We start from the raw sequence: 55,550 nt of genomic DNA, 5'->3' as shown, positions 1-55,550 counted from the left end.
ACGCCGTTCTACCCGCGCAGCCCCTACGGTGTGGCCAAGCTCTATGCGCACTGGATGACCATCAACTACCGCGAGAGCTACGACATCTTCGGCAGCAGCGGCATCCTGTTCAACCACGAAAGCCCGCTTCGCGGCCGCGAATTCGTCACCCGCAAGATCACCGATGCAGTGGCCAAGATCAAGCTCGGACAGCTTGACTGCGTGGAACTGGGCAATCTGGACGCCAAGCGCGACTGGGGCTATGCCAAAGAGTATGTCGAGGGCATGTGGCGCATGTTGCAGGCCGACCAGCCCGACACCTTCGTTCTGGCCACCAACCGCACGGAGACCGTGCGCGACTTCGTGCGCATGGCCTTCAAGGGTGCCGGGATCGACGTGGAATTCCGCGGACAGGGCGAGGGTGAAACGGCGGTGGATGCCGCGACCGGCAAGACCGTGATGCGCGTCAACCCCAGGTTCTACCGCCCAGCCGAAGTGGAGCTGCTGATCGGCGATCCTGCGCATGCGAAGGCCACGCTGGGCTGGGCTCCCACAACCACACTGGAGCAACTCTGCCAGATGATGGTGGAGGCGGATCTGCGCCGCAACCGGACCGGGATGTCGTTCTGATGCGCATTCTGCTGACAGGTGCGTCCGGATTCACGGGGCTGCATTTCGGTCAACTGGCGAAACAGCACGGACACGAGGTCGTCGACTGTCCCGTCGACCTGACCGACGCTTCTGCAGTGAAGCGCGCCATCGAATGCACCGGCCCCTGTGATGCGCTTGTGCACCTGGCCGCCATCAGCTTTGTTGGGCATGCCGACGAATCGGCCTTTTACGGGGTCAATACCGTGGGCACGACGAACCTGCTCAAGGCATTCGATGCACTGCCGGCCTCGGCTCGCCCGCGGAAGCTGCTCCTTGCGAGCAGCGCCAACGTCTACGGCAACTGCCTCCAGTCGCCCATCTCCGAAAACCAGCCAACCGCACCTGTGAACCACTACGCCGCGAGCAAGCTGGCCATGGAGCAGATGGCGCAGGCGTATGCCGAACGCCTCCCCATCGTCATCACCCGTCCCTTCAACTACACCGGCCCCGGACAAGCCACGTCATTCCTTGTCCCCAAGCTGGTTGATCATTTCGCGCGCCGCGCGCCGGTCATTGAACTGGGCAACCTTCACGTAGAGAGGGAGTTCAACGACGTGCGCATGGTCTGCGAAGCCTACCTCCGGTTGCTTGACCACGGTGAGTCGGGACAGATCTACAACGTGTGCACGGGCACTGTGTTCAGTCTGCAGCAGGTGCTGGACACGCTCAAGCACCTCACCGGTCATGACATCGCAGTCCGGGTCAACCCGGCCTTCGTCCGCGCGAGCGAGGTGCACCGCCTGTGCGGCGCTCCCGACAAGCTGATCGGGTGCATCGGCCCGTTGCCGGTCTACCCACTCACCGAGTGCCTGTCCGCCATGATCCAGGCACACGCCACCCAAGCGCGGCCTGCGCCACTCTGAAGCCTGGAGTCGGCTTACAGGCTCGCACAGGTGCGCAACCTATAATTGCGGGTTGGCCGCTGGTTGGTGTGGTCATGTCTATGCGCCCCTTACAGGATCCCCCAGTGTCTTCTCATACCGCGTGGTCAGCACGGGCTCCCTCGGACCAAACTGACCGGCACTTGAGCGTGCCTGCGGGACTCCAGGCCATGGCGGCGATCCGCCCTGACCTGCGGCATCTGGATCTCTCCCGCCTGACAGACCGCATAGCCCTCTATGCCTTTTGGGAAAGCAGGCTTCACCGCGAATACCCGGAGCTGGAATGGCGCCTGACCACAGGGGACATGACTCACCTGGGTGAATACGACGTCTCCCGGTTTCTTGCAGACGGCGGCACCGGGCTGTCCAGCGCTCTTCAGGGAAACTGGCCCACCCAGCTCGACCTGATGCCGGGATTCGAGGCATACAGCCGCCATGCAGACATTGACACAGCCGCGTTCAAAGAGGCGCTGCCGCTTCCACTGCAACTGATCTGGAACGACCGCCCGGATCTGCAGGCTTCTCATGACATCCACTCCGACGAGGGCCGCATCGGGTTCCTTCGTTGGTGGTTCCACTTCGGACACCTCGAACACTTGCGCGTCCGATGGAGTCTGGCCAGTGACCTGAATGCACTCGACTGGCATGTGCAGGGCCGTCTGCCCTGGCCACGCTTTCTGTCCCTGATCGTGGATGGACGCAGCGACCTGGACAAATCCCGCTTCGCGCCCCTCACTGAAGACAACTGGTTCAACGGTCTGGCGTGGTGGCTGCGCAGTGGTTGTGCGGAGTTTGGCGTCCCCTCCTGGTCTTTGATGTGGCTGACTGGCCTGAAGCAACACCTCCATCAGGTGGCCACCTCGTTCGATGCCTGCGCGCCCGAAAATGGCCGCTGCGCCAAGCCTCTGCCCTACGTGCCTTTCCGTGTCTTCTCGTCGCGAGCCGACCTTCGACAGGCGTTCGATCTCAGCCAGCCGACGGGGTGCGATGCCCTGCTGGCGTGGTGGGCTGCTCACGGGGTCCGCGAGTACGGCCCTCTGGAATCGTTGTTCCATGACCCGCTGGACGAGCAACCGGGAATGAACATCGTCGGGTATGCGCGCAGTGTGATCGGTATCGCAGAGGACGTTCGCATGGCAGCCCAGTCTGCCCGCCTCGCCGGTATCCCGTTCGCCGTGATCGATGCCCCGATGCCTGGCCCGCAGAAGGCGGATTTTTCCCTTGACGACCACATCGTCGAGCGACCTCAGTGGCCGGTCTCCCTGTACTGCCTGCCACCCACCGAGACCATCCGGCTGGGGATGGAGGGCGGCCGCACGCTGCTGGACTCTGGCACCTACAACATCGGTGGCTGGCACTGGGAACTGCCGGTCTGGCCAGACCACCTGGCGGGGGTGATCGACTCGGTGGACGAGCTGTGGGTGTACAGCGATTTCGTCCGGCAAGCGTTCGCAAACAGGACGGACAAACCAGTCCGCAAGATGCCCCTGGCCGTCGAACTGCCCGACAGCCCTGCGCCGAACCGCTCGTTGTTTGGCCTGCCCAACCACCGCTTTCTTTTCCTGGTCATGTTCGACGGGAACTCGTGGCTGTCCAGGAAGAACCCTCTGGCAGCGGTGCAAGCATTCAAGAAAGCCTTCCGGACCGACCAGGGAGTCGGACTGGTGATCAAGGCCATCACACTCGACAGAGGTTCGGAGGCTTGGCAGGCCATCGAGCAGGAAATCGGTGGCGACCCGCGAGTGTCCGTGATTGACCGGACCATGCAGCGTGTCGAACTCGTGCAGCTTATGTCGTCCTGCAACGCCTACGTGTCCCTGCACCGATCTGAAGGCTTCGGCCGCATCATTGCCGAATCGATGCTCCTGGGAATACCCACGGTCACCACGGCGTTCTCGGGCAACGCCGACTTCTGCACCCCGGAGACCAGCTACCTGGTTCAGGGGCCGCTGGTGGCGCTCACCTCCAAGGACTACATCTTTCACCAAGGGCAGTACTGGTGCGATCCGGACGTCACCCAGGCCGCCGAGCAGATGCAGCGGCTGGTCGAGCACAGGCAGGAGGCAGCTCGCCTGGTGCAGAAGGCACAGGACAATATCCGCCAGCACTACTCCTCGCGCGCGGTGGCAGAGGCCTACCGCCTTCGATTGCGCGAGCTGCGCCAAGCCCATCTGATCTGAAGAAACCACAATGTCCGAACACGACACGTCCACCATGACCGAGTCTTCCAAACTGCTGTCGCTGGAAGACGAGTGCACCAGGCTTGCCGAAGAACTCAAGGACCGCGAGCAGCAGCTGGTGGACCTGCTGCAGGATTACACCGACCGCAACCTGCAGTTGGTGTCCGCACAGCACCAAGTCATGACGCTGACCCAACGCGTGCTGGCGCACGAAGAAGCAGCCAAGGTGCACGCAGACCACATCGACAACCTCTACCAGTCCACCAGCTGGCGAGTCACCGCTCCTCTGAGGCGCCTGAGTGTCATGGCACAGGACGTGAAGTACTCGGTTCGAGTGTTCCAGGAAGCGCTGGCAGCGGGCAAAGGAATGGGCCTGGCTTTCAGGCAGGCACTGCACGCGCACGCAGCCGATGCCACTGTGGTGGCAGCAGAAGTGGCGGACCACGCGCCCAAGACAATGGACGTCCGCGACTACAAGGAGTGGGTGCGGCGCTACGACACCCTGGACTCCGCGACGGTGGAGCAACTCAGGCAGGAGGCGGCCTCGATGACCGAAAGCCCGCTCGTGTCGGTCGTCATGCCGACCTACAACGCCAACCTCGACTGGCTGGGACAGGCCATCAGATCCGTCAGGGAGCAGCTGTATCCGCGCTGGGAGCTGTGCATCGCCGACGATGCGTCGACCGACCCCGAGGTCCGCCCCTTCCTGGAACAGTGGGTGGCCAAAGACCCACGCATCAAGGTCACCTTCCGCGACACCAACGGGCACATCTCGGCGGCCACCAACAGCGCACTGGCCCTGGCCTCCGGCGACTGGATCACCTTTCTGGACCACGACGATGTGCTGCCAGCGCACGCCCTGCTGTACATGGTCAAGGCCATCGACCGCCATCCCGACGCGCGGATGCTGTATTCGGACGAAGACAAGCTCGACGAGAACGGCAAGCGGTACGACCCTTACTTCAAGACCGACTGGAACCCGGACCTGTTCTATTCGCACAACCTGGTCACCCACCTGGCGTTCTACCGCGGCGACCTCATGCGCGAGGTGGGCGGCCTGCGGGACGCCTACGCAGGCGCTCAGGACTACGACCTTGTCCTGCGGGTGATCGAGAAGGTGAAGGCCGAGCAGATCGTCCATGTGCCGTTCATCCTCTACCACTGGCGCGCCCATGCCGGCAGCACCGCCACGGCCGACCTGAACATCAAGCCCTACGCCATGCTCGCCGGCGAACGCGCGCTCAACGACCATTACAAGCGGATGGGCATCAACGCCCGGGCGCAGTTCATCGGCCACGGGTACCGCGCGCGCCACCGGCTGCCCAAACCGGCGCCCAAGGTCAGCATCATCATCCCGACCCGCAACGCGGTGGACCTCGTCAGGACCTGCGTGGAGAGCATCCGGGAAAAGTCCACCTACAAGAACTACGAAATCCTGCTGATGGACAACGGCTCGGACGACCCCGAGGCGCTGGCGTACTTTGCCGAACAGGCCCAAACGCCCAACTTCCGGGTCATCCGCGACGATTCTCCGTTCAGCTACTCGGCCATCAACAACCTGGGCGCCTCACAGGCCACCGGGGACGTGCTGTGCTTCCTCAACAACGACATTGAGGTGATCTCGCACGACTGGCTGGAGGAACTGGTGAGCCAGGCCTGCCGTCCGGGCATCGGCGCCGTGGGTGCCAAGCTGCTGTATCCGAATACCACCATCCAGCACGCCGGTGTCGTGCTGGGCATCGGCGGCTGGGCCGGGCATGCCCACAAGGGTTTCTCCCTGTACGCGCACGGCTACGTCGGCCGTGCATCGCTGGCAAGCAACTTCAGCGCCGTCACCGGCGCCTGCATGGCGGTGCAGAAACAGCACTTCGACCAGGTCGGCGGGTTCGACGAGGTCAACCTCAAGGTCGCCTGCAACGACGTGGACCTCTGCCTGCGGTTCGCCGAAATGGGCCTGCGCAACCTGTTCACGCCGCACGCCCTGCTTTTCCACCACGAGTCGGCCACCCGGGGCTACGAAGACACCCCGGAGAAGAAAGCCCGATTCCAGAAGGAAGTGGACTACATGTGGAAGCGCTGGCCCGTCATGATGGCCCGCGACCCGGCCTACAGCCCTTATCTCTCGCTGGATCACGAGGACTTCGGTCTCGCCTGGCCTCCCCGCGTTCGCCACGGCGAGCCGGTCTGACCTCAGGGGCACCCGCGCATGTTCCAACGCATCCACCGCAGCCTCCGCCAAGGTCTGAACACCTGGGCGGGCATGCCGCTGGCTTTGTTCATGCTCGTGTTCGTGATCCTGCAAGGTGTGGTCATGGCCAGCCATTCGCCGCTGAGCTATCCGCCGGACGAGATGCCCCACCTGTCCTACATCAACGACAGCATCCGCTCGCCGCAGGCACTGCCGAACTACAGCGACGGCAAGATCATGGGGTTCACCCAGACCAACTACCTGGGCCATCCACCGCTGTACTACAGCGCGCTGGGCGTGGTCGGCAAGCTGTTCTCCCTGAACCCGAAAGCGGACTACCTGATCTTCCGGCTGATCGGTGTCGGTTTCGTGGGACTGGGACTGGCCTTCGTGGTGCTGATGGCCCGGGAGCTGCGCCTGACGCAGGCCACCACCTCGCTGCTGCTGTTTGCCTGCGCCAGCGTCCCCATGTTCTCGTACATCGCCGGCAGTGTCTCCAACGACACCCTGCTGTACCTGGGCATGACCATGGGCTTCTACGGACTGGCGCGCATGGCCAATCCCGCCCGCAACGGGCCAGATGCCCTGGCGCCGGTCGTGCTGCTGGTCGGCCTGTTGATTGTGTTCCTCACCAAGGCCACAGGCATCGTCTTCATGATCCTGCTCCTCGGCGCCTGGGGAATGCGCAATTTCCGGCGCATCCATCCGGTGGTGCTGGTCCGCAGCTACTGGCCCCACTTGGCTGTCTTCTCCGTTGTTGTGGGCGGCTACTACGTCTACACCCTGCTCCAGCACGGAGGTGTTTTCCCATCGCCCGGCAGGCTCTATGGCAGCACGCCACCCGCCGAACCGCTCGATCTGGCCGGGTATGTCAGGGAATATGTCGGTTCGATGTGGCGGCGGCTGCACGGCATCATGTCGCACCTGAGCATCACCCCCATCGGAGACCGCTGGCAGCCGGTGTTCTACACGATGGTCTGCCTGCCCATCGTGGGCTGGCTGGTGGCTCGATTCAGCACGCCCCTGCTGACCTCCAACCGCATGGCCGTCCGGCTGTTCGATGCCATGGCCCTGGCCACCTTGGGCACCGTCGTTGTCCACGTGGTGTTCGGCTACCGCGCCTACCTCGTCAATGGCGTGCTCTCGGGTCTGCAGCCGCGCTACTACATGTACCTGCTGCCGGTGTTGTGGTTACCGTTCTTCGTGCTCTGCCAGCCCGGCTGGTTCAAACAGACGGTCACCACACTCTTTGCAGCAAGTGCTCTTGTGGTGTTCTGGGCCGCTGCTCCGCAGGTGCTGCTCAAACAGCACCAGGCCCTGCAGGAACTGCCCCGCAACATCGGATACGCCGACCGCGACGGGCTCGAAGCAATGTCGGTCCGTCTCCCCCGCCGCCTCACCACCGAAGGCAATGTGGAAACGCTCACGCTGACCAATGGGGAGTTGCGGGCCAAAGGCTGGGTCTATGACACCAAACTGGGCGATCAGGCCCAGCGCCTCTGGATCCTGGCCGGAGACGAGTTTGTTTCGTCCGTTCCGGTGCTGATCAAACGCGACGATGTCGCCGCCGCCCTGGGCACGCAACGAGCACTGAACACCGGGTTCGCCTTCACCGCCCGACACTTGCCGACCACCCTGAAACCCTGCGATGTCCGGCTGCTGGCCGAGTACCGCGACGGCAGCGTGGGCCCACTGAAGAACGACCTGTGCCCGCAATGACCTGCCGGCACGACACCGACACACGCCGTCAACCTCCACGGAGTTCCTCTTGAAACTCATCATCCAGATCCCCTGCTACAACGAAGCTGCCACCTTGGGCATCGCCCTGGCGGCCCTGCCGCGCGAAGTGCCCGGCTTCGACAAGGTCGAGTGGCTCATCATCGACGACGGCTGCACCGACAACACGGTCGAGGTGGCCCTGGCCCACGGCGTCGACCACGTGGTGCGGCACACCCGCAACCAGGGTCTCGCACGCGGCTTCATGAACGGCCTGCAGGCCTGCCTGGAGCACGGCGCCGACGTGATCGTCAACACCGACGCCGACAACCAGTACAACGCCGACGACATCCCGGCGCTCACCCGTCCGATCCTGGAAGGCAAGGCCGACATCGTGATCGGCGCCCGCCCCATCGCCGCCATCGAGCACTTCAGCCCGATCAAGAAACTGCTGCAGAAGCTGGGCAGCTGGGTGGTGCGGGTGGCCAGCAAGACCAGCATTCCGGACGCCCCCAGCGGCTTCCGCGCCATGAGCCGGTCCGCAGCACGCAGGCTCACGGTGTTCTCCGACTACACCTACACCCTGGAAACCATCATCCAGGCGGGCCAGAAAAACATGGCCATCACCTCGGTGCCGATCCGCGTCAACGGCGATCTCCGCCCGTCGCGCCTGGTCAAGAGCATCGCCTCCTACATCCAGCGCAGCATCGTCACGATCATCCGGGTGTTCGTGATCTACCGTCCGTTTCGCTTCTTCGCCAGCATAGGCATCGCCCTGTTCACGCTGGGCTTCATCATTGGCCTGCGGTTCCTCTACAAATGGCTGACCATGGACTACGATGGCCACATCCAGTCCCTGATCTTGGCCAGTTCGCTGCTGATCATCGGCTTCCAGACCATCCTGATCGCTTTTGTGGCCGACCTGCTGTCGGCCAACCGCAAGCTGATGGAAGAGGTCCGCTCGCTGACGCTGGAGAACCGGGACCGCCGGCCGCAATGACCGTGATCGTGGCCGTCACCGGCGCCCACGGTTTTGTCGGGCGCGCCCTTTGCCAGCACCTGAAGGCCTGCGGATTCTCTGTCCGGGCCATCACACGCTCCGCGTCCGGCGAAGAAAACACCTGGGCCGTTGGAGACCTGGGACCAGGAACCGACTGGGGCCAGAGCCTGCAGGGGGTCGACTGCGTGGTCCATTGCGCCGCCCGGGTACACATGGTGCAGGACACCGACCCTGACCCGTTGCAGTCCTACCGGCGGGTCAATGTGGAGGGCAGCCGGTCCCTGGCCATCGCTGCGGCGGCTGCGGGCGTTCGCCGGCTGGTGGCCCTGAGTTCACTCAAGGTGCATGGAGAGCGCACTGTGCCGGGTCACCCGTTCATGTCTGGCATGGCGCCAGCCCCCGAAGATGCCTACGGCCAGTCGAAATGGGAGGCCGAACAGGCCCTTCACGAGGTGGCCGGAAGAACCGGCCTTGAACTGGTGGTGGTCCGGCCACCCCTGGTCTACGGCCCCGGGGTGAAGGCCAACTTCCTCAAACTCATGAACGCGGTGGCCCGCGGCACGCCGCTTCCGCTGGGTGCGATAGACAACCGGCGCTCGCTCCTGGCGCTGGACAACCTGACCGATCTGCTGCTCCGCTGTGTGGAACAGCCGGCCGCCGCAGGACACACCTTCCTGGCATCGGACGGTCAGGATCTTTCAACGCCGGACCTGGTGCGCGCACTCGCGCGTGCGATGGGCCGGCCCGCACGGCTGTGGCCGGTGCCTGTTGCCTGGCTGCGCATGGCGGGAAAATTGCTGGGTCGAGGCCCTCAAATCGACCGACTGATCGGATCGCTGCAGGTCGACATCGGGCATACTAGACAGGTTTTAGGCTGGACGCCCCGGTTGACGGTGGAGCAGGGCCTGCGTCTCGCGGTACAGGATGTGATGGCATGAAACGCGCCTTCGACCTGTTCTTTGCGCTGTGCGCGGCCGCCATCCTGCTGCTGCCCATCGGGTTGATCGCCTTGGTGGTTCGTTGGACCTCACCCGGTCCCGCCCTCTACTGGAGTGATCGCATCGGCCGGGACAACCGCATTTTCAAGATGCCCAAATTTCGCAGCATGCGACTGGACACGCCCGCCGTGGCCACCCACCTGATGTCAGATCCCAACCGGTATCTGACGCCAGTGGGCTCCTTTCTGCGAAAAACCAGTCTGGACGAGCTTCCACAGCTCTGGAGCATCCTGAAAGGCGACATGAGTCTGGTGGGGCCTCGCCCCGCCCTGTTCAACCAGGACGATCTGATCGCCTTGCGCACCGAGGCCGGTGTTCACCGGCTGGTCCCCGGCTTGACGGGCTGGGCCCAGATCCACGGTCGGGACGAGTTGCCGATTCCCGAGAAAGTCCGGCTGGATGCCGAGTACCTGCAGAAGAGGTCGCTGGGACTGGACCTGAAGATCATTTTCCTCACGGCGTGGCGCGTGCTGCGCCGCGACGGGGTGACCCACTGACACACGATTCGACGCCCACACGATGCTGAACCGATTCGCACAGCCCATTCTGGCCATGCCCCGCCCTGCCAAGCGGGTGGTGGTGCTGTCGGTGGACGCTGCACTGTGCATTCTCACAGTCTGGCTGTCGTACTACCTGCGCCTGGGCGAGTGGGTCAAGCTGTCGGGCGACAGCTACTGGCAACCCATGTGGGCCGTTGGCGTGTCGCTGCTGCTCGCGCTGCCCATCTTTGTGGTCAATGGTTTCTACCGGGCCATTTTCCGCTACACCGGTCTCTCCGCACTGCAGACCATCCTGAAAGCGACAGCGGTATACGGTCTGCTGTTTGCCACGGTGTTCACCGCCTACGGTGTGGACGGCGTGCCCCGAACGGTGGGTCTGATCCAACCGATGCTGCTGCTGCTGACCGTCGGCGCGTCGCGCATGCTTGCACGTTTCTGGCTCGGAGGTCTCTACCGCAATCAGTTGCGGATGGTGGCTCTGCCCAGGGTGCTGATTTACGGCGCCGGCAACGCCGGGCGCCAGCTGGCGGCGGCCATGACCAACAGCCACGAGATGCGGGTGGTGGGGTTTCTGGACGACGACGACCGGCTGCATGGTCATGTGCTCAACGGTCTGTCGATCTACAGCCCCGCCGACCTGCCGGGCCTGGTGACCTCGCTGCAAGTCAGCACTGTCCTGCTCGCCATCCCCTCGGTCAGCCGCCACCGGCGCAACGAAATGATCGCGCAGATGTTGCGGGCCCACGTTCAGGTGCGCACCCTGCCTGCGGTCAGCGAACTGGCGCAGGGCATGGTCAGCACGTCCGATCTGCGCGAACTGGACATCGACGATCTGCTCGGTCGCGAACCGGTCGCGCCCAACCACATCCTGCTGGGACGCAACATCACTGACAAGGTGGTGCTGGTGACCGGGGCCGGCGGCTCCATCGGCAGTGAGCTGTGCCGTCAGATCCTCTCGGTCAATCCGAGCACGCTGGTGCTGATCGAACAGAGCGAATTCGCACTGTACGAAATCCAGCAGGAACTGCAGGAGAAGATCGAAGACAACGCCACCCTGCTGGTGCCGGTACTGGCCTCGGTGCGGGACGCGCAGCGGCTCAACGAGATCTTCGCCGACTGGAAACCCGACACTGTTTACCACGCGGCTGCCTACAAGCACGTGCCCCTGGTGGAGCACAACCCGATCGAGGGCATCCGCAACAACACGCTGGGCACCCTCACGGCCGCTAGGGCGGCGGCGGAGCACGGCGTGAGCGACTTCGTGCTCATCAGCACCGACAAGGCGGTGCGCCCGACCAACATCATGGGCGCATCCAAGCGCCTGGCGGAAATGGCGCTGCAGGCGCTGGCCGCCACAGCTCCGAAAACGCGTTTCTCGATGGTCCGCTTCGGCAACGTGCTGGGCTCCTCCGGCTCGGTGGTTCCCAAGTTCCGGCGCCAGATCCGCGATGGTGGCCCCATCACACTCACCCACCCGGACATCACGCGCTATTTCATGACCATTCCCGAGGCCGCCCAGCTGGTGATCCAGGCAGGTGCCATGGCCAAGGGCGGCGACGTGTTCGTGCTGGACATGGGCGATCCCGTCAAGATCATGGACCTCGCCACCCGGATGATCGAGCTCTCGGGCCTCTGCGTGCGCGACGAGAACAACCCCGAAGGCGACATCGAGATCGAGATCACGGGTCTGCGCCCGGGCGAGAAGCTGTTCGAGGAACTCCTGATCGGAAACAACCCGCGCCCGACCTCCCATCCCCGCATCATGAAGGCCCACGAAGAATTCGTCGCCTGGCCTGTCCTGCTGGAGAAACTGCAGCAGCTGGAGTCCTTGCTCGAACAGCGGAACGTCGAAGGCACCAAGGAACTCCTTACCGAGCTGGTGTCCGGCTACGCGCCGCAAGAGCCGGGGCAGGAATCCGACAGCCGCCTGCGCTACAGCGTCTGAGCGGCCTCACAAACCATTGTCATCACACACACCATGAACAGCCCCCAAAAACGCATCGGCCTGGTTGGAACCGGCTTCATTGCCAGCGGCTTTGCCAGGCTGCTGCACAACCACGCCACCGACTTGACCCTGAGCGCCGTGCTCACCCGGCGCCCTGCTGCCAGCGTCGAAGGATTTCCCTGCACCAACCGCTTCACGCACTCGGAGCAGGAACTCCTGGACAAGTCCGACCTGATTGTCGAATGCAGCGGTGACGTGCTGCACGCCACACGCATCATCGACATCGCGTTGAAGGCCGGCAAGCCGGTCGTCACGATGAACTCCGAGTTCCACGTCACCACCGGCTCCTACTTCGCCGACAAGGGTCTGCTCACCGAGGCGGAAGGCGACCAGCCCGGCTCGATCGCCGCCCTGCGCGAAGAGGCGGTGATGATGGGCTTCAAGCCCCTCGTGTACGGCAACATGAAGGGCTTCCTGAACCACCACCCGACGCCCGAAGAAATGGCGTACTGGGCCGGCAAGCAGGGCATCAGCGTCGAGCAGACCACCTCTTTCACCGACGGCACCAAGATCCAGATCGAACAGGCCCTGGTGGCCAACGGCTTCGGCGGCACGATCACGCGCCAGGGCATGGAAGGCCCCAAGGCCACCGACGTCACCAAGGCGGCTATCGAACTGGCACGCGGTGCGGCCGAGCGGGGACAAGCCATTTCGGACTACGTGCTTGCACCGGGCAACGCGGGTGTCTTCGTGGTCGGCACGCACGACAAGTCCGAGTGGAAGGCGCTGAACTACCTCAAACTGGGCGACGGTCCCTACTACGTGCTGGTGCGTCCGTTCCACCTCTGCCAGTACGAAATCATCAAGACCGTGCGACGGGTGCTCCACGGCGGTGGCGTGCTGCTGAACAACTCCAGCAGCCCGACGGTCTCCATCGTGGGCATCGCCAAACACGACATGCCCGCGGGCACGCGCATCGACCGCGCTATCGGCGGGTTTCAGGTGCGTGGCGAGGCCGCCCGCATCGCCGACGTCAAGGGCCACGTCCCCATCGGCATGATCCAGGACGCGGTGCTGACCCGCGCGGTGAGTGCCGGGCAGACGCTGATGTTCGACGATGTCGAGTTGCCCGACTCCCTGGCGCACACCATCGCCCGCCAGCTGTACGCGTGATCGCCGGGCATCCGGGTCTCTTAAGGCCTGGATGCAGATCACCTCGGCCAGTGCCGTCCCCCGGCGCTACCGGTGCAGCCGCCAGCCCATGTCTGCCGAAGCCCGTATCGCCCCGCTCCGCCCCGACCTTGATGGCCTGAAGGCGGTTGCAGTGGTGTCCGTGGTGCTCCACCAGGCCTTTCCCGACGTCCTCGCTGGGGGTTTTGCAGGCCTCGGCGTCTTTTTTGTCGTTTCCGGCTATCTGATCTGCTCAAGCGTCCTGTCAGAGCTGCAGAGCCCGAGGTTCAGCCTTGGCGATTTCTGCGCACGGCGCATCAGACACCTCGTCCCAGCGCTGCTTCTGGTGCTGGCCGCGGTGCTGGTCGCTGGCTGGTTCCTGTTGGCGCCGACCGACTACCGCCAACTGGGCCAGCAGGTCGTGGCAGGCAGCACGTTCGTTACCAACCTGACGGCAGAAGCTGGCCCATTTGCTGCAGGGTCTGCCAGCAAGCCGCTGCTGCATCTCTGGCCACTGACCGTGTGGGTGCCGTTCTGCCTGCTGTGGCCTCTTGCAATGTGGGCGCTGCACCGCTGGCACATGAACGCGATGCGCTGGACCGTTGCTGCGCTGCTGCTGTCCGTCCTTCTGCATCTGGCGCACGACCAGACCGCCACAGCGTCCTCCCCATCATCGGCCCTGCTCCTCGCGCTGCTGATCGGGGCTCTGCTGGCCACATGGCGGAAAAAAATGCCTGGAGGGCGCACGAATGCACTCGCCTGGATCGGCGCGGCACCGCTGACACTGGCGCTGATGAACATCGCGCCAGAGACAACATCCGTTGCTGGCTGGTGGGCATTGCTGCCCACCCTGGGAACGGCGCTGCTGATCGCAGCGGGCGCCTCGGCCTGGCTCAACCGGGTCGTGCTGTCGAGCAAGCCCTTGGTGGAGATCGGCCTCATCAGCTACCCGCTGTACCTGTGGCACTGGCCGCTGCAGTCCTTTGCACACCTCAAGTCCACGGGCGATCCTGGCTGGGAGCAGCCGCTGTCCTGGATGGCACTGGCCTTCGTGTTGGCGTGGACGACCCACCGTTTCATCGAGAAGCCGATCCGCATCGGGCGCATGAATGGGACGGTGGTCATCACCGCCCTCTGCGTGGGCCTGTGCCTGGTTGCGGTCGCCGGCTTCGCCATCCACCGCAACAACGGATTCGAGCAGCGCATTCCCGAGCTGGTGCGCCACCTCATGTCCACAGGCGGCCGGTCGGCCGTGGTCGATGGATGGCGGGACAAGGACTGCATGCTGGACTACCGCCTGCCTCCGTCTCACTACAAGCCTTTCTGCATCGAACAGAAGCGGCCGCTGGTCTTCCTCTGGGGGGATTCGCATGCGGGCTCGCTGTACCCGGGCTTCAAGGCACTGAAAGATTCAGGTCGCTTCGAATTCGGTCTGGCTGAACGCACCGCCGCCATCTGTCCATCGGTGCTGGGCATCGAGCCCCGGCCGCTGTGCAGAAGCATCAACGATGCCAACATCCAGGCGATCCGGGACACCAAGCCCGACATCGTGATCCTCTACTCGTGGTGGCACAACAAGCGCTATGACCTGCGCAACCTCGAAGCCACGGTGGAGCAGATTCAACAGGCGGGCGTGCCCCGCATCATCTTGCTGGGCGCCGTCCCCTACTGGAGGAAGCACCTGCCGCAGATCCTGCTGGAGGAATGGAAAAAAGGGCCTGTGCAGGCCCTCCCGCCGTTGCGGCTGGATGACGTGTTTCTGGACCCGGAGGTGCGCAGGGCGACCGAGATCATGCGCGAGCGTGCCCAAAGAATGGGTATCGAGTTCATCTCGGGGATGGACGTCTTCTGCAACGCCCAGGGCTGCCTGACCCGGCTGTCCGAAGACGCCACGCAGCCACTCTCCTACGACTACGGGCACCTGTCCACAGGTGCCGCTGCGTTCTACATCGAGCGGCTGGCGCCGCTGATGTTCAACAAAACGCGCTGACCGCGCTCAGCGCGGTTGGCGGCGCGGGCCGGCCGGGCGGGACGCGCCGGCGTCACCGCGCCCCCAGTTGCCCGCCCCACCCTGGGGCTTGCCGAAGCCACGCGCAGGTGCGTGATCGCGGCGCTGGTCCGGACGGCTGTCGAAACGCACATCGCCGCGCGGCGCGGCGTCGCGGCCTTCGAAGCGGGGGGCGTCGAAGCGCCCTTCGACACGGGGGCCGCGCGGTGCCGGACGGCGGTCGCCGCCGAAACGGTCACCACCAAAGCGGTCACCGGAGGGGCGCTGGAAACGGTCGTTGCCCGGACGGCCACCACCTGGGCGACCGCGGCCATTGAACTCGGGTTGCGGCGGGCGCTGGCGCGGCTCCAGACCGGGCACCACCTCCACAGCGATGCGCTGGCGGGTGTAGGCCTCGATGTCGCCGATCTTGCGGCGGTCGCGGAACTCGGCGAACGTCACGGCCAAACCATCGCGGCCGGCACGGCCGGTTCGGCCGATGCGGTGGGTGTAGTCCTCTGCCTTCATGGGCAGGCCGAAGTTGAAGACGTGCGTGATGGTCGGCACGTCGATGCCGCGGGCGGCGACGTCGGTGGCCACCAGGATCTGGACCTGTCCGCTGCGCAGCGCCATCAGGCGCCGGTTGCGCAACCCCTGGCTCAGCGCTCCGTGCAGGGCCACGGCATGGAAGCCAGTCTGCTGGAGGTCGGTGGCCAGGCCATCGCACTCCACCTGGGTGCTGCAGAACACTACCGCCTGGTTGATCGATGCGTCGCGCAGCCAGTGGTCCAGCAGCTTGCGCTTGTGCTCGGCGTTGTCGGCCCAGAACAGAACCTGCTTGATGTTGGCGTGCTTTTCCTGCGGGCTGTCGATCTGCACCTTCTGCACATGCTTGCCGCCATCGTGCATCACGCGCAGCGCCAGCTGCTGGATGCGCGGCGCGAAGGTGGCCGAGAACATCATGGTCTGGTCGCGCTGGCTGGTGAGCTGGTTGACTTCGGCCAGGTCGTCCGAAAAGCCCAGGTCGAGCATGCGGTCGGCCTCGTCGACCACCAGGAACTGCACCTGGTCCAGCTTGAGCTGCTGCGAGCGCTGCAGGTCCAGCAGGCGGCCCGGCGTGGCGACCACGAGGTCGGCGTTCTGCAGCCGTGCGATCTGCAACTGGTACGGCATGCCGCCGACCACGTTGGCGATGCGCAGGCCACGGCAGTGGCGCACCAGGTCGATGGCATCGTGAGCCACCTGCTGCGCGAGCTCGCGGGTCGGGCACAACACGAGCGCGCCGGGCGTGGCGGCCTTGAAGTTGCGGGGGTTGGTCGGATCCTTGCGTTTGGCGCGCTTGGGGGCGGGCTTGCCGGCGGCCAGCGCCTCGGCGGTTTCCTTCTCGAACGCCAGGCGCTCGGCCTCGGCCCGCGCATCCTGCTGCTGGAGCAGGGTGTGCAGTACCGGCAGCAGGAAGGCCGCGGTCTTGCCACTGCCCGTCTGGCTGGAAACCATCAGGTCGGCATAACGTTCGTCGGCCTGGTGCTCCTGACGGATGGCCTTGGGAATGACCATCGACTGCACCTGGGTGGGCTGGGTGTAGCCCAGATCGGCCACCGCGCGCACCAGTTCCGGAGCCAGCCCCAGCAGCTCGAAAGCATTGGGTTCCGTGGCCACGGGCGCATCGGCCAGCAGTTCGTTGGAGGAAATTTCGGGCGTGAATTCGCCGCGATCTTCAAAAGCGTCGCTCATGTTCGTCCTGGCGCCACAAGGGGCGTCATTGAACAGAACAGGCCATCGGAAATGCCGGCCATTGGCCGGAACCCGCAGGTGTCTGATCCGTTCGTGGTTACAAAACATCAACCACAAACGGTACCGCGCGGGACAGGCCGGAGGGTCTCCGGCGAGCTCAGCGAGTGGCCTCGTCCGTGTCCGGCCTTGGCGTCGTTTGACGATGCCGGCGGGCATTCGGGAGGCCTCTTGTGTGAGGCAGATGCACAAATCCGCCCTTCTCGTGGAAGGGCAGCCTGCGATTATGGCACGAATCGGGGTTTTCCCCAAGTTATTGGGACGCGCCGGTGCTGCGCGGGCCCCACGCGTGTCCTTTGGCAAAAGTGCCGGCGGCTAAAATCTTCCGATTCGACGCCTGTGCGTCACATCTCTTTCACATTCCACCACCGGAGACGCCATGTTTTTTGGCAAGCTGTTGCCCAAAGAGGGCAATTTTTTTGAGCTGTTCAACCAGCACGCCGAACAGATCGTCAAGGCCGCGCATGCGTTTTCGCAGCTGGTGGCCCACTACAGCGACCCGCTCCTGAGGGACAAATACAACCAGGAGGTGGACCACGCCGAACGCGCGGCCGACCGCATCACCCACGAGGTCAACCGCCTGCTGCACACCACCTTCATCACGCCGATCGACCGCGAGCAGATTCACTCGCTGATCAACACCATGGACGACGTGGCCGACCTGATCCAGGACTCGGCAGAAACCATGGCGCTGTACGACGTGCGGCACATGACCGACGAGATCTCGCGGCTGACCGACCTGAGCGTCAAGTGCTGCGAACGGCTCAAGCACGCCATCAGCCTGCTCAAGGACGTCAACGAGCCCAAGACAGCCGAAGCCGCCGTCAAGACCTGCGAAGAGATCGACCGCCTCGAATCGGACGCCGACCGCGTCATGCGCTCGGCCATGAGCAAGCTGTTCCGAGAGGAGCCGGAAGTGCGCGAGGTGATCAAGCTCAAGGCGATCTACGAGTTGCTGGAAACCATCACCGACAAGTGCGAGGACGTCGCCAACCTCATCGAGGGCATCGTCCTCGAAAACTCCTGATCGGAAGGGTCCTGCCATGACGACCGTTCAGGCGGCCCTCTGGGTCGTGGTCATGCTGGTGGCGCTGGCGCTGATCTTCGACTTCATGAACGGGTTTCATGACGCCGCCAACTCGATCGCGACCATCGTTTCCACCGGCGTGCTCAAACCCGGGCAAGCGGTGGTGTTCGCCGCCTTTTTCAACTTCGTTGCCATCTTCATCTTCAAGCTCAGCGTGGCAGCCACCGTGGGCAAGGGCATCGCCGACCCCTCGGTGATCGACACGCACGTGGTGTTCGGCGCCCTCAGCGGGGCGATCACCTGGAACCTGATCACCTGGTACTACGGCATCCCCAGCAGCTCCTCTCACGCGCTCATCGGCGGCATCGTTGGCGCCGTGATTGCCAAGGCCGGCGCTGGTGCGCTGATCGCCACCGGCGTGCTGCGCACCGTGGCGTTCATCTTCGTCTCGCCCCTGCTGGGTTTCATTCTGGGCTCGCTGATGATGGTCCTGGTGGCCTGGGTATTCCGCCGCACGCGGCCGCTCAAGGTCGATGGCTGGTTCCGGCGGTTGCAGCTGGTTTCGGCCGGCGCCTACAGCCTCGGCCATGGCGGCAACGATGCGCAGAAGACGATCGGCATCATCTGGATGCTTCTTATAGCCACCGGCTACGCATCATCGGCCGACAAGTCGCCGCCGACCTGGACCATCGTGTCGTGCTACGCGGCCATCGGCCTGGGCACCATGTTCGGTGGCTGGCGCATTGTGCGCACCATGGGCCAGAAGATCACCAAGCTCAAGCCGGTGGGCGGCTTCTGTGCCGAAACCGGGGGCGCAATGACGCTTTTCCTGGCCACGGCGCTGGGCATCCCCGTGTCGACCACCCACACCATCACCGGCGCGATCGTTGGCGTGGGTTCGGTGCAGCGCGCCAGCGCAGTGCGCTGGGGGGTGGCGGGCAACATCGTCTGGGCCTGGGTGCTGACCATCCCGGCGTCGGCCTTCGTGGCTGCGGTGGCCTACTGGTTCAGCCTCACGGTGTTCTGAGCCTGCTCGGAGTCCTCCGGCAGAAAACAAAAAAAGGGCCGGAGGCCCTTTTTTTGTTTTCTGCCGCTGATCAGTCCACCCGGAGGAAGTGCTCGCGGTAGTGGGCCAGTTCGTCGATGGACTCGTGCACATCGGCCAGCGCCGTGTGCCTCTGGTGTTTCTTGAAGCTGTCGTAGACCGCAGGCTTCCAGCGCTTGGCCAGTTCCTTGATGGTGCTCACGTCCAGGTTGCGGTAGTGGAAGTACGCCTCCAGCTTGGGCATGTACTTCACCAGAAAACGCCGGTCCTGTCCGATGCTGTTGCCGCACATGGGAGAACCATTTTTCGGCACGTACTGGCCGATGAAGGCCAGGAGCTCGGCCTGGGCCTGCTCCTCGTCGACGGTGCTGGCCTTGACCTTGTCGATCAGGCCGCTCTTGCCGTGGGTGCCCTTGTTCCAGGCGTCCATGCCATTGAGGACCGCGTCGCTCTGGTGGATGGCAAACACCGGGCCTTCCACCCGGGGCTCCAGGTTGGGGCCCGTGACCACCACAGCGATCTCCAGCAGGCGTTCCTTTTCAGGGTCAAGCCCACTCATCTCGCAATCGAGCCAGACCAGGTTCTGGTCGCTCTTGCTCAGGGTAGGCACAGGGGTGTCGGCGGCCATGGCAGCCGGGTTGATATGGTCTTGGCTCATGCGCCGATTTTCAACCAAGAACGCCATGTCCCTGCGCGGCAACCATGGCGCCGCTTCGATAGACTCTCGGGCATGGACAGCAGCGCCCTCGCCTTCACCTACCTTTTCTGTGCCTTGCTCGTGAGCGGACTGATCGTCCGCACGGTGCTCGCCAGCCGGCAGATCCGCCACGTGGTCCGCCACCGCGACCGGGTCCCCGATCCGTTCGCGGCCACCATCGGACTGGATGCCCACCGCAAGGCCGCCGACTACACCGTCGCCAAGGCCCGCTTTGGCATGCTCGAATCAGCCGTTGAAGCCGCCCTGCTGCTGGGCTGGACCTTGCTGGGTGGACTGCATGCGCTCAACCAGCTGCTGCTGCAGTGGATGGCGCCCGGCATGTGGCAGCAGCTCGCCTTGCTGGGCGCGTTCACGCTCATCGGCGCGGTGCTGACCCTGCCCCTTGGCTGGTGGTCCACGTTCCGGCTGGAAGAGCGTTTCGGATTCAACAAGATGAGTCTGGGTCTGTGGCTCGGCGATCTGCTCAAGGGTGCCGTGGTCGGCGGGCTGATCGGACTGCCCATTGCGGCGCTGGTGCTGTGGCTCATGGGCGCCGCCGGCCCCACCTGGTGGCTCTGGGCCTGGGGGGCCTGGATGGTGTTCAACCTGCTGCTGCTGGTGCTCTACCCCACGCTGATTGCCCCTCTGTTCAACAAGTTCGAACCGCTGCAGGACGATACGCTCAAGGCGCGCGTGAACGACCTGATGAAACGCTGCGGCTTCGCGGCCAAGGGCCTGTTCGTGATGGACGGCAGCAAGCGCAGTGCCCACGCCAACGCCTACTTCACCGGTTTCGGCGCCGCGAAACGCGTGGTCTTCTTCGACACCCTGCTCAAGCAACTCGCGCCGCCGGAGATCGACGCGGTGCTGGCGCATGAGCTGGGCCATTACAAGCGGCGCCACATCCTGCAGCGCACCGTGCTGATGTTCGCGCTCAGCCTGGTGGGCTTTGCGGTGCTGGGGTGGGTGTCACGCCAAGCCTGGTTCTACACCGGTCTGGGCGTGGTGCCGTCGCTGGCAGCCCCCAACGACGCGCTGGCGCTGCTGCTGTTCCTGATGGTGGTGCCGCTGTTCACCTACTTCCTCTCGCCGCTGCTGGCGCAGCTCTCGCGCCGCCACGAATTCGAGGCCGACGCCTACGCCTGTGCCCACACCGACGGCCACGACCTGGCCAGCGCGCTGCTCAAGCTCTACAAGGACAACGCCAGCACCCTCACCCCCGACCCGGTGTTCGCCCGCTTCTACTACTCGCACCCGCCCGCCAGCGAGCGCATCGCGCGCCTGCAGGGTGCGGCCGCATGAACCACTCGCCCCGCTCCCGCTCGCGTGCGGATGCCGCGGGCCGGGCGCCGGAGTCCGAGGGCTCCATCGACATCGGACTGGTGGTTGCCGCCCACGGACGGCACTGCCTGGTCGAGAGCCCGGACGGGCAACGCCGCATCTGCCATCCCCGAGGTAAAAAGAGCCAGGCCGTGGTGGGCGACCGGGTGCGCTGGATGCCCACCGGGGACGAAGGCAGCATCGAGCGGGTCGAGCCACGGATCAACCTCTTCTACCGCCAGGACGAGCTGCGCACCAAGTCGTTCGCCGCCAACCTCGACCAGGTGCTGGTGCTGCTGGCGGCCGAGCCGGAGTTCTCCGAACATCAGCTGGCGCGCGCACTGGTCGCCGCCGAAGCCGAGGGCATCGCACCTCTGATCGTGCTCAACAAGGCCGATCTCGGCACCCTGTTCGAGCGCGCCTGGGACCGGCTGGCACCGTACCGGGCCATGGGTTTGACTGTGCTGCCGCTGCGGCTCAAGGGTGAAGACGATGCCTCGTCTGGCCTGGACGCGCTGGTGCAGCGGCTGGAGGGCAAGACGACCCTGGTACTCGGCCCATCCGGTGTCGGCAAGAGCACCCTAGTCAACCGCCTGGTGCCTCAGGCCCAGGCACAGACCGGTGAGATCTCGCGCGCCCTGAACTCGGGCAAACACACGACCACCAGCACCACCTGGTACTGGGTCGACACGGCGCGCACCACCGCACTGATCGATTCACCCGGCTTCCAGGAATTCGGCCTGAACCACATCGAGGCGACCCGGTTGGCCAGCCTCATGCCCGATCTGCGCGCCGCGCTCGGCGCGTGCAGGTTCTACAACTGCACCCACCTGCACGAACCCGGCTGCGGCGTGCGGGCCAAAGTGCAGGGCGAGGGCACCGGAGACGACACCATTGCCCCCAACCGCTACCGCATCTACGAGGACCTGTTTGCCGAGCTCTCTGCCAAACGGAGCTACTGAGCTCAGCCGAGCAGACGGGCCAGCGTCAACAGGGCCAGCAGGAGCATCCAGAGCACCACGCTGCGCCACACCAAGCCCACTGCGCTGGCCAGATGGGCAAGCTGGGGCTCGGGCCGGGTCGCGACTCCTTCGGCCTCTTCCGGTTTTCCTTCGCTGGCGTTCAGACGCACGTTGATCGCGCCGGACGTGGCGGCCAGGACCACGCCATCGGTGCCCGGACCGAACTGTTCGGCCTCACCCCGCCAGCTCGCCACAGCCTCCTCGAAGTTGCCCACCACCGCGAAACCCAGCGCCGTCGCACGGGCGGGCACATGGTCCACCCACTGCCATCCGGTGACCGCCGCCTGCTGGGTGGCCTGGCTGGGCGTGCCATCGGGGCGCCCCCGCCAGTTGCGCGAAAGGTACTCGGCCATCCGGTAGAACACCGCCCCCGCTGGCCCCAGTCCGAGCAGCCAACACACGACGAACGCCGCCAGCACACCAAAAACATGGCGGTGCGCGGCCAGCACCGACTGTTCGATCACCTGCCGCAGCACCTCGGCCCGGGGCAGGCTGCTGGTTTCCACATGCAGCCACTGCGCCAGCTTCTCGCGGGCGAGCAGGTCGTCGCCCACCTCCAGCGCCTGACGGATGTCGGTGAAGTGGTGGCTGAACTGGCGAAAGCCCAGTGTCACGTAGAGCACCAGCACCAGCCAGACGAACGACAGCACGTTGCTGAACTGCCAGAGCCCCCAGTACACCAGGGTTGCCAGCAGGGCCGGCACCATGGTGGCCAGGCCCCAGGCCAGCCATCCGTGCACGGCCTGGCCGGTGTCCAGGTTTCGGCGCACCAGCCGGGCCCAGCTCCGCAGACCAGCAAACACAGGGTTGTTGATCGACAGAGGGCGCGCCTGTTCGATCAGGAAAGCCAGCAGGATGGCAAAAAAGATCATGGCCCGATGATAGCGAGCGCCCTGCGGGACCTGGCGCCTCAGGCGGTGAGGAAACGATACAGGTTGCGCAGCATGCCGGCGGTGGCGCCCCAGATGAAGCGCTCTGTCGCGCCCTCCTGGTACGGCATCGAGTACCACTCCCGCATCTCGCCGTTCCACTCGAAACCATGGCGGCGGTGGTTGACCGGATCCATGAGAAAGTCCAGCGGCACCTCGAACACGTCGTCCACCTCACCGGGGTTGGGCAGAAGCGTGAAACCGGGCTGCACCAGCGCCACCACCGGTGTGATGTGGAACTGCGTGCCCGTCACGTATTCCGGCAGGCGGCCCAGCACCTCCACATGCGCCGGTTCGAGACCGATTTCCTCCTGGGCCTCTCGCAACGCCGCTGCAGTGGCATCCCGGTCCTCGGCATCGACCTTGCCCCCCGGAAACGCGATCTGCCCCGAGTGGGTGGACAGGTGGGCCGTGCGCTGCGTCAGCAACAGCCCTAAGCGCTCACGCACCACCAGCGGGATCAGCACGGCCGCCGGCGCTGGCGCCCGGTCGGTGAAACGGCGCTCGCGCACCAGCTCCGGGGTCCAGACCGGGGGACGCGCAAAACGCTCCCGCAGCCCTTCTGGAGTGAGGCGTCCGGCCGGCGCTGCTGCCAGCCCCTCGGCACCGTGCAGCACGGGCACCTGGCGTGGATCAAAGGTGGGTGGATAGCGCGTTGGCGCAGAGGAAGACATGGGGACGAGTATGGAACAGGCACAAAAAAGCCGCTCGGGTGAGCGGCTTTTCGAGGTGGGCCATCAGGCGCCCGGCTTCTGACCGAAGCTGTGCGCTTTTACGCGCCCAGCTTTTCCTTGATGCGGGCCGACTTGCCGCTGCGCTGGCGCAGGTAGTACAGCTTGGCACGGCGCACGTCACCGCGGCGCTTGACTTCGATCGAAGCGATCAGCGGGCTGTACAGAGGGAAAGTGCGCTCGACGCCTTCGCCGTTGGAGATCTTGCGCACGATGAAGCTGGAGTTCAGACCGCGGTTGCGACGGGCCACCACCACGCCTTCGTAGGCCTGCACGCGCTTGCGGGTACCTTCGATCACGTTCACGCTGACGATCACGGTGTCGCCAGGGGCAAACGCGGGGATGGTCTTGCCAAGGCGAGCAATTTCTTCCTGCTCAAGGGTCTGGATGAGGTTCATGGTTTCCTGTTTACCGATCATGGCCGCGCTACACAAGAGGCTGCAATTCCCTGACCTCCGCAGTGGTGGTCACCGGTCACAACGGCCGGCCAGAGGATCGAAAAGCCTTGGATTATAGCTTTTTCAAGGAGCGCAGGAAAACTTCGTCGACCGGCGTGAGCCGCCCAGCCTCCCGCGCCTGCGCCAGCAGGTCCGGCCGCTGGCGTGCAGTGAGCGCCAGACTTTGCTCCCGGCGGTAGCGCGCGATGCGCTCGTGGTGCCCGCCCATGAGCACTTCAGGGGCCGCCACGGGGCCTTGTGGCCCTTCCCACACCTCGGGTCGCGTGTGGTGCGGACTGTCCAGCAGGCCGTCCAGCGCCGGATTGAAGCTGTCCTGCTGGTGGCTGCCCTCGTCGCCCAGCACGCCCGGCATAAGGCGCGCCACCGAGTCCAGCAAGGCCATGGCGGCGATCTCGCCGCCCGAAAGCACGAAATCGCCCAGGCTGATCTGTCGGTCCACGCAGGCGTCTATGAAGCGCTGATCGACGCCTTCGTAGCGCCCGCAGACCAGCACCGCGCCCGCGCTTTGCGAATAGTCGACCGCCAAGGCGTGATCCAGCCGCTGGCCGATGGGCGAGAACAGCACCACCGGCGCACGGGCGCCCTCTGGTTCGGCGCGGTCGGCGCGGATGGCCTGCAAGCAGCGCCACAGGGGCTCGGCCATCATGACCATGCCGGGCCCGCCGCCGAAAGGCCGGTCGTCCACACGGCGGTAGTTGCCCTCTGCAAAGTCACGCGGGTTCCAGAGGCGCACGTCGACCTGCTTCGATTCAAACGCCCGGCGGTTGATGCCGCTGCGGAAGAAGGGCTCGAAGAGTTCGGGGAAAAGCGTGATGACGTCAAAGCGCATGGCGCGCTCCGGTCAGTAGTCGGTCTGCCAGTCGGCGGTGATGCGGCGGGCGTTCAGGTCCACATCGTCGATGTAGGCCGCCACAAAGGGCACCATGCGCTCGGCCGTCTTCTCGACACCGTCCACAGTCTCGGTGTATTCCATCACCAGCACCGAGGTCGGGCCGGTGGGCATGAGGTCGCGCACCACACCCAGGTGCACGCCCTCGCGGTTGACCACGTCAAGACCGATCAGATCGACCCAGTAGTACTCACCGTCGGCGGCGGCGGGAAAGGCGCTGCGCGGCACATGGATGCGCGCCCCCTTGAGCGCTTCGGCACCACTGCGATCCACCACACCCTCCAGGCGGGCGACGATGCCATCGGAATGCACCTTGATCTCGGCCACGTGCACACGCACCGGGCCCGGAAACGCCGAAAAGCCGCGCGCGAAACGGGCTTCGGGCGGCAGCAGGAACCAGTCGGGTGATTCGAACAGCGCACGGGTGTCGGCGCTGTGCGGCTGGATGTGGACCCAGCCTTTGACGCCCCAGGCGTCAAGAAAACGGCCCAGTTCGACCGCATCCGCCGGCAGGGGCGATGCTTCGAACGGGCCGCTCGAGGGGATCACTGCGAACGCAGGGAGATCAGGCAGCGGCCTTGGCGGCGGCTTGCTTGACCAGACGGGCCACGGTGTCCGACGGCTCGGCGCCGACGCCGGTCCAGTAGGTCAGACGGTCCTGGGCGATGCGCAGGGGCTCTTCGCCACCCCTGGCCAGAGGGTTGTAGAAGCCGATGCGCTCGATGAAGCGGCCGTCGCGGCGGTTGCGCTTGTCGGCGACCACGATGTTGTAGAACGGACGGGCCTTGGAGCCGCCGCGGGAGAGTCGAATGACGACCATGATTTATCCTTCGGGTGGTGGTGAACACCGGCACAACGCGTGACAGTGTTTTCTCGCAGCGCTTGAGACACACGACTGACCACCCGGCCAGCGAAACGCTGCAAAGCCTGCCATTATAACCAGCCGGCTCAAGAACCCAAGCCCTTATTTCCTGCCCCTTCCATGCCCCTGATCCGCCCCAGCACCGAGCACGACCTGCCCGCCATCACCCGCATCTACGCACACCACGTGCTGCACGGCACAGGCACCTTTGAGACCACGCCCCCCACCCTGGAAGAGATGACCGCCCGCCGGGCCGACGTTCTGTCCAAGGGGCTGCCCTGGCTGGTGGCCGAAGAGGCTGGCGAGGTGCTGGGCTATGCCTACGGCAACTGGTTCAAGCCGCGGCCGGCCTACCGCTTTTCGGTGGAGGATTCGATCTATCTCGCCCCCGAAGCCGCCGGCAAGGGCCTGGGCCGCGCGCTGCTGGCCGAACTGCTGGCCACGCTGGAGCGCAGCGGCATCCGCAAGGTGATGGCGGTGATCGGTGATTCGGCCAACGCAGGCTCCATCGGCGTGCACAAGGCCCTGGGCTTCGAGCAGGTCGGTGTGGTCCCGGCGTGCGGCTGGAAGTTCGGGCGCTGGCTGGACATCGTGATGATGCAGCGCGCCATCGGCGAAGGCGACCGCACACCGCCCGAGGGCGAGGCATGAGCGGTCCGAAAAACAAAACCCTGACCGTCTGGCTGGCCGTGCTGGGCGGCCACCTGGGTCTGCACCGCTTCTACCTGCGCGGCCTGGGCGACTGGATCGGCTGGCTGCACCCCATCGCGTCGGCGCTGGGCTGGTGGGGTGTCGAACGGGTCCGCGCCTTCGGGCAGGACGACGTGCTGTCGTGGCTGCTGATCCCGTTTCTGGGCATGAGCATCGCCACCAGTTGCCTGGCCGGCATCGTCTACGCGCTGAGCGACCGGCCGCGCTGGAACGGCTGGTTCAACCCGCAGGCGCAGCCCGAAGACAGCGCGGGCGCCACCAACTGGCTGACCATCGGCGCGCTCGTCCTGAGCCTGCTGGTGGGCACCATCGCCTTCATGGGCAGCCTGGCCTTCGGCATCCAGCGCTACTTCGAATACCAGGTCGAAGAGGCCCGCAAGATCAGCCAGTAGGCTGGCCCACCCCGCGCCGCGCTGCGCGCGTCACCCCTCAAGGGGCAACACCTGCGGCCCGGCGAAGCCGGTTCTGCGGTGTTCTGGGCCAATTCCCCCGCTCCGACCGGATCAGTTCACGTATGTCATCAGGAGCATCACGGCACTGAGCGTGAACAGCGCCAGCACCGTCGACAGGCCCATGGCGGCGGTCGTGAGACCCTGGGCGACCTCGTAGCGCTGCGCGAACAGGAACACGTTGGCGCCCATGGGCAGTGCGGCGGCCACCACCATCACCGTGAGCGGCAGGCCGGTGATGCCCCAGGCCCAGGCCGACACGCCGACCAGCAGCGGCAGCAGCAGGTTCTTGGACGCCGTGATCCACAGTGCGGGCTTAAGGTGTCCGCCCAGCGGGGTGCGCGCCAGCGTGACGCCCACCAGCACCAGCGCCAGCGGACCGAAGGCGCTGCCCAGCAGCTGCAGCGGCTTGTCGACCACGGCCGGCAGGCTCCAGCCGGACTGCGCGAACAGCAGGCCGCTGATGATGGGCAGCGGGATCGGGTGGATCAGCGCCCCCTTGAAGGCCGACCAGGCGGTCTCCAGCACATGCGGCGCGCGCTCGCCGCCTTCGCGCGCCTCGCGGGCGACCACCAGCTCCAGCACCACCGAGCCCACGGTGAGCAGGATCAGCGCATGCACCGACACCAGGGTCAGCAGCGTCACCAGCGCCGCCTTGCCATAGGCCAGCTCGACCAGGGTGATGCCGATCATCACCATGTTGGAGAACACCCCACCCAGGGCCATGACGACGCTGGAGCGGTTGAAGCCCCGCCAGGCGATGGACACGATGAGCAGCAGCAGCGCGGCCGGGAAATACGCGGCGAGTGGCCGCAGGTCCAGCGTCTCCACGTGCACGCCGCTCATGGTGCGGAACAGCAGCGCCGGAATCAGCAGCAGGAAGACCAGGTTGGAGAGGTCCCTCACCGCGGACTCGCGGATCCAGTCGCGCCGCCCGGCGAAGTAGCCCAGGGCGATCAGCAGGAAGACGGGGGTGAGGGAGGCGACGACGGGGTGGCTGGCGAGGTTCACCCGGGCGATCGTACCCCGCCCGTCATTTCACGCCGACCGCCTCGGTCATGCGGTAGTACAGGCCGTAGGGGTCGTTCTGCAACACGTGGAACGTGCCCTCGACCACCACCGCGTTGAGGCTGTATTTGACCGGCGCCTTGGTGCGGACCTCGATCATGCTTTCCGGCCCACCAGGCGTGCAGAACGAGCAGGTCGGCGGCACCGAGGCCAGCAGGAAGTGGCGCTGCTGCTCGCCCGGTCCCAGCGGCAGCATGAAGCCCTGCACCTTCTGCGTCTTCTGGTTCAGCGCCTGCACACCCGGCGTGTAGACCGGCGTGATGCGCTTGTTCTTCACCTCGGTCTTGATGTCGGTCAGCAGCGACCAGGGCACCACATCCTCGCGCGGCTTGAGCGGCGCAAACGGCGACAGCGGGCTGTGCACACCCGCCCCCTGCCCCTGCACATGCGGCGGCACGGCGGGATCGGCTGCAGCCCCGGCAGCCGGCGCCGCAGGCGTGCCAATCGGCGACGTCAGCTGCGCAAACGCCATCCCGGAGACACAAGCCAGCGACGAGAGCGCACAACGAAAAAGAAAGTTCATATCGAGAGCGAGGACTTCAATCCAGAACGCGGCGGAACCGGCTCCGCCGGGCCGCACGCGTTGCCCCCTGGAGGGGGTGACGCGCGAAGCGCGGCGCGGGGGTGATTCAAGATCCCGCGGGGGTGGGCCATCAATGTGCGTGTTTCATCCCGCAGTATTTGCCAATCGCCAGACCCCGGCACGCGGCCTGAAGTTCCGCCATGCAGACCTTCTCGTCCTTCTTGGTCTCCAGGCACTTGGCCGCGCCTTCGTGGGCCGCGGCCATGGCGCGGTGGCGCTGGACGTCCTGCTGCAACTCCTTGTCGGAATGCTGCGCCAGTGCAGCCGTGGTCATGCAGGCGGACAGGGCCAGCCAGAGCGCGATCTTCTTCATCGGTTTCACCTTGTGTTCAACAACGGGGTCACGTCGACCCGATAGGCGCTGATGGCCGGCACCAGCGCCGCCACCACCGCCACTCCGAATGCCAGCAGCGGCACCCAGCCTTCGGCCGGCACCCACTGCCAGCCCGCGATGGCCAGCGACTGCTGGTCCATCAGCATCTGTCCCGCCAGCGCGGTCAGCCCGTGCGCGGCCAGCAGGCCCAGCGCGCAGGCCATCAGCGCCAGCCACAGCGACTCGCACAGCACCAGCGCGCCCACGCGGGCCGGCGGTGCGCCGAGCATGCGCAGCATCGCCAGGTCGTGCCGGCGCTCGCGCACCGCGCCCCAGAGCGCGATGAACACCGACAGCCCGGCCACCGCCAGCAGCACCGCGCCCAGCCCCTGCAGCACCCGCGTGCCGACGCCGACCATGCTCAGCAATCGCGTGATCTCCACCGCCGGCGAGGCCGCCTGCATCGGCGTGCTGTCGTTGATGAAGCGCGGGAAGCTTGCGGCGGCCAGCGGCGTGCGGTAGCGGATCAGGGCCAGCGTCACCTCGCGGTCGGCCTCGATGGCCGCGCGGTCTTCCTCGTCCATGTCGTCGGTCGCGTGCATGTCGTCGTGCACCTTCCAGACCGATTCGGTGGCGGTGAGCGCCAGGCGATCGAGCACGCAACCGCAGGGCGCGAACACGCCGCTCACCGCGTAGAGCGCCTCGCCGTGCATGGCACCGCCGCTGCCCAGGCCGTGCGCGCCGACGAAGCTCTGGCCGATGGTCAGCCCGGTGGCACGCGCCACCTGCGCGCCCAGCACCGCCTGCATCGGCGCGGTCCAGAACGCGCCCTGCGCGAGGGCAACGCCGTAGTGCGCCGCGTAGTCCGGCGTGGTGCCGACGATGCGGAAACCCGCGAGGTTGTCGCCCAGGCTCAGCGGAATCAGCTGCGCCACCTGCGGGTGCGCCTGCAGCTTCTTCACCTCGTCCAGCGGGATGTTGCCGGGCGGCACGTCGATGTGGAACACGCCCGCCAGGATCAGCTGCATCGGGCTGCCCTTGGCACCGACCACTGCGTCGATGCCCTGCAGGTCGCGTTCGAAGGCCCGATCCACCTGGTGCTGCGCGATCAGCACGAAGGCCATCGAGGCCAGGCCCAGCGTGAGCAGCAGCAGGTTGAGCGCCGTGGACAAGGGCCGCGACCAGAGGTAGCGCCAGGACAGGGACAACACGTTCACGCCATGCCCTCCCGCGCCAGCCGCAGCGTCTGCGCGCCCGGCAGCGCCTGCAGCACGCGCGCGTCGTGGGTCGAGACCACCAGCGTTGCCCCGGCCCCGGCGGCGCAGCGCTGCAGCAGGTCCAGCGCGGCCCCGCAGGCCTCGTCGTCTAGGCTCGCGGTGGGCTCGTCGACCAGCAGCACCCGGGGTTGCAGCAGCAGCGCCCGCGCCAGGGCCACCCGCTGCGCCTGGCCGCCCGAGAGCTGCGAGGGCTTGCGGCTGGCCAGTGCCGTGAGGTCCAGCGAGGCCAACGCACGATGAATGGCGCCGCGGTCCACCGGCAGGCCGGCGGCAAAGAACACCAGCGCCAGGTTGTCGGCCACCGACAGCGCCTCGTTCAGGAACAGCTTCTGCGGCAGAAAACCCAGGCAGCGCGCGCGCCAGCGGTCGCGCGGCGCGCCGGCCAGCGCCTGCACCGCCTGCCCGGCCACCACCACCTCGCCCGACGAAGGCGTGAGCAGACCGGCCACCAGGGCCAGCCAGGTCGACTTGCCGCTGCCCGAGGGCCCGCGCAGCAGCAGCGCGCCGCCCTGCGGCACCGCCACATCGGGGAAGCGCAGGACGGGCGCCTGCGGGTAGGCAAAGCCCAGGCCTCGGGTCTCGATCACCGTGACGGCTCCATCGCCGCGCCGTCCGAGGGGTCGGCGCAATCGGCGCAGGTGCCGTGCACCGCCATGTCCAGCCGCAGGCCGCGGTGGCCCATACCGGCCAGCGTGCGCATGAGCTCGTCGGCCACCGCCCGCGCCGGCTCGCTCGCCCCGGTCAGGCGGAACTGGCGGTGGCAGGCGTCGCATTCGAAGCGCGGCGCCGCGCCATCGTCGCCCAGGTCGGCCAGGCGGAAGCGCCAGGTGCGCGCGTCGTCGTCGGTCTGGCGCTGCAGCACGCCGCAGGCGGCCAGGCGTTCCAGCAGCCGGTAGAGGGTGACGCGGTTGATGTCCAGCCCGCGCGTCTGCAGCGAGGCCAGGGCCTGGGCGTGGCTGAGCGTGCCCTGCGGGTTCGCCAGGAACAGGCCCAGCACCGCACGCGTGGCCAGGGTGCGGCGCAGGCCGGCGGCTTCCAGACGGGTCTGGATCTCGGCCGGCACGGTCACCGGTTCTTTGGGGCTGGATCGGGTCGCCATGGCAGGTCTCCATTATTGCAACAATGTTGCGTTAACATCGCCGCTATCGCAATTGAGTTGCAACAGTGTACACAGCACCCCACCCCATGCCCGGCCCCCAAGCCCCCACCATCACCCTGCGCGACCTGACGCTGGGCTACGAGCGCCACCCGGCCGTGCACCACCTGAGCCTGCAGATCGAACCCGGCGCGCTGGTGGCCGTGGTCGGCCCCAACGGCGCCGGCAAGAGCAGCCTCATCAAGGCCCTGGCCGGTGTGCTGGCGCCGCTGTCGGGCCACATCGAAGGCCTGCGGCGCGGACACATCGCCTGGCTGCCCCAGCACAGCGAACTGGACGCCAGCTTTCCCATCGACGTGCGCGGCATGGTCGCCAGCGGCCTGTGGCGCCGCGTCGGCGCGCTCGGACGCTTCAACGCGGAACACCGGCGGCAGTGCGACGCGGCGCTGGCCGCGGTCGGCCTCTCGGGCTTCGAATCGCGCGGGCTGGACACACTCTCGGGCGGGCAGCTGCAACGCGCGCGGTTCGCGCGGCTGATCCTGCAGGACGCGCCGGTGGTGCTGCTGGACGAGCCCTTTGCCGCGGTGGACCAGCGCACCACCACCGACCTGCTGGCCCTGTTGCACCAATGGCAGCGCCAGGGCCGCACGGTGATCGCCGTGCTGCACGACACCGCCCAGGTGCGCGCGCACTTCCCGCAAACCCTGCTGCTGGCGCGCGAGCCGGTGGCCTGGGGCGCCACCGCCGAGGTGCTGACGGAGGCGAACTGGGCGCGTGCGCAGTCGCTGCGCGAACCCTTCGACGAGCGGGCCGATGAATGCGAGACCGGCTCGCGCGACGCCGACTCACAGGCAGTGAACCGCCACGCCCACAGGCCGGCGCTGGAGGCCACACCATGAGCGACGACCTCCTCGTCTTCGGCCCCTTCGTCGAGTTCGCCTTCATGCGCCAGGCCCTGCTGGGCTGCATCGCGCTGGCGCTGTCGGCGGCGCCGGTGGGCGTCTTCCTGATGCTGCGGCGCATGAGCCTGACCGGCGACGCCATGGCCCATGCCATCCTGCCGGGCGCGGCCATCGGCTACCTGCTGTTCGGCCTGTCGCTGACGGCGATGACGGTGGGCGGCATCGTCGCCGGCCTGGCGGTGGCCATCGGCTCCGGCCTGGTGGCGCGCCACACGCTGATCCGCGAGGACACCAGCCTGGCGGCCTTCTACCTGATCTCGCTCTCGCTGGGCGTGCTCATCGTCTCGGTGCGCGGCAACAACGTGGACCTGCTGCACGTGCTCTTCGGCAGCGTGCTGGCACTGGACGGCGCGGCGCTGGCGCTGCTGTGGGCCATCACCGGCGTGACGCTGGCAACGCTGCTGCTGATCCGCCGGCCGCTGATCCTGGACTGCCTGGACCCGGGCTTTCTGCGCCAGGTCAGCGGGCTGGGCAGCGTCGCGCATGTCGGCTTCCTGGCCCTGCTGGTGATCAACCTGGTGGCCGGCTTCCATGCGTTGGGCACGCTGATGGCCGTGGGCATCATGGTGCTGCCGGCCGCCAGCGCGCGCTTCTGGGTGCGGCGCGTCGGCCCGCTGGTGGCCGTGGCCACCGCCATCGCGCTGTTCACATCCGTCGCCGGCCTGCTGCTGTCCTACCACGCCGACTGGCCCACCAGCCCGGTCATCGTGCTTGGCCTGGGCGCGGTCTACCTGCTGTCCATGGCCTGTGCGCCGCGCGGCCTGCTGCGCCAGCGCCGTCCCCATCCGCGCCACCTGCGCGCCTGACCCCTTCCCCTGTCTCACCCTTTCAAGGACTTCCGCTATGAACCTGCGCCGTCGCCACCACCTCCTCGCTGCTGCCGCCGCCATCGGCGCCCTGAGCTTCGGCCTGCCGGGCCACGCCCAGACCACCGCCACACCGGTCAAGGCGGTGGCCAGCTTCAGCATCCTGGGCGACCTGGTGCGCCAGGTCGGCGGCGAGCGCGTGCAGGTGGACGTGCTGGTCGGCCCGGGTGCCGACGCCCACGTGTTCCAGCCCTCACCCTCGCACGCGAAGCAGGTGGCGCAGGCCCAGGTGGTGTTCGCCAACGGGCTGGGCTTCGAGGGCTGGATGCAGCGCCTGCTGAAGACCGCCGGCTACAAGGGCCAGGCGGTGGTGGTGAGCCAGGGCATTCAGCCCATACAAGCCGAAGAGGACGGGCACGACCACAAGGCAGAAAAACACGGTCACCACGACCACGGCGAGGCCGACCCGCACGCCTGGCAATCGGTTCCCAACGTGATCACCTACGTCGCCAACATCGCCAAGGGCCTGTGCGCCGCCGATACCGCCGGCTGCGACAGCTACAGGAAGAACGCCGAGGCCTACACCGGCCAGCTCCAGGCGCTGGACGCCGAAATCAGGGCCGCCTGGGCCGCGATTCCGGCCGCGCAGCGCAAGCTCATCACCTCGCACGACGCCTTCGGCTACTACGCCCAGTCCTACGGCGTGCAGTTCCTGGCGCCGCAGGGCGTGAGCACGAACAGCGAAGCCTCGGCCAGGGGGGTGGCACAGCTGGTGCGCCAAATCAAACAGGAGCGCATCAAGGCGCTGTTCGTCGAGAGCATTTCCGACCCGCGCCTGATCGAGCAGATCGGCCGCGAGACGGGCGTCAAGCCGGCCGGCGCGCTGTTCTCCGACTCGCTGTCGGACGCCAGCGGCCCGGCCAGCACCTATGTGGCCCTGATGCGCGCCAACACCCAGACCATGACCCGGGCCGTGCTCGGGCACTGATCGCCAGCCCGCCTCAGGCGCGGACGGCGGCGCGCTCCAGAACTCGGGACACCGGAGCTGCCAGATACACTGCCCTCCCCACCGTCCGCGGAGCTCCGATTGCCCCCCTCCCACCTTCTGCTCGCCCTCGCAGTCGTCTTTGTCTGGGGCACGAATTTCGTCGTCATCCGCTGGGGACTGGACGGGCTGCCGCCCTTCCTGTTCGCCACGCTGCGTTTTGCCTTGTCGGCCCTGCCCTGGCTGCTGTTCATACCGCGCCCCACCGCGCCGTGGCGCAAGCTGGCCGCGTTCGGTGTGCTGCTGGGCGTGGGCCAGTTCGGTCTGCTGTTCCTGGCCATCCAGGGCCGCATCTCGCCCGGGCTGGCCTCGCTGGTGGTGCAGATCCAGGTGTTCTTCACCATCGGCATGTCCCTGGTGCTGATGCGCGAGCGGGTGCGGGGCTTCCAGGTCACGGGCCTGCTGCTGGCGCTGGCGGGGCTGGGCGTCATCGCCGCGCATCTGGACGCCACCGTCACCCTGGCGGGGCTCGGGCTGGTGATCGGTGCGGCCTTCTTCTGGGCCTGCGCCAACCTCGTCGTGAAGTCGCTCGGGCCGGTCAACATGCTGCACTTCATGGTCTGGAGCAGCGCGTTCGCGGTGCCGCCGCTGCTGGTCATCTCCGTGCTGACCGAAGGCGTGCCGGCGATCACGTCGGCCCTGCAGGGCGCCGACGCGGTGGTGTGGGGCAGCGTGCTGTGGCAGGCGCTGGGCAACACCCTGTTCGGCTACGGCGTCTGGAACTGGCTGCTGGCCCGGCACCCCGCTGCCACCGTCACGCCCCTGGCCCTGCTGGTGCCCGTGTTCGGCATGGGCGCCTCGGCGCTGTCGCTGGGCGAGGCCCTGCCGGGCTGGAAGCTGGGCGCGGGTGCGCTGGTGCTCGGCGGACTGGCCGTGATCGTGCTCTGGCCGAGATTGCAGTCGAAGCTGGCCCGCGGCTGAGCCTCAACGGGCAAGGCGTGCAAATGTCTTGCGGAACTTCGCCACCTTGGGCGCCGCCACCGCCATGCAGTAACCCTGGTGCGGGTTGCGCTCGAAGAAGTCCTGGTGATAGTCCTCGGCGGGCCAGTAGTTCGCCAGTGGCAGCACCTCGGTGACGATGGGGCGGCCGAAGGCGTTGTCTTTCGTCAGCTCGTCGATCAGCGCCTGCGCGGTGGCGCGCTGCTCTTCGGTGGTGTAGTAGATGCCGCTGCGGTACTGCGTGCCCACGTCGTTGCCCTGGCGGTTCAGGGTGGTCGGGTCGTGCACCACGAAGAAGATCTCCAGCAGCTCGCGCGTGCTCACCTGTTCGGGGTCGTATTCGAGTCTGACCACCTCGTTGCAGCCGGTCAGGCCGGTGCACACGTCTTCGTAGCTGGGCCGCGGTGCCTGGCCGTTGCTGTAGCCCGACTCGACGTCGGTCACGCCGCGCACTTCCTTGTAGACGCTCTCGGTGCACCAGAAGCAGCCACCGCCCAGTACCAGCGTTTCCATCGATGTGTCCTTTCCGTGGGTTCGTTGCAGCGACGACGAGTGTCGCACCCGTCTTGGTCGCGCGCAGGCGGCGGGTCTTACACCCTCACGCGGGTGCGGCCGCGCGCTGGACCGCCGCCAGGAACGCGCCCAGCGCCGACTGGTCGCGCCCGGTGCGCCAGAGGCAGTGCGTGTCGTAGGGGGCCAGCGGCTGCTCCAGCGGCAGGAACACCACGCCCGGCAGCCCGGCCTGCTGCAGCGCCGCCGGCACCAGGCCCACGCCCAGACCCTGCGCGATGACCGACACCACGCTCAGCCAGTGCCGCAGCTCGAAGCCCAGCGCGGGCTCGAACCCAGCGTCGGCACAGGCGGCGAGGATGCGGTCGTGGTAGTCGGGCGAGACCACGCGCATGACGATGGCGAAGGACTCTTCTTTCAGCGCCTGCAAGGGCAGCTTGCGCTTCTTCGCCAGCGGGTGGCTGGCTGGCAGGCAGGCCATGAAAGGCTGGCTGGACACCAGGATCTGCGAAAAGCCTGCGGGCACCCGCGTGGTGTGCACGAAGCCCAGGTCCAGCCGGTCGTGCACCAGCTCCACCAGCTGTTCGCTGCTGCTGAGTTCGCGCAGCGCCAGCCGCAGCTTGGGGTGCGCGGCGGCGAACTCGCGCAGCACCTGCGGCAGGCCGCGGTAGAGCACGGTGCCGGCAAAGCCGATCTGCAGCTGCCCCGCCAACCCCTGCCCCACGTCGCGCGCCTCGCGCGCCGCCAGCGCCGCCTGCTCCAGCAGCGCCTGCGCGCGCGGCAGAAAGGCCAGCCCGGCGGGCGTGAGCGCCACGCCGCGGCTGTTGCGCTCGAACAGGCGCGCACCCACGTCGGCTTCGAGCTGCTGGATGGCCATGGACAGCGGCGGCTGCGTCATGGCCAGGCGCTGGGCCGCGCGGCCGAAGTGCAGCTCCTCGGCCAGCACGGTGAAACAGCGCAGGTGGCGGAATTCCATGAATCTGCTTTGTGTATTGATCAATCGGCAATCAATATTAGACAGCTATTCATGGTCGCCCGACAATCTCGCCCAACCAAGACCTTCCACCCTTTCCACCGGAGACCCGCACCATGGCCACGAGCAAGAACACCTTCAGCTGGGAAGACCCCTTCCACCTCAGCGCCCAGCTCACCGACGACGAGCGCCAGGTGCAGGACGCCGCCCGCGCCTACTGCCAGGAAAAGCTGCTGCCGCGCGTGCAGCTGGCCTTCCGCAACGAGACCACCGACGCGTCCATCTTCCGCGAGATGGGCGAGCTGGGCCTGCTGGGCCCGACGATCCCCGAGCAGTACGGCGGCGCCGGCCTGAACTATGTCTGCTACGGCCTGGTGGCGCGCGAAGTGGAGCGTGTGGACTCCGGCTACCGCTCCATGATGAGCGTGCAGAGTTCGCTGGTGATGGTGCCGATCAACGAATTCGGCAGCGAAGCGCAGAAGCAGAAGTACCTGCCCAAGCTGGCCACCGGTGAATGGATCGGCTGCTTCGGCCTGACCGAACCCAACCACGGCAGCGACCCCGGCAGCATGATCACCCGCGCCCGCAAGGTCGACGGCGGCTACAAGCTCAGCGGCGCCAAGATGTGGATCACCAACAGCCCGATCGCCGACGTGTTCGTGGTCTGGGCCAAGGACGACGGCGGCCAGATCCGCGGCTTCATCCTGGAAAAGGGCTGGAAGGGCCTCTCCGCCCCGGCCGTGCACGGCAAGGTCGGCCTGCGCGCCAGCATCACCGGTGAAATCGTCATGGACGAGGTGTTCGTGCCGGAAGAGAACGCCTTCCCGGACGTGCGCGGCTTGAAGGGCCCGTTCACCTGCTTGAACAGCGCGCGCTACGGCATCGCCTGGGGCGCGCTGGGCGCGGCCGAAGACTGCTACTTCCGCGCCCGCCAGTACGTGCTGGACCGCCAGCAGTTCGGCCGCCCACTGGCCGCCAACCAGCTGATCCAGAAAAAGCTGGCCGACATGCTGACCGAGATCAGCCTGGGCCTGCAAGGCTGCCTGCGCCTGGGCCGCATGAAGGACGAAGGCACGGCCGCGGTGGAGATCACCAGCATCCTCAAGCGCAACAGCTGCGGCAAGGCGCTGGACATCGCCCGCATGGCCCGCGACATGATGGGCGGCAACGGCATCAGCGACGAATACGGCGTCGCCCGGCACCTGGTGAACCTGGAGGTGGTGAACACCTACGAGGGCACGCACGACGTGCACGCGCTGATCCTGGGGCGGGCGATCACCGGGATTGCGGCGTTTGCGAACTGATCGGGTTTTCGCTCAGCAACAAGAAGGGCTGCCTCTGGCAGCCCTTCTTGTTGTCATGGACAGGAAGCGAACTTGAATGTCAACGAATAGGTCAGATCCTGACTCGTCGGCACCCTCAACTGCATCTTCAACACGCCGGAGTCCACCAGGCCGTCGAACAACGTCGTCGCGTTTGGAGAGTCCGTTCTGAAGCCAAGCCGCCCGGCTTCCAGCCGATAGCTCGCGCCCTTGGACCAGTGAGGTGCCTCCAGTTCAGGCTTGAACCACTCACACACACGCTCCTGCCTGGCTGGCATTGAAACGTGCGATAGAAACACGCGCCCGTCTGCGGCGAATCGCAACAGGCTGATGTAGTCCACACCATCCGCATTGGTTTGCACTTCACTGCGATAGATGCCATCGGTGCGCAAACTCTCAGACGCCGATGCTGCATGGGTCGCGCACATTGCGAACAGCAATGGAAGCAGTCGTTGAAAGACTCTCAGGTCGACAGTCATGAGGACTCCACTACAAAGAAGAACGCTGGGATGTGCGGCCCGTCGCGCCCATTCCGCCTGAATCGTGCACGGTAAGCCGCTGCCCGACCAAAGACCTCAACAAGTACCGCACCAGCCCGATGCGCCCTGCCCTGGGTTCCGCGTACTCGGTGAACCCCGCCACGTCGTAGGCGCGCCGGGCTGCCAGGTTCTGGTCGTCCACGCACAGTGCGAGCTTGCTGCAGGACACCCAGTGTTCCGACACCCATGCAGCCACCAGTGCCAGCGAAGCGCGTCCGTGGCCTTTCCCCTGTTCCCGGCTGTCGATGCGCATGGCCCTGAGCGCGGCAGCCCCTGCGGGCGCCCAGTCCGGCAACCGGGCACCCCGGCTGAGAAGCACAAAGCCGATGGGCGTTTCCGATTCCAGAATGGCCAGGCCGGCCACCTCGTCCGGCGAGGCGCCTTCGCACACCGAAACGGCCTGCGCGGTGGTGCCGGCGAACTCGATCTGCTCGGGCGAGATGTGCAGGGCCAGCACGCGCTCGCGCTGATCTCCGGTGAGCGACTGCCAGCGCTGGAGTTGAAGCCGGGTGGGTGTCATGGGGCAGGTCTCGCCTGCCAGTACCGGCGGGCCTGAGGTGGCAGCTGCGCCAGCACCCTCTCAAATGCCACCACATCCACATGCCGCCGCAATGCCGTTGCCACGGACACCACCGAGTCGGCGGGCGAGAAGTTGTGCTCCGTGCGCACGGCGCGCACGTCTGCCAGCCACTCGTCCGGCCCGCCAAAGGGCACCGGCGCCTGGTCAAAGGGCCAGTCTTCGATGAAGATCGCCCGGATCACAGGCGGCAGCACGGCCGCAAAAGCGAGGGCCTGCGGCACGGTCAGTCGCCGGCGGAACGCGTGCAGCACACCCACCACCATGTTCCAGGCCATGTTGGTGGTGGGCAGCCCGGCGCAGTCGCGGGCGTCGACCATGAAGCGCTCGAACTGGAGCGTGGGGTTCTGGTATTCGAAGGGCAGCGTCATGGGAACAGGTGGGATGTCTGAGGAAATGTGATCCGCCTGGCGACGTACACGCCATAGCCGAAGTACATCGAGTTTGCTTCGTACAGCGCAATCTCCTGCTCGTGTTCCGCCATCAGCGCCCGTGCGGCCTCGCTGTTTCCGTGGCGGCAAAGGAAGTCATTGAAGCCCGCCTGCAGCGGGCGGTAGTAGGCGTCGCGCCAGCAGGTCTCGGGCAGCACGAAATAGCCCAGTGGCGAATAGCCGTGCCACTCCAGCACGCGGATCTTGTCCGCTGCGGTGGCGACTTCGGAGTAGGCGGCGTCCCAGAAGGCCTGCAGTTCGGCCGGGCGGGTATTCGTGGTCCAGGTGAGTTCAGAGGCGACGAGCACACCACCGGGCTTGAGAAAGCGCCGCCAGTTTTTCACGCCGTTCTCGAAGCCCATGTTGTAGATCGCACCCTCGGACCAGAGCAGGTCGAACTGCGCGTCGGCAAACGGCAGTTCGCTCATGGACGCCGCCAGTGGTGTGACTTGATCGGCCACCCCGGCAGCTTTGCTGCGCTGCTGCAGCGTCGTCAGGAACGGTGGCAGAAAGTCCACCGCGGTGATCTGCGCCTGCGGCAGCAGCCGGGCCAGCGCGAGCGTGGCGGCGCCGGTGCCGCAGCCGATGTCGGCCACGGTCAGCGGCGCCGCCGGGTCAAGCCCGGTCAGGCGCAGCGCCAGTTCGGTCTGTGCGTCGCCGCCCGGCCCCTGGCGGGGGTTGGGCTGGTGCAGGTCGATGAGGAGGTCGAGCTTGTCCTGGGTCATGGATGAGCATGGTAGTTCCAGCCATGCCCACACCACCCGGCGGGGGCCACTGGCGCCGGGGTCGCCTCAGGCCTATGCTGTTGCGCCGGCCCGGTGTGGCCTGGCGGGCGCCAGGCGGCTGGTCGCGGCCGGTTCGAGCGAAAGGACTGTGTATGTTGTCCACTGCTTCTGTCACCACCATGCTGCCCGTGAAAGACATCGACCGCGCGCGGGCGTTCTACGAAGGCTGTCTCGGCCTGACACCGGGCGGGTTCAAACCCGACGGCAAGTTCGTCTATTCGGTCGGTGGCACCACGCTGGCCCTGTTCCCCAAACCCGACGGCACCAAGGCCGACCACACCGCCATCAGTTTCCAGGTGAACGACATCGCCGCCAGCATCGCGCAGTTGAAGCGCTCGGGCGTGGTGTTCGAGGACTACGACTTTCCCGGGCTGAAGACGGTGAACCACGTCTGCGTGCTTGGGGCCGAGAAGGCCGCCTGGTTCAAGGACACCGAAGGCAACTACCTCTGCCTGCACGAGGACCTGCCGGCGTAGTTCAGCGGGCACCGAGCAGCCCGAGCACCCACCAGACGGCAATCGCCACCTGCACCGCGAACGCGGTGAACCGCGCGGTGACAGCGGCGGGCGAAGTCGAGACCAGGTGGATCAGAGACTGCACGATGCGCGCACCGAGCAGCACCCAGGCCAGCGGGTCGGTGACGGTCGCGCGCCCGGCCACCACGGCGACCAGCATGAGCCCGCCAAAGAGGGGCAACCCCTCCAGGCAGTTCGCGTGCGCCCGGGCCAGGCGTTGCATGAAGGGCGAGAGGTTGGCGTTGTCGGGGGTGAAGCCATTGGCGGGCACGGTGCCCGAGAGGACGAGCCAGGACCGGATGGCTTCCATGAGGACCAGCAGGCACAGGGTCCAGGCGATGAATCCGAGAAGCGCTTGCAGCGTGGCGGTCATGGTGCGGACTCCCGGCTGCAGGCGTGGGCGACCTGCCACGGGTTGACCATGCAGCCAGACGTAATGTAGTCCTCAGCCCCACCGCTGGCACACATTCTGTTAGCTTGCGGCCATGGCCCTGTCGCTGGACTTTCTCGCCCTGCCCCTGCTCGTCGCCGCCGCGCTGGTGTTCGTCAGCGTGCTCGCGGGCGTGGTCTCGACGCGGGTGGGGTTTTCCTTCCTGCTGGTGTTCCTGCTGGCGGGCATCCTGGCCGGCCAGGACGGGCCCGGCGGGCTGGTGTTCAACGACTTCCGGCTGAGCTTCTGGGTCGGCAACATCGCGCTGGCGGTGATCCTGCTCGACGGCGGGTTGCGCACCGACTTCGACACCTTCCGCACCGGCCTGAAGCCCTCGCTGCTGCTGGCCACGCTGGGCGTGGTGCTCAGTGCGGGCATCACCGGCGCGGCGGCGCGCTGGCTGCTGGACCTGTCCTGGCCGATGGCACTGCTGGTGGGCGCCATCGTCGGTTCGACCGACGCGGCCGCGGTGTTCGCGCTGCTCAAGTCCTCGGGCGTGCGGCTGAACGAGCGTGTGGCTGCGACGCTGGAGATCGAGTCGGGCATGAACGACCCGATGGCGGTGTACCTGACGCTGGCGCTCATCGGCGTGGTGCTGGCGGCGTCCACCGCAGGGTCTGGCGCCGGGCTGTCGGCGCTGGAGGTGCTGCGCTCGCTGGCCCTGCAGTTCGGCTGGGGCGGGGCACTGGGGCTGGGCGCCGGCTTCGCGATGGCCGAACTGCTCAAGCGGCTGGGGCGCGGCGAGGACGGTGGCGGCGGCATCCGCGCGCTGCTGCTGGTCTCGGGCGGGCTGACGGTGTTCGCGGCCACCACGTGGCTGGGCGGCTCGGGCTTTCTGGCGGTGTACGCCATGGGCGTGATCGCGGGCAACCGGGCGCGGCGGCAGGTGCGGTCCACACTCTCGGCCATGGACGGCTACGCCTGGCTGTCGCAGGCGGGCATGTTCCTGCTGCTGGGCCTGCTGGCGACGCCGTCGCAGCTGCTGCCCACCCTGCTGCCCGGGCTGGGGGTGTCGCTGGTGCTGATGCTGGTGGCGCGGCCGCTGGCGGTGGCGCTGTGCCTGGTGCCGCTGCGCTTTCCGCCGCGCGAGATCGTGTTCATCTCATGGGTGGGTCTGCGCGGCGCGGTGCCCATCGTGCTGGCCATGTTCCCGCTGATGGCCGGTGTGCCCGGCGCGCAGACCTTCTTCAACGTGGCCTTCGTCGTGGTGCTCACCTCGCTGCTGCTGCAGGGCTCGACCATCGCCTGGAGCGCGCGGCGGCTGGGCCTGGCGCTGCCCGAGCCCAATGACCTGCAGGCCAGCCGCCTCGTGTTCGGCGATTTCGTGATCGACGGCGCGACGCCGATGGACACGCTGTGCGCCTTCTATGGCCTGCCCGTGCCGCCCGATGCGCCGACCGACGTGGCCACCTGGATGCGTGAGGAACTGCGGCGCCCCGCCGTCGAAGGCGACAGCGCCATGCTGGGCGCGGCGGAGCTGAGCGTGCGCGCGCTGGAGGGCGGCCGCATCACGCGCGTGGGCATCCGGCTGGGCTGAGGGCGGTGCCCCATAGGCATCAGGTCGGCGCCAGCGGCAGCGCCGTCTTGTAGCGCACCTGCTTGAGCGCGAACGACGAGCGGATCTTCTCGACCTGGGCGATGGGCGAGAGCTGTTCGAGGATGAAGCGCTCCAGCGCCGGCATGTCCGGCACGGCCACGCGCAGCAGGTAGTCGGCGTCGCCGGACATCAGGTAGCACTCCATCACCTCCTCGCGCAGCGTGATGCGCTCCTCGAAGGCCTGCAGCGCCTTTCGGCTCTGCTGCTTGAGGCTGATGGAGACGAACACGTTCAGGTGCAGCCCGAGCTGGCCGGCGTCCAGCAGGGCCACGTACTGGCGGATCAGCCCGCTGGCTTCCATGGCGCGCACCCGCGCCAGGCAGGGCGAGGGCGAGAGGTGCACGCGGCGCGCGAGTTCGACGTTGGACAGGCTGGCGTCCCGCTGGAGCTCTTCCAGAATCCGGCGGTCGGTGGCGTCGAGGTGGTTTGTGCTGCTTTTCATCGAATCGGCGGTGCATCGTGCGGAAGAAGGCCTGATTGTTCAGCAAGTCCGGCAACAAATGCGCGTGCATCCTGCCTACAGTGCTGCGCTCACCCGGAGAATTTCCCTTGAACAGCAGCCCCGACCTCGACCCGGCCGAAACGCAGGAATGGCGCGACGCCCTGCGCTCGCTCATTGACACCCAGGGACCGGCGCGCGCCCGCGCCGTGCTCGACGAACTGGCCCGTCTGGCGCACGAACACCACGTGGGCTGGCAGCCCGAGCGCAACACGCCGTACGTGAACACCATCGCGGTCGACGACCAGCCGCCGTTCCCGGGCGACCTCGCCATCGAGGAGCGGCTGGCCTCGCTGATGCGCTGGAACGCCCTGGCCATGGTGGTGCGCGCCAACAAGGCCTATGGCGAGCTGGGCGGCCACATCGCCAGCTACGCCAGCGCGGCCGACCTGTTCGAGGCCGGCTTCAACCACTTCTTCCACGCGCGCAGCCACGGCCATGGCGGCGATCTCGTGTTCTTCCAGCCCCACAGCGCGCCCGGCGTCTATGCCCGCGCGTTCCTCGAAGGCCGCCTGAGCGAGGCCGACCTGGCGCACTACCGGCAGGAAATCGTGGCGCCCGAACACGGCGCGCGCGGCCTCTCCAGCTACCCGCACCCCTGGCTGATGCCGGACTTCTGGCAGTTCCCCACCGGCTCCATGGGCCTGGGCCCGATCAGCTCGATCTACCACGCGCGCTTCATGCATTACCTGAGCGACCGGAACCTGCTCGACTGCGCCGGCCGCAAGGTCTGGGGCGTGTTCGGCGACGGCGAGATGGACGAGCCCGAAAGCATGAGCGCGCTCACCCTGGCCGCGCGCGAGCGGCTGGACAACCTGGTCTGGGTGGTCAACTGCAACCTGCAGCGGCTGGACGGCCCGGTGCGCGGCAACGGTCGCATCATCGACGAGCTCGAACGCCTGTTCGCCGGCGCCGGCTGGAACGTGATCAAGCTGGTCTGGGGCAGCGACTGGGATGGCCTGTTCGCACGCGACCGCAGCGGCGCCCTGTTGCGCGCGCTCCAGGGCACGGTGGACGGCCAGATGCAGACCTTTGCGGCCAAGAACGGCCGCTTCAACCGCGAACATTTCTTCGGTCAGGACCCCGAACTGGCCGCCCTGGCCCAGGGCATGACCGATGAGCAGATCGACCGCCTCAAACGCGGCGGACACGATCTCGTCAAGATTCACGCCGCCTACGCCGCCGCTGCCGCCCACAAGGGGCAGCCGACGGTGATCCTGGCCCACACCAAAAAGGGCTATGGCATGGGACAAGCGGGGCAGGGCAAGATGACGACGCACAGCCAGAAAAAACTGGATGACGCCGACCTCATCGAGTTCCGCAACCGCTTCAACCTGCCGCTGACGGATGAGCAGGCCACAAGCCTCACCTTCTACAAACCCGCGGCCGACAGCCCCGAGATGCAGTACCTGCATGCGCGCCGCGCCGCCCTGGGCGGCCACCTGCCGCGCCGCGACAGCAGCTGCGCGCCGGTGGCCGCGCCACCGCTGGACAGCTACGGCCAGTTCGCCCTCGCCGCCGGCGGCAAGGAGATGAGCACCACCATGGCCTTCGTGCGCATGCTGGGCAACCTGCTCAAGGACGCCGCGCTCGGCCCTCGCATCGTGCCCATCGTCGCCGACGAGGCGCGCACCTTCGGCATGGCCAACCTGTTCAAGCAGGTCGGCATCTACAGCAGCGTGGGCCAGCGCTACGCGCCGGAAGACATCGGCTCGGTGCTGAGCTACCGCGAGGCCAAGGACGGGCAGATCCTGGAAGAAGGCATCAGCGAGGCCGGCGCCATCGCCAGCTGGACGGCGGCGGCCACCAGCTACAGCGTGCACGGCCTGGCCATGCTGCCCTTCTATATCTACTACTCGATGTTCGGCTTCCAGCGCGTCGGCGACGCCATCTGGGCCGCCGCCGACCAGCGCGCCCGCGGCTTCCTGCTGGGCGCGACCTCGGGCCGCACCACGCTGGGCGGCGAAGGCCTGCAGCACCAGGACGGCAGCAGCCACCTGGTGGCCGCCACCATCCCCAACTGCAGGGCCTACGACCCGGCCTACGCGGGCGAACTGGCGGTCATCCTCGACCACGGCATGCGCGAGATGCTGGAGCGGCAGCAGGACGTCTTCTATTACGTCACGCTGATGAACGAGAACTACGCCCAGCCCGACCTGCCCGAGGGCGCGGCGGCCGGCGTGATCGCCGGGGCCTACCTGTTCGAGCGCCTGGGCCCGGCCAGCGGCCCCGGCGTCACGCTGATGGGATCGGGCGCCATCCTGGGCGAGGTGCGGCAGGCGGCGCAGCAACTGGCCGCGCAGGGCCTGGGCGTGGACGTGGTCGCCGTCACCAGCTGGAGCGAACTGGCGCGCGAAGGCGCCGCCGCAGGCGCAGCCGAGCCCTACATCGCGCGCCTGCTGGGCCAGACCCGCGGGCCCATCGTGGCCGCCTCCGACTACGTGCGCGCCGTGCCCGACAGCGTGCGCGCCTACCTGCCCGCCGACCGCGCCTGCGCCACCCTGGGCACCGACGGCTTCGGCCGCAGCGACACGCGCGCGGCGCTGCGGCGCTTCTTCGCGGTCGACGCCGCCAGCATCGTGGAGCGGGCGCTGACCCTGAGCGCAGCGGCCCCCTGACGGCGGCGGTCTCTTTATTACCCGGGTAAAAATGAGCTATACTTTTACCCGGGTAATATTCGGACACCGCACACATGCCTTCGCTCTCCCCGCACTGGATCGCCTTTGAACACCACCGCCGGCTCGCCCGCGGCGAGCCGGCCGGCGTGATCGCCGCCGTGCAGCAGCACCTGGCGGCACAGCCCGAGGCGCTGCCGCTCGTGCTCGACGCCGTCACCAGCGAACGCATCGAACTGGACTGGCGAACACCCGCCGCCCAGCTGCTGGCGCAGCTGCCGCCCGCCCCGGCCACCGACGAACCGGACGAAGCACCCGGCAGCGACGCGCCGCGCGGCCCCGGCCGACCCAAGCTGGGCGTGACCGCCCGCGAAGTGACCCTGCTGCCGCGCCACTGGGACTGGCTCTCGCGCCAGCCCGGCGGCGCCTCGGTCGCGCTGCGCAAGCTGGTGCAGTCGGCCATGCGCGAAGGCGGCTCGGCACAGGCCCAGCGGCGCGCCACCGAGGCGGCCTACCGCTTCATGTCCATCGTGTGCGGCGACCTGCCGCAGTACGAAGAGGTCAGCCGCGCGCTGTTCGCGGGCGATCTGGCGCGGGTGGAGGCGCTGGCGGCGGACTGGCCGACCGATGTGACGGCCCACCTGCGCACGCTGCTGTCGCAGATTGACGCTGCGGGGGTGCGGAACTAAACTACTGACCAGTCAGTCATTAGAAGATGAATTCCGCGCTCTCCCCCACCAAACGCGAACGCCGCAAGGAAGCCCGCCCGGGCGAACTGCTGGACGCCGCGCTCGCCCTGTTCGTTGAAAAAGGCTTCGCCGCCACCCGCGTCGAGGAGGTCGCCGCGCGCGCGGGCGTCTCCAAAGGCACCCTCTTCCTCTACTTTCCCAGCAAGGAAGAACTCTTCAAGGCCGTGGTGCGCGAAACCATCGCCGGCCGCTTCGGCGAGTGGAACGACGAGCTGGACGCCTTCCAGGGCGACAGCGCCGAACTGCTGCGCTACACCATGAACGCCTGGTGGGAACGCATCGGCATGACCGCCGCCTCGGGCATCACCAAGCTGGTGATGAGCGAGGCCGGCACCTTCCCCGAAATCGCCAGCTTCTACCAGCACGAGGTGATCGACCCCGGCCGGGCCCTGCTCAAGCGGGTGCTGCAGCGCGGCATCGACCGCGGCGACTTCCGGCCGATGGACCTGGACAGCGCGGTCTACAGCCTCATCGCACCCATGATCTTCCTGCTGATGTGGAAACACTCGATGGCGCCCTGCTGTCCGCCCGCCGACCGGCTGGACCCGCAGGCCTTCCTCGGCACGCAGGTCGGCCTGCTGCTGGATGGCATGCGCGTGCGCCCCTGAACACCAGACCTCTTCCGAGAACCCCCATGAACGCACCCGCTTCCCGTTCCGGCTGGATCAAATGGCTGCTGCTCGCCCTGCTCGTGATCGCCATCGCCCTCGGCGTAGCGCGCGCGCTGGGCAAGCGCAAGGCGCAGAGCGAGGCGGCCACGGCGGCCGCCGTCTCCGCACAGAAGGCGCCGGTGTACGAACTGCCGCCGCAGGACGTGGCCACGGTCGAAGCGCTGGAGCTGGCGCAGTCGGTCGGCGTCTCGGGTTCGCTGCGGGCGCTGCAGACCGCCGCCATCAAGGCCCGTGTGGCCGGCGAGGTGCAGGGCATCAGCAAGCGCGAGGGCGATGCGGTCCAGGCAGGCGAAGTGGTCGCCCGCATCGACAGCACCGAGGCCCAGGCCCGCGTGCGCCAGGCCGAGCAGCAGGCCAAGTCGGCGCTGGCGCAGGTGGCGATTGCCAGGCGCGCGCAGGACAACAACCAGTCGCTGGTGCAGCAGGGCTTCATCTCGGCCACCGCGCTGGAGACCTCGACCAACAACCTTGCGGCCGCCGAGGCCAACCACCAGGCCGCCATCGCGGCGCTGGACATCGCGCGCAAGGCGCTGGGCGACACCACGCTGCGCGCGCCGCTCTCGGGTCAGGTCTCGGCCCGGCTGGTGCAGAACGGCGAGCGCGTGGGCGTGGACGCCCGCATCCTGGAGGTGGTGGACCTCAGCGGTTTCGAGCTGGAAGCCGCGCTGGCACCGGCCGACGCTGCGAGCGTGGCGGTGGGCCAGAAGGCGCGACTCAAGATTGAAGGTCTGGACCAGGCGGTGGACGCCACGGTGGCGCGCATCAATCCCAGCGTGCAGGCGGGCAGCCGCAGCGTGCTGGTCTACCTGCGCCTGCCTGCCGCGGCCGGCATGCGCCAGGGCCTGTTCGCGCAGGGCGAGATCGTCACCGGCCAGCTCAAGGCGCTGGCGGTGCCGCTCTCGGCGGTGCGCAACGACAAGCCCCAGCCCTACATCCAGGTGATCCAGGGCGGCAAGATCGCCCACGTGCCGGTCCCCCTGGGCCGACAGGGGCAGCACGGCGGTGAGGCCATGCTGGTGGTCGACGGCGTGACCGCCGCACCCGCGGGCACGCAGCTGCTGCGCGTGCAGGCCGGGCTGATCCGCGAGGGCACCGAGGTGAAGCTGGCGGCGCCCACCGCCACGCCCCCGGCCAAGGCCGCCGCCAACTGAGCGCCGCACCATGTGGTTCACCCGCGTTTCGCTGCGCAACCCGGTCTTCGCGACCATGGTCATGCTGGCCCTGCTGGTGCTGGGGCTGTTCGCCTTCCAGCGCCTGAAGGTCGACCAGTTCCCCAACATCGACTTCCCGGTGGTCGTGGTCACCACCGAGTACCCCGGCGCCTCGCCCGAGATCGTCGAATCCGAGGTCACGAAGAAGGTTGAAGAAGCCGTCAACGCGATCGCCGGCGTCAATGCCCTGACCTCGCGCAGCTACGAAGGCCAGTCGGTCGTCATCATCGAGTTCCAGCTGCACATCGACGGCCGCAAGGCGGCGGACGACGTGCGCGAGAAGATCGCCATCCTCAAGCCCAGCTTCCGCACCGACGTGAAGGAACCGCGCGTGCTGCGCTTCGACCCGGCCAGCCGGGCGATCTGGTCGGTGGCGGTGCTCCCTGAAGCAGTCAACGGAAAGGCGCTCAGCGCAGTCGAGCTGACCACCTGGGCCGAGCAGACGCTCAAGAAGCGCCTCGAGAACGTGCGCGGCGTGGGCTCGGTCACCCTGGTGGGCGGCACCCGGCGCGCCGTCAACATCCACCTCGACCCGGCCGCGATGGAGGCGCTGGGCGTCACCGCCGACCAGGTCACGACGGCGGTGCGCAACGAGAACCAGGACCTGCCGGTGGGCACGCTCAAGACCAGCGAGCGCGACCGCGTGGTGCAGGTGCTCTCGCGCCTGAAGAACCCGCAGGACTTCGGCCAGATCATCGTGGCGCGGCGCGGCGGCAGCCCCGTGCACCTGTCGCAGGTCGCGCACGTGAGCGACGGCACGCAGGAGGTCGAGAGCCTGGCGCTCTACAACGGCCAGCGCACCCTGCTGCTGCAGGTGCAGAAGGCGCAGGACGAGAACACCATCGCGGTCACCGATGGCCTGAAGGCCGCCGTCGACTCGCTCAAGGCCGAACTGCCGCCGGGCGTGAAGCTGGAGCCGATTGCCGACGGCTCGCGGCCGATCCGCGTCTCGGTCGAGAACGTGCGCCAGACGCTGATTGAAGGTGCGCTGCTCACCGTGCTGATCGTGTTCCTGTTCCTGAACTCGTGGCGCTCGACGGTGATCACCGGCCTGACGCTGCCAATCTCGGTGATCGGCACCTTCTTCTTCATGAACCTGTTCGGGTTCACCATCAACATGATCACGCTGATGGCGCTCACGCTGTCGGTGGGCCTGCTGATCGACGACGCCATCGTGGTGCGCGAGAACATCGTGCGCCACGTGCAGATGGGCAAGCGCCCGTTCGACGCCGCCATGGATGGCACGGCAGAAATCGGGCTGGCGGTGCTGGCCACCACGCTGTCCATCGTCGCGGTGTTCCTGCCCATCGGCTTCATGGGCGGCATCATCGGCAAGTTCTTCCATGAGTTCGGCATCACCATGGTCGCGGCCGTGCTGATCTCGATGTTCGTGAGCTTCACGCTTGATCCGATGCTGTCCTCGGTCTGGCACGACCCCGAGATCGAGAAGCATGGCAGGCACCTCGCGCCGGTGACGCTGTACGACAAGACCATCGGCCGCATCACCGGCTGGTTCGACCACGTGCAGGACCGGCTGGCCGACACCTACCAGGGCGCGCTGCGCTGGTCGCTGGCGCACAAGCTGTCGACGATGGCGCTGGCGATTGCGGTGTTCGTCGGCAGCGTCTTCATGCTGCCGCTGCTGGGCACCGAGTTCGTGCCCAAGGCCGACTTCTCCGAAACCTCGCTGTCCTTCCACACGCCGGTCGGTTCCTCGCTGCAGGCGACCGAGGCGAAGACGAAGCAGGTCGAGGCCATCCTGCGTGAATTCCCCGAGGTGAGGTACACGCTCTCGACCATCAACACCGGCAACGCGCAGGGCACGATGTACGCCAGCGTCTATGTGCGCCTGGTCGACCGCAAGGAACGCGCCCTCAACGCCGACGCCATGGCGGCGAAGCTGCGCGACCGGCTGCGCACCGTGCCCGGCATCACCGTCACCCACGCGGGCCTGCTCGACCCGGTGGGCGGCAACAAGCAGATCGAGTTCTCGCTGCAGGGCGACGACCTGGCCGAGCTGGAGCGGCTGACCGCCCAGGTGACGGAGCGCGTGCGACCCATCGTCGGCCTGGTCGATCTGGACGCCAGCATCAAGCCCAACAAACCCACGGTGGACATCGTGATGCGGCGCGAGATCGCCTCGGACGCCGGCCTCAACAGCGCCGCCGTGGCCAGCAGCCTGCGCACCTTCGTGGCCGGGCAGACCGTGGGCAACTGGCGCGCCGCCGACGGCGAGAGCTACGACGTGAACGTGCGCCTGGCGCCGGAGCAGCGCGCCCGCGCCGACGACCTGGAACAACTGCCCTTCGTGGTCGGCAACAACGCCGACGGCAGCGCGCGCGTGGTGCGGCTGGGCCAGATCGCCGAGGTGGTCGAGTCCACCGGTCCGAACCAGATCAACCGCCGCAACCTCAACCGCGAGGTCGCGATCAGCGCCAACGTCTACGGCCGTTCGGCCGGCGAGGTCTCGGGCGAGATCCGCCAGGTGCTCGACCAGATGAGCTTCCCGCCGGGTTACCGCTACGAGTTCGGCGGCTCGACCAAGAACATGCAGGAATCCTTTGCCTATGCGGTCTCAGCGCTGGCGCTGGCGATCATCTTCATCTACATGATCCTGGCCAGCCAGTTCCAGAGCTTTCTGCAGCCGCTGGCGCTGATGACCTCGCTGCCGCTGACCCTGATCGGCGTGGTGCTGGCGCTGCTGATGTTCGGCTCGACCATGAGCATGTTCTCGGTCATCGGCATCGTGCTGCTGATGGGCCTGGTGACCAAGAACGCCATCCTGCTGGTCGACTTCGCGATCCGGGCGCGCGAGGGCTTCGAGGGCCAGCCGCCGCTGGACCGCGAGAACGCCCTGCTGCTGGCGGCCAAGGTGCGACTGCGCCCGATCCTGATGACCACGCTGGCCATGGTGTTCGGCATGGTGCCGCTGGCCTTTGCACTCACCGAAGGCTCGGAGCAGCGCGCCCCCATGGGCCAGGCCGTGATCGGCGGTGTCATCACCTCTTCCATCCTGACCCTGGTCGTGGTGCCAGTCGTCTACTGCTACATGGACGATCTGGCAACCTGGGTGCGGCGCCGGCTGGGCTTCGCGCCCGCGGCGTCAGCGGCCCGATGAGCCCCGCTCGGTAAAATCGGAACAGATCGGCTAACATACCCACCGGAGTATCAAAAATGACCTCTTCGACGCCCCTGAGCCTCGACCGTGCCCGCTTCAACATGATCGAACAGCAAGTCCGCCCCTGGGAGGTGCTGGACCCGGCTGTGCTGGAGCTGCTCGACCGCGTCAGGCGCGACCAGTTCGTCTCGCCCGCGCAGAAGGCGCTGGCCTATGTCGACATGGAACTGCCCCTGGGCCACGGCGCCGACCAGGTCATGCTCGCCCCGCGTGTGCAGGCCCGCATGGTGCAGGACCTGGCACTGAAAGCCACCGACAAGGTGCTGGAGATCGGCACCGGCAGCGGGTACACCACCGCGCTGCTGGCCAGCCTGGCCCAGCGCGTGGTCTCGCTGGAAATCGACGACGCCATCGCCAGCGCCGCGCGCAAGAACCTGCAGCAGGCCGGCATCACCAACGCCGAGGTGCGGGTGGCCGACGCCGCAGCCAACGGCTTTGCCGCCTGCGCCGCCGAAGGCCCCTGGGACGCCATCCTGGTGGCCGGCTCGGTCGCCGAAGTGCCGGCCGGTCTGCTGGCCCTGCTGGCCAAGGGTGGCCGTCTGATCGCCATCGTCGGCCACGAGCCGGTGATGCGTGCCACCGTCGTCACCCGCGTGGACGACGCAGGTTTCAGCACCCAGCAGCCCTGGGACACGATCGCGCCCCGCTTGCGGAACTTTGCCGAGCCCTCGCGCTTCTCTTTCTGAGCCGCGACGCCATGCAAGCCATCCACCCCGCCCAACTCGACGACTGGCTGCAGCACGCCAGCGCACAGAAACCCGGCGCACTGCCGGTGGTGCTGGACGTGCGCGAGCCCTGGGAGCTGCAGACCGCCTCGGTGCGGCCCGACGGCTTCGAGCTGGTGGCCATGCCGATGCGCAGCGTCCCCGCCCGCTACCTCGAACTCGAACGCGACCGCCCCATCGCCTGCCTGTGCCACCACGGCGCACGCAGCGCCCAGGTGGCGCACTTCCTGATCCAGAACGGCTTCACCGCCGTCGTCAACGTCCACGGCGGCATCGACGCCTGGTCCCAGCAACGCGATCCCGGGGTTCCCACCTACTGACCCCGCCGGCGCCCCGTTCCCAAGGAAACCCCATGACCGCTCCGTCTCTCGCTCCCCGTCGTTCTGCCCTGACCCGCCTGTCCCTCGCGGTCGCCCTCACGCTGGGTGCGGCAGGCGCCCAGGCCCAGAGCCTGGTGGAGCTGTACGAGGCGGCGCGGGGCTACGACACCACGCTGCAGTCGGCGCGTGCCCAGTACGACGCCAGTCTCGCCAAGGCCGACCAGGCGAAGGCCGGCCTGCGTCCGCAGGCGGGGCTGGGCGCCGGCGCCAACTGGACCAACAGCCGCAACGACGTCACCGACACCAGCCGCACCAACAACTCGCAGAACGTCACCCTGTCGGCCAGCCAGCCGCTGTACCGCCCGGTCAACCGCTACAACGACGAACAGGGTCAGCTATCGGTGGAGATTGCCCGTGCCCAGCTGGAGGCCGCCGAGCAGGACCTGATGGTGCGCACCGCCCAGGCCTACTTCGACGTGCTGGCCGCGCAGGACACGCTGACCTTCGTGCAGGCACAGAAAACCGCCGTGGCCGAGCAGCTCGCCGCGGCCAAACGCAATTTCGAGGTCGGCACCTCCACCGTCACCGACTCGCGCGAAGCCCAGGCCCGCTACGACCTGGTGCTGGCCCAGGAGATCGCCGCCAGCAACGACCTGCTGGTCAAGAAGCTCGCCCTCGACCAGCTGGTGGGCCGCAGCGGTGCCAGCCCGAAGCCGCTGGCCGCCCCGGTGAACCTGCCCGCGGTGCAGCCCGCCAGCGCCGAGGCCTGGGTGGAACAGGCGCTGACGCAGCATCCCGCGGTGCGCCAGGCGGACAAGGCCTTCGAGATCGCCGAGGTCGAGGTGCAGAAGGCCCAGGCTGGCCACAAGCCGACACTGGACCTGGTCGGCCAGTACCAGGTGGCGCGCGGCCCCAACTCGAACTTCCCGACCGCCGGCAACGTGCGCACCAACAACGCCAGCGTCGGCCTGCAGTTCAACCTGCCGCTGTACGCCGGCAACGCGATCGAGAACCGGGTCCGTGAAGCGCTCGCGCTGGTCGAGAAGTCGCGCGCCGACCGCGAGACCGCGCTGCGCAACATCTCGCAGGCCATCCGCAGCGCCTACTTCGGCGTGGTCTCGGGCACCAGCCAGGTCAAGGCCCTGGAAGCGGCCGAGGCGTCCAGCCAGAGCGCGCTGGACGCGAACAAGCTGGGCTACCAGGTGGGCGTGCGCATCAACATCGACGTGCTCAACGCCCAGAGCCAGCTGTTCCAGACCAAGCGCGACCTGGCTGTGGCACGCTACAACGTGTTGGTGGGCCAGCTGCGCCTGAAGCAGGCCGGCGGCGTGCTCAAGGCCGACGACCTGCAGCCGGTCAACGCCTTGCTGAAGTGATCCCCCTGCTGGGATAAACTGCCGGGTCGGCCGCTGGGGACATACCGTCCGCGGCGGCAAGACAGAGCCAAAGGTGATTCATGCAAGCGGTCAATGTGCTGTGCATCAAGTGGGGCAAGAAGTACGGCCCCGAGTACGTCAACAAGCTGCACAGCATGGTCCGCCGCCACCTGCACCGGCCGTTCCGTTTTGTCTGCCTGACGGATGACGGCGCCGGCATCGACCCCGCCGTCGAGGTCAAATCCATCCCCATGGTCGGCTTCGAAGAGTTCGACCAGCGCAAGCCCTGGACCTTCGGACACGGCTGGCTCAAGCTGACCTCGTTCGCGAATCCGCTGTACGACCTGCAGGGCCGCACCCTGTTCCTCGACCTGGACATCGTCATCCTCGACAGCCTGGACCCGTTCTTCGAGCAGAAGGGCGAGTTCATCGTGATCAAGGAATGGGACAAGAAGGACGGTACGGGCAACACCTCGTGCTACCTCTACACCATCGGCGCGCACGCCGACGCGCTGGAGCACCTGAAGAACGATTACCCCGCCTCGATCGCGCCGGTGCGCAACGAGCAGGAGTTCATCACGCTGTATCTCGCGCGCCAGGGCAAGCTCAGCTACTGGCCCGAGGAGTGGTGCCGCAGCTTCAAGCGACACTGCCTGCAGCCGGGCATCATGGGCTGGTTCAAGCCGCCCACCATCCCCAAAGGTGCCCGCCTCATCGCCTTCCACGGCAAGCCCAACCCGCCCGACGCCATCGCCGGCGTCAGTGGCAAGTGGTACCGCCGTGTCCTGCCGACCCAGTGGGTCGCCGACCATTGGCGCTGAACAAGGCCAGCCTGGCCCAGCGCGGCTACCGGCTGCTGCTGCGTGGTCTGACGCTGCCCCTGCTGGGCTGGCTGTGGCTGCGCGGCCGCAAGGACACCGGCTACCGTGAACGGCTGCGCGAGCGACTGGGCTTCATCCGCATCGAGCCCGCGTCCATGGGCGGCCTCTGGATTCACGCCGCGTCCGTGGGCGAGGTGCAGGCGGCGCGCCCGCTGATCGCGGCGTTGCGCGAAACCTGGCCCGACCATGCGATCACGGTCAGCACCCAGTCGCCCACGGGCGCACGCACGCTGCGCTCCCACTGGGGCGACGACATCCGCCACGTCTTCGCGCCCATCGACACACCCGGTGCCACGCGCCGCTTCCTGGACCGGCTGCAACCCTCCCTGCTGGTGCTGATCGAGCGCGAGATCTGGCCGGAGATGCTCTGGCAGTGCCGCCAGCGGCTCACGCCCGTGGCCCTGGTCAATGCCCGGCTGTCGGCCGATTCG

General features: G+C 67.2%; 56 protein-coding genes (2 of these 56 running past the window's edge). 34 read left to right on the top strand and 22 right to left on the bottom strand.

Annotated elements, in window-relative coordinates; genetic code table 11:
- The 11 genes from gmd to HPS01S_RS15685 all read left to right on the top strand — a co-directional run.
- Window positions 1-609 carry the 3' portion of a GDP-mannose 4,6-dehydratase gene (gmd, locus tag HPS01S_RS15735; RefSeq protein WP_066158148.1) on the top strand. Its footprint begins 426 nt before the window's first position, so 609 of the gene's 1,035 nt are visible here — the last part of the coding sequence; its start codon lies beyond the left edge, outside the window; the stop codon is at window positions 607-609.
- Window positions 609-1,493 carry an NAD-dependent epimerase/dehydratase family protein gene (locus tag HPS01S_RS15730; protein ID WP_066158146.1) on the top strand — a complete coding sequence of 295 codons (885 nt, stop codon included), beginning with the start codon at window positions 609-611 and terminating at the stop codon, window positions 1,491-1,493. The genes gmd and HPS01S_RS15730 overlap by 1 nt, the downstream gene beginning before the upstream one ends.
- 188 nt (window positions 1,494-1,681) lie before the next feature.
- Window positions 1,682-3,691 carry a glycosyltransferase family 4 protein gene (locus HPS01S_RS15725; protein ID WP_066158144.1) on the top strand — a complete coding sequence of 670 codons (2,010 nt, stop codon included), beginning with the start codon at window positions 1,682-1,684 and terminating at the stop codon, window positions 3,689-3,691.
- Window positions 3,692-3,701: 10 nt separating this feature from the next.
- The gene (locus tag HPS01S_RS15720) at window positions 3,702-5,879 is read left to right on the top strand and encodes a glycosyltransferase (RefSeq protein ID WP_255284225.1); all 2,178 of its coding nucleotides are present in this window, start codon (window positions 3,702-3,704) and stop codon (window positions 5,877-5,879) included.
- Between the two features lie 18 nt (window positions 5,880-5,897).
- Complete coding sequence (locus HPS01S_RS15715) at window positions 5,898-7,598, top strand: glycosyltransferase family protein (protein WP_066158142.1); 1,701 nt, start codon at window positions 5,898-5,900, stop codon at window positions 7,596-7,598.
- A 49-nt stretch (window positions 7,599-7,647) separates the two neighbouring features.
- Window positions 7,648-8,595: a glycosyltransferase family 2 protein gene (locus HPS01S_RS15710; RefSeq protein WP_066158141.1), complete on the top strand. Its 948-nt coding sequence runs from the start codon at window positions 7,648-7,650 to the stop codon at window positions 8,593-8,595.
- Window positions 8,592-9,533, top strand: a complete 942-nt coding sequence (locus HPS01S_RS15705; protein ID WP_066158139.1) for a UDP-glucose 4-epimerase family protein — start codon at window positions 8,592-8,594, stop codon at window positions 9,531-9,533. The genes HPS01S_RS15710 and HPS01S_RS15705 overlap by 4 nt, the downstream gene beginning before the upstream one ends.
- Window positions 9,530-10,090, top strand: coding sequence for a sugar transferase (locus tag HPS01S_RS15700; protein WP_066158137.1), 561 nt, complete (start codon window positions 9,530-9,532; stop codon window positions 10,088-10,090). The genes HPS01S_RS15705 and HPS01S_RS15700 overlap by 4 nt, the downstream gene beginning before the upstream one ends.
- 22 nt (window positions 10,091-10,112) lie before the next feature.
- Window positions 10,113-12,038, top strand: a complete 1,926-nt coding sequence (locus tag HPS01S_RS15695; RefSeq protein WP_066158135.1) for a polysaccharide biosynthesis protein — start codon at window positions 10,113-10,115, stop codon at window positions 12,036-12,038.
- Window positions 12,039-12,071: 33 nt separating this feature from the next.
- Window positions 12,072-13,211 (top strand): NAD(P)-dependent oxidoreductase, encoded by a 1,140-nt coding sequence (locus HPS01S_RS15690; protein WP_066158133.1) that lies wholly within the window; start codon window positions 12,072-12,074, stop codon window positions 13,209-13,211.
- 31 nt (window positions 13,212-13,242) lie between these two features.
- A complete protein-coding gene (locus HPS01S_RS15685) occupies window positions 13,243-15,198 on the top strand; it encodes an acyltransferase family protein (protein WP_066158131.1) in 1,956 nt (651 codons plus the stop codon).
- Window positions 15,199-15,204: 6 nt separating this feature from the next.
- Here the strand turns inward: HPS01S_RS15685 and HPS01S_RS15680 are convergent, their stop codons facing one another.
- Window positions 15,205-16,929, bottom strand: coding sequence for a DEAD/DEAH box helicase (locus HPS01S_RS15680; protein WP_084397420.1), 1,725 nt, complete (start codon window positions 16,927-16,929; stop codon window positions 15,205-15,207).
- Window positions 16,930-17,365: 436 nt separating this feature from the next.
- Between HPS01S_RS15680 and HPS01S_RS15675 the strand changes: the two genes are divergently transcribed.
- Window positions 17,366-18,013: a DUF47 domain-containing protein gene (locus tag HPS01S_RS15675; protein ID WP_066158130.1), complete on the top strand. Its 648-nt coding sequence runs from the start codon at window positions 17,366-17,368 to the stop codon at window positions 18,011-18,013.
- Window positions 18,014-18,029: 16 nt separating this feature from the next.
- Window positions 18,030-19,040, top strand: coding sequence for an inorganic phosphate transporter (locus HPS01S_RS15670; RefSeq protein ID WP_066158128.1), 1,011 nt, complete (start codon window positions 18,030-18,032; stop codon window positions 19,038-19,040).
- 70 nt (window positions 19,041-19,110) lie between these two features.
- Here the strand turns inward: HPS01S_RS15670 and orn are convergent, their stop codons facing one another.
- Complete coding sequence (gene orn / locus HPS01S_RS15665) at window positions 19,111-19,716, bottom strand: oligoribonuclease (RefSeq protein ID WP_066158127.1); 606 nt, start codon at window positions 19,714-19,716, stop codon at window positions 19,111-19,113.
- Between the two features lie 72 nt (window positions 19,717-19,788).
- On the opposite strand from orn, the gene HPS01S_RS15660 reads away from it, so the two are divergent.
- Window positions 19,789-21,057 (top strand): M48 family metallopeptidase, encoded by a 1,269-nt coding sequence (locus HPS01S_RS15660; protein WP_066158125.1) that lies wholly within the window; start codon window positions 19,789-19,791, stop codon window positions 21,055-21,057.
- Window positions 21,054-22,037, top strand: coding sequence for a ribosome small subunit-dependent GTPase A (gene rsgA / locus HPS01S_RS15655; protein WP_084397418.1), 984 nt, complete (start codon window positions 21,054-21,056; stop codon window positions 22,035-22,037). Before HPS01S_RS15660 ends, rsgA begins: the two co-directional genes overlap by 4 nt.
- A 2-nt stretch (window positions 22,038-22,039) precedes the next feature.
- Here rsgA and HPS01S_RS15650 read toward each other — a convergent pair whose 3' ends face one another.
- The 6 genes from HPS01S_RS15650 to rpsP form a co-directional block, all read right to left on the bottom strand.
- Entirely contained in the window at window positions 22,040-22,969 is a 930-nt protein-coding gene (locus tag HPS01S_RS15650) for a CobD/CbiB family protein (RefSeq protein WP_066158123.1), read from the bottom strand.
- Window positions 22,970-23,007: 38 nt separating this feature from the next.
- Window positions 23,008-23,700 (bottom strand): CoA pyrophosphatase, encoded by a 693-nt coding sequence (locus HPS01S_RS15645; protein WP_066158122.1) that lies wholly within the window; start codon window positions 23,698-23,700, stop codon window positions 23,008-23,010.
- A gap of 98 nt (window positions 23,701-23,798) precedes the next feature.
- Complete coding sequence (gene rplS, locus HPS01S_RS15640) at window positions 23,799-24,155, bottom strand: 50S ribosomal protein L19 (RefSeq protein ID WP_066158120.1); 357 nt, start codon at window positions 24,153-24,155, stop codon at window positions 23,799-23,801.
- Between the two features lie 112 nt (window positions 24,156-24,267).
- On the bottom strand, window positions 24,268-25,044 hold the full coding sequence (trmD, locus tag HPS01S_RS15635; RefSeq protein ID WP_066158118.1) for a tRNA (guanosine(37)-N1)-methyltransferase TrmD: 777 nt from the start codon (window positions 25,042-25,044) through the stop codon (window positions 24,268-24,270).
- A 12-nt stretch (window positions 25,045-25,056) separates the two neighbouring features.
- Window positions 25,057-25,653: a ribosome maturation factor RimM gene (gene rimM, locus HPS01S_RS15630; protein ID WP_066158116.1), complete on the bottom strand. Its 597-nt coding sequence runs from the start codon at window positions 25,651-25,653 to the stop codon at window positions 25,057-25,059.
- A 16-nt stretch (window positions 25,654-25,669) separates the two neighbouring features.
- On the bottom strand, window positions 25,670-25,924 hold the full coding sequence (rpsP, locus tag HPS01S_RS15625) for a 30S ribosomal protein S16 (RefSeq protein WP_066158114.1): 255 nt from the start codon (window positions 25,922-25,924) through the stop codon (window positions 25,670-25,672).
- Window positions 25,925-26,086: 162 nt separating this feature from the next.
- On the opposite strand from rpsP, the gene HPS01S_RS15620 reads away from it, so the two are divergent.
- Window positions 26,087-26,617 carry a GNAT family N-acetyltransferase gene (locus HPS01S_RS15620; RefSeq protein WP_066158112.1) on the top strand — a complete coding sequence of 177 codons (531 nt, stop codon included), beginning with the start codon at window positions 26,087-26,089 and terminating at the stop codon, window positions 26,615-26,617.
- On the top strand, window positions 26,614-27,069 hold the full coding sequence (locus HPS01S_RS15615; protein ID WP_066158110.1) for a TM2 domain-containing protein: 456 nt from the start codon (window positions 26,614-26,616) through the stop codon (window positions 27,067-27,069). Before HPS01S_RS15620 ends, HPS01S_RS15615 begins: the two co-directional genes overlap by 4 nt.
- A 111-nt stretch (window positions 27,070-27,180) precedes the next feature.
- Here the strand turns inward: HPS01S_RS15615 and HPS01S_RS15610 are convergent, their stop codons facing one another.
- From HPS01S_RS15610 to HPS01S_RS15585, 6 genes are all read right to left on the bottom strand, one after another.
- On the bottom strand, window positions 27,181-28,137 hold the full coding sequence (locus HPS01S_RS15610) for an AEC family transporter (RefSeq protein WP_066158108.1): 957 nt from the start codon (window positions 28,135-28,137) through the stop codon (window positions 27,181-27,183).
- A gap of 22 nt (window positions 28,138-28,159) precedes the next feature.
- Window positions 28,160-28,717, bottom strand: coding sequence for a DUF3299 domain-containing protein (locus HPS01S_RS15605; RefSeq protein ID WP_066158106.1), 558 nt, complete (start codon window positions 28,715-28,717; stop codon window positions 28,160-28,162).
- A gap of 130 nt (window positions 28,718-28,847) precedes the next feature.
- A complete protein-coding gene (locus HPS01S_RS15600) occupies window positions 28,848-29,090 on the bottom strand; it encodes a hypothetical protein (RefSeq protein ID WP_066158104.1) in 243 nt (80 codons plus the stop codon).
- 5 nt (window positions 29,091-29,095) lie between these two features.
- Window positions 29,096-30,307 (bottom strand): ABC transporter permease, encoded by a 1,212-nt coding sequence (locus HPS01S_RS15595; RefSeq protein WP_066158102.1) that lies wholly within the window; start codon window positions 30,305-30,307, stop codon window positions 29,096-29,098.
- Complete coding sequence (locus tag HPS01S_RS15590; protein ID WP_066158100.1) at window positions 30,304-30,954, bottom strand: ABC transporter ATP-binding protein; 651 nt, start codon at window positions 30,952-30,954, stop codon at window positions 30,304-30,306. The genes HPS01S_RS15595 and HPS01S_RS15590 overlap by 4 nt, the downstream gene beginning before the upstream one ends.
- Window positions 30,951-31,466 (bottom strand): Fur family transcriptional regulator, encoded by a 516-nt coding sequence (locus HPS01S_RS15585; protein ID WP_066158098.1) that lies wholly within the window; start codon window positions 31,464-31,466, stop codon window positions 30,951-30,953. Before HPS01S_RS15585 ends, HPS01S_RS15590 begins: the two co-directional genes overlap by 4 nt.
- An 86-nt stretch (window positions 31,467-31,552) precedes the next feature.
- On the opposite strand from HPS01S_RS15585, the gene HPS01S_RS15580 reads away from it, so the two are divergent.
- The 4 genes from HPS01S_RS15580 to HPS01S_RS15565 all read left to right on the top strand — a co-directional run bounded on the left by HPS01S_RS15580 (window position 31,553) and on the right by HPS01S_RS15565 (window position 35,197).
- Window positions 31,553-32,362, top strand: a complete 810-nt coding sequence (locus HPS01S_RS15580; RefSeq protein WP_066158096.1) for a metal ABC transporter ATP-binding protein — start codon at window positions 31,553-31,555, stop codon at window positions 32,360-32,362.
- Complete coding sequence (locus HPS01S_RS15575; protein WP_066158094.1) at window positions 32,359-33,231, top strand: metal ABC transporter permease; 873 nt, start codon at window positions 32,359-32,361, stop codon at window positions 33,229-33,231. Before HPS01S_RS15580 ends, HPS01S_RS15575 begins: the two co-directional genes overlap by 4 nt.
- Window positions 33,232-33,268: 37 nt before the next feature.
- Window positions 33,269-34,219 (top strand): metal ABC transporter substrate-binding protein, encoded by a 951-nt coding sequence (locus HPS01S_RS15570; protein WP_066158092.1) that lies wholly within the window; start codon window positions 33,269-33,271, stop codon window positions 34,217-34,219.
- 99 nt (window positions 34,220-34,318) lie between these two features.
- Window positions 34,319-35,197, top strand: coding sequence for an EamA family transporter (locus tag HPS01S_RS15565; protein WP_218016600.1), 879 nt, complete (start codon window positions 34,319-34,321; stop codon window positions 35,195-35,197).
- Between the two features lie 3 nt (window positions 35,198-35,200).
- On the opposite strand, the gene msrA is transcribed toward HPS01S_RS15565, so the two are convergent.
- Both msrA and HPS01S_RS15555 read right to left on the bottom strand, forming a co-directional pair.
- Complete coding sequence (gene msrA, locus HPS01S_RS15560; RefSeq protein ID WP_066158088.1) at window positions 35,201-35,728, bottom strand: peptide-methionine (S)-S-oxide reductase MsrA; 528 nt, start codon at window positions 35,726-35,728, stop codon at window positions 35,201-35,203.
- An 85-nt stretch (window positions 35,729-35,813) separates the two neighbouring features.
- On the bottom strand, window positions 35,814-36,701 hold the full coding sequence (locus HPS01S_RS15555; RefSeq protein WP_066158086.1) for a LysR family transcriptional regulator: 888 nt from the start codon (window positions 36,699-36,701) through the stop codon (window positions 35,814-35,816).
- Between the two features lie 113 nt (window positions 36,702-36,814).
- On the opposite strand from HPS01S_RS15555, the gene HPS01S_RS15550 reads away from it, so the two are divergent.
- Entirely contained in the window at window positions 36,815-38,002 is a 1,188-nt protein-coding gene (locus HPS01S_RS15550) for an acyl-CoA dehydrogenase (RefSeq protein WP_066158083.1), read from the top strand.
- Between the two features lie 53 nt (window positions 38,003-38,055).
- Here the strand turns inward: HPS01S_RS15550 and HPS01S_RS15545 are convergent, their stop codons facing one another.
- The 4 genes from HPS01S_RS15545 to HPS01S_RS15530 are packed head-to-tail and all read right to left on the bottom strand — an operon-like array spanning window position 38,056 to window position 40,292.
- Window positions 38,056-38,499 carry a hypothetical protein gene (locus tag HPS01S_RS15545; protein ID WP_066158080.1) on the bottom strand — a complete coding sequence of 148 codons (444 nt, stop codon included), beginning with the start codon at window positions 38,497-38,499 and terminating at the stop codon, window positions 38,056-38,058.
- A gap of 10 nt (window positions 38,500-38,509) precedes the next feature.
- On the bottom strand, window positions 38,510-39,079 hold the full coding sequence (locus HPS01S_RS15540) for a GNAT family N-acetyltransferase (RefSeq protein ID WP_066158078.1): 570 nt from the start codon (window positions 39,077-39,079) through the stop codon (window positions 38,510-38,512).
- Window positions 39,076-39,507, bottom strand: a complete 432-nt coding sequence (locus tag HPS01S_RS15535; protein WP_066158076.1) for a DUF2267 domain-containing protein — start codon at window positions 39,505-39,507, stop codon at window positions 39,076-39,078. The genes HPS01S_RS15540 and HPS01S_RS15535 overlap by 4 nt, the downstream gene beginning before the upstream one ends.
- A complete protein-coding gene (locus tag HPS01S_RS15530; protein ID WP_066158073.1) occupies window positions 39,504-40,292 on the bottom strand; it encodes a class I SAM-dependent methyltransferase in 789 nt (262 codons plus the stop codon). Before HPS01S_RS15530 ends, HPS01S_RS15535 begins: the two co-directional genes overlap by 4 nt.
- 152 nt (window positions 40,293-40,444) lie before the next feature.
- Between HPS01S_RS15530 and HPS01S_RS15525 the strand changes: the two genes are divergently transcribed.
- Window positions 40,445-40,828: a VOC family protein gene (locus tag HPS01S_RS15525; protein ID WP_066158070.1), complete on the top strand. Its 384-nt coding sequence runs from the start codon at window positions 40,445-40,447 to the stop codon at window positions 40,826-40,828.
- Window position 40,829: 1 nt separating this feature from the next.
- Here the strand turns inward: HPS01S_RS15525 and HPS01S_RS15520 are convergent, their stop codons facing one another.
- On the bottom strand, window positions 40,830-41,240 hold the full coding sequence (locus tag HPS01S_RS15520; RefSeq protein ID WP_066158068.1) for an MAPEG family protein: 411 nt from the start codon (window positions 41,238-41,240) through the stop codon (window positions 40,830-40,832).
- Window positions 41,241-41,352: 112 nt separating this feature from the next.
- Here HPS01S_RS15520 and HPS01S_RS15515 point away from each other — a divergent pair, with 112 nt between their 5' ends.
- Entirely contained in the window at window positions 41,353-42,834 is a 1,482-nt protein-coding gene (locus HPS01S_RS15515; protein WP_066158065.1) for a potassium/proton antiporter, read from the top strand.
- A gap of 19 nt (window positions 42,835-42,853) precedes the next feature.
- Here the strand turns inward: HPS01S_RS15515 and HPS01S_RS15510 are convergent, their stop codons facing one another.
- Entirely contained in the window at window positions 42,854-43,336 is a 483-nt protein-coding gene (locus HPS01S_RS15510) for an Lrp/AsnC family transcriptional regulator (RefSeq protein WP_066158062.1), read from the bottom strand.
- 107 nt (window positions 43,337-43,443) lie between these two features.
- Between HPS01S_RS15510 and mdeB the strand changes: the two genes are divergently transcribed.
- The 10 genes from mdeB to HPS01S_RS15460 form a co-directional block, all read left to right on the top strand.
- Entirely contained in the window at window positions 43,444-46,011 is a 2,568-nt protein-coding gene (gene mdeB / locus HPS01S_RS15505; RefSeq protein ID WP_066158060.1) for an alpha-ketoglutarate dehydrogenase, read from the top strand.
- Between the two features lie 74 nt (window positions 46,012-46,085).
- On the top strand, window positions 46,086-46,697 hold the full coding sequence (locus HPS01S_RS15500) for a DUF2239 family protein (RefSeq protein ID WP_066158056.1): 612 nt from the start codon (window positions 46,086-46,088) through the stop codon (window positions 46,695-46,697).
- Window positions 46,698-46,723: 26 nt separating this feature from the next.
- Window positions 46,724-47,365 (top strand): TetR/AcrR family transcriptional regulator, encoded by a 642-nt coding sequence (locus HPS01S_RS15495; protein WP_066158054.1) that lies wholly within the window; start codon window positions 46,724-46,726, stop codon window positions 47,363-47,365.
- Window positions 47,366-47,391: 26 nt separating this feature from the next.
- Window positions 47,392-48,579: an efflux RND transporter periplasmic adaptor subunit gene (locus HPS01S_RS15490; protein WP_066158050.1), complete on the top strand. Its 1,188-nt coding sequence runs from the start codon at window positions 47,392-47,394 to the stop codon at window positions 48,577-48,579.
- Window positions 48,580-48,589: 10 nt separating this feature from the next.
- Window positions 48,590-51,757: an efflux RND transporter permease subunit gene (locus tag HPS01S_RS15485; protein ID WP_066158047.1), complete on the top strand. Its 3,168-nt coding sequence runs from the start codon at window positions 48,590-48,592 to the stop codon at window positions 51,755-51,757.
- 56 nt (window positions 51,758-51,813) lie between these two features.
- Window positions 51,814-52,503, top strand: a complete 690-nt coding sequence (locus HPS01S_RS15480) for a protein-L-isoaspartate O-methyltransferase family protein (RefSeq protein ID WP_066158044.1) — start codon at window positions 51,814-51,816, stop codon at window positions 52,501-52,503.
- 11 nt (window positions 52,504-52,514) lie between these two features.
- Entirely contained in the window at window positions 52,515-52,862 is a 348-nt protein-coding gene (locus HPS01S_RS15475) for a rhodanese-like domain-containing protein (protein WP_066158042.1), read from the top strand.
- 32 nt (window positions 52,863-52,894) lie between these two features.
- Complete coding sequence (locus HPS01S_RS15470; protein ID WP_066158040.1) at window positions 52,895-54,238, top strand: TolC family outer membrane protein; 1,344 nt, start codon at window positions 52,895-52,897, stop codon at window positions 54,236-54,238.
- 80 nt (window positions 54,239-54,318) lie between these two features.
- Window positions 54,319-55,059, top strand: coding sequence for a glycosyltransferase (locus tag HPS01S_RS15465; protein ID WP_066158037.1), 741 nt, complete (start codon window positions 54,319-54,321; stop codon window positions 55,057-55,059).
- Window positions 55,050-55,550, top strand: the 5' portion of a protein-coding gene (locus tag HPS01S_RS15460; RefSeq protein ID WP_066158035.1) for a 3-deoxy-D-manno-octulosonic acid kinase. The gene runs 1,503 nt beyond the window's last position; 501 of the gene's 2,004 nt are visible here — the first part of the coding sequence; the start codon lies at window positions 55,050-55,052; its stop codon lies beyond the right edge, outside the window. Before HPS01S_RS15465 ends, HPS01S_RS15460 begins: the two co-directional genes overlap by 10 nt.

The organism is Hydrogenophaga pseudoflava NBRC 102511 (assembly GCF_001592285.1).
Taxonomy (GTDB): Bacteria; Pseudomonadota; Gammaproteobacteria; order Burkholderiales; family Burkholderiaceae_C; genus Hydrogenophaga; species Hydrogenophaga pseudoflava.
This window is presented reverse-complemented; position numbering and strand designations above follow the sequence as displayed.

Excerpts from the sequence above, each read along its gene's own strand:
- trmD (WP_066158118.1), bottom strand. The coding sequence starts at position 25,044 with ATGCGCTTTGACGTCATCACGCTTTTCCCCGAACTCTTCGAGCCCTTC.
- HPS01S_RS15720 (WP_255284225.1), top strand. The coding sequence starts at position 3,702 with ATGTCCGAACACGACACGTCCACCATGACCGAGTCTTCCAAACTGCTG.
- HPS01S_RS15645 (WP_066158122.1), bottom strand. The coding sequence starts at position 23,700 with ATGTCTTCCTCTGCGCCAACGCGCTATCCACCCACCTTTGATCCACGC.
- HPS01S_RS15695 (WP_066158135.1), top strand. The coding sequence starts at position 10,113 with ATGCTGAACCGATTCGCACAGCCCATTCTGGCCATGCCCCGCCCTGCC.
- orn (WP_066158127.1), bottom strand. The coding sequence starts at position 19,716 with ATGAGCCAAGACCATATCAACCCGGCTGCCATGGCCGCCGACACCCCT.
- HPS01S_RS15660 (WP_066158125.1), top strand. The coding sequence starts at position 19,789 with ATGGACAGCAGCGCCCTCGCCTTCACCTACCTTTTCTGTGCCTTGCTC.
- HPS01S_RS15680 (WP_084397420.1), bottom strand. The coding sequence starts at position 16,929 with ATGAGCGACGCTTTTGAAGATCGCGGCGAATTCACGCCCGAAATTTCC.
- HPS01S_RS15480 (WP_066158044.1), top strand. The coding sequence starts at position 51,814 with ATGACCTCTTCGACGCCCCTGAGCCTCGACCGTGCCCGCTTCAACATG.
- HPS01S_RS15475 (WP_066158042.1), top strand. The coding sequence starts at position 52,515 with ATGCAAGCCATCCACCCCGCCCAACTCGACGACTGGCTGCAGCACGCC.
- HPS01S_RS15540 (WP_066158078.1), bottom strand. The coding sequence starts at position 39,079 with ATGACACCCACCCGGCTTCAACTCCAGCGCTGGCAGTCGCTCACCGGA.
- HPS01S_RS15620 (WP_066158112.1), top strand. The coding sequence starts at position 26,087 with ATGCCCCTGATCCGCCCCAGCACCGAGCACGACCTGCCCGCCATCACC.
- msrA (WP_066158088.1), bottom strand. The coding sequence starts at position 35,728 with ATGGAAACGCTGGTACTGGGCGGTGGCTGCTTCTGGTGCACCGAGAGC.
- HPS01S_RS15685 (WP_066158131.1), top strand. The coding sequence starts at position 13,243 with ATGCAGATCACCTCGGCCAGTGCCGTCCCCCGGCGCTACCGGTGCAGC.
- HPS01S_RS15510 (WP_066158062.1), bottom strand. The coding sequence starts at position 43,336 with ATGAAAAGCAGCACAAACCACCTCGACGCCACCGACCGCCGGATTCTG.
- HPS01S_RS15670 (WP_066158128.1), top strand. The coding sequence starts at position 18,030 with ATGACGACCGTTCAGGCGGCCCTCTGGGTCGTGGTCATGCTGGTGGCG.
- HPS01S_RS15550 (WP_066158083.1), top strand. The coding sequence starts at position 36,815 with ATGGCCACGAGCAAGAACACCTTCAGCTGGGAAGACCCCTTCCACCTC.
- HPS01S_RS15490 (WP_066158050.1), top strand. The coding sequence starts at position 47,392 with ATGAACGCACCCGCTTCCCGTTCCGGCTGGATCAAATGGCTGCTGCTC.
- rpsP (WP_066158114.1), bottom strand. The coding sequence starts at position 25,924 with ATGGTCGTCATTCGACTCTCCCGCGGCGGCTCCAAGGCCCGTCCGTTC.
- HPS01S_RS15730 (WP_066158146.1), top strand. The coding sequence starts at position 609 with ATGCGCATTCTGCTGACAGGTGCGTCCGGATTCACGGGGCTGCATTTC.
- HPS01S_RS15605 (WP_066158106.1), bottom strand. The coding sequence starts at position 28,717 with ATGAACTTTCTTTTTCGTTGTGCGCTCTCGTCGCTGGCTTGTGTCTCC.
- HPS01S_RS15580 (WP_066158096.1), top strand. The coding sequence starts at position 31,553 with ATGCCCGGCCCCCAAGCCCCCACCATCACCCTGCGCGACCTGACGCTG.
- HPS01S_RS15600 (WP_066158104.1), bottom strand. The coding sequence starts at position 29,090 with ATGAAGAAGATCGCGCTCTGGCTGGCCCTGTCCGCCTGCATGACCACG.
- HPS01S_RS15500 (WP_066158056.1), top strand. The coding sequence starts at position 46,086 with ATGCCTTCGCTCTCCCCGCACTGGATCGCCTTTGAACACCACCGCCGG.
- HPS01S_RS15700 (WP_066158137.1), top strand. The coding sequence starts at position 9,530 with ATGAAACGCGCCTTCGACCTGTTCTTTGCGCTGTGCGCGGCCGCCATC.
- HPS01S_RS15575 (WP_066158094.1), top strand. The coding sequence starts at position 32,359 with ATGAGCGACGACCTCCTCGTCTTCGGCCCCTTCGTCGAGTTCGCCTTC.
- HPS01S_RS15675 (WP_066158130.1), top strand. The coding sequence starts at position 17,366 with ATGTTTTTTGGCAAGCTGTTGCCCAAAGAGGGCAATTTTTTTGAGCTG.
- HPS01S_RS15650 (WP_066158123.1), bottom strand. The coding sequence starts at position 22,969 with ATGATCTTTTTTGCCATCCTGCTGGCTTTCCTGATCGAACAGGCGCGC.
- HPS01S_RS15585 (WP_066158098.1), bottom strand. The coding sequence starts at position 31,466 with ATGGCGACCCGATCCAGCCCCAAAGAACCGGTGACCGTGCCGGCCGAG.
- HPS01S_RS15555 (WP_066158086.1), bottom strand. The coding sequence starts at position 36,701 with ATGGAATTCCGCCACCTGCGCTGTTTCACCGTGCTGGCCGAGGAGCTG.
- HPS01S_RS15725 (WP_066158144.1), top strand. The coding sequence starts at position 1,682 with ATGGCGGCGATCCGCCCTGACCTGCGGCATCTGGATCTCTCCCGCCTG.
- HPS01S_RS15520 (WP_066158068.1), bottom strand. The coding sequence starts at position 41,240 with ATGACCGCCACGCTGCAAGCGCTTCTCGGATTCATCGCCTGGACCCTG.
- HPS01S_RS15615 (WP_066158110.1), top strand. The coding sequence starts at position 26,614 with ATGAGCGGTCCGAAAAACAAAACCCTGACCGTCTGGCTGGCCGTGCTG.
- HPS01S_RS15535 (WP_066158076.1), bottom strand. The coding sequence starts at position 39,507 with ATGACGCTGCCCTTCGAATACCAGAACCCCACGCTCCAGTTCGAGCGC.
- HPS01S_RS15715 (WP_066158142.1), top strand. The coding sequence starts at position 5,898 with ATGTTCCAACGCATCCACCGCAGCCTCCGCCAAGGTCTGAACACCTGG.
- HPS01S_RS15705 (WP_066158139.1), top strand. The coding sequence starts at position 8,592 with ATGACCGTGATCGTGGCCGTCACCGGCGCCCACGGTTTTGTCGGGCGC.
- rplS (WP_066158120.1), bottom strand. The coding sequence starts at position 24,155 with ATGAACCTCATCCAGACCCTTGAGCAGGAAGAAATTGCTCGCCTTGGC.
- HPS01S_RS15495 (WP_066158054.1), top strand. The coding sequence starts at position 46,724 with ATGAATTCCGCGCTCTCCCCCACCAAACGCGAACGCCGCAAGGAAGCC.
- HPS01S_RS15545 (WP_066158080.1), bottom strand. The coding sequence starts at position 38,499 with ATGACTGTCGACCTGAGAGTCTTTCAACGACTGCTTCCATTGCTGTTC.
- HPS01S_RS15690 (WP_066158133.1), top strand. The coding sequence starts at position 12,072 with ATGAACAGCCCCCAAAAACGCATCGGCCTGGTTGGAACCGGCTTCATT.
- rsgA (WP_084397418.1), top strand. The coding sequence starts at position 21,054 with ATGAACCACTCGCCCCGCTCCCGCTCGCGTGCGGATGCCGCGGGCCGG.
- HPS01S_RS15515 (WP_066158065.1), top strand. The coding sequence starts at position 41,353 with ATGGCCCTGTCGCTGGACTTTCTCGCCCTGCCCCTGCTCGTCGCCGCC.
- HPS01S_RS15530 (WP_066158073.1), bottom strand. The coding sequence starts at position 40,292 with ATGACCCAGGACAAGCTCGACCTCCTCATCGACCTGCACCAGCCCAAC.
- HPS01S_RS15525 (WP_066158070.1), top strand. The coding sequence starts at position 40,445 with ATGTTGTCCACTGCTTCTGTCACCACCATGCTGCCCGTGAAAGACATC.
- HPS01S_RS15485 (WP_066158047.1), top strand. The coding sequence starts at position 48,590 with ATGTGGTTCACCCGCGTTTCGCTGCGCAACCCGGTCTTCGCGACCATG.
- HPS01S_RS15470 (WP_066158040.1), top strand. The coding sequence starts at position 52,895 with ATGACCGCTCCGTCTCTCGCTCCCCGTCGTTCTGCCCTGACCCGCCTG.
- HPS01S_RS15465 (WP_066158037.1), top strand. The coding sequence starts at position 54,319 with ATGCAAGCGGTCAATGTGCTGTGCATCAAGTGGGGCAAGAAGTACGGC.
- HPS01S_RS15570 (WP_066158092.1), top strand. The coding sequence starts at position 33,269 with ATGAACCTGCGCCGTCGCCACCACCTCCTCGCTGCTGCCGCCGCCATC.